General features: G+C 45.1%; 59 protein-coding genes, 1 pseudogene, 1 riboswitch and 1 other annotated feature (1 of these 62 only partly in view). Of the genes and pseudogenes, 45 read left to right on the forward strand and 15 right to left on the reverse strand.

The genetic code is table 11. The features are described 5' to 3' along the window. Positions 1-445: 445 nt before the first annotated feature. The 5 genes and pseudogenes from DEHRE_RS06485 to DEHRE_RS06505 form a co-directional block, all read left to right on the forward strand. A pseudogene (locus DEHRE_RS06485) lies at positions 446-634 on the forward strand (transposase); the annotation flags it as partial. Positions 635-818: 184 nt separating this feature from the next. Next, the gene (locus DEHRE_RS14795) at positions 819-1,256 is read left to right on the forward strand and encodes a hypothetical protein (protein ID WP_025205505.1); all 438 of its coding nucleotides are present in this window, start codon (positions 819-821) and stop codon (positions 1,254-1,256) included. 12 nt (positions 1,257-1,268) lie between these two features. Beyond that, on the forward strand, positions 1,269-1,736 hold the full coding sequence (locus tag DEHRE_RS06495) for a hypothetical protein (protein WP_025205506.1): 468 nt from the start codon (positions 1,269-1,271) through the stop codon (positions 1,734-1,736). 422 nt (positions 1,737-2,158) lie between these two features. Beyond that, complete coding sequence (locus DEHRE_RS06500) at positions 2,159-2,647, forward strand: CoA-binding protein (RefSeq protein ID WP_019225564.1); 489 nt, start codon at positions 2,159-2,161, stop codon at positions 2,645-2,647. A gap of 92 nt (positions 2,648-2,739) precedes the next feature. After that, positions 2,740-3,912 carry a D-alanyl-D-alanine carboxypeptidase family protein gene (locus DEHRE_RS06505; RefSeq protein WP_019225563.1) on the forward strand — a complete coding sequence of 391 codons (1,173 nt, stop codon included), beginning with the start codon at positions 2,740-2,742 and terminating at the stop codon, positions 3,910-3,912. A 79-nt stretch (positions 3,913-3,991) separates the two neighbouring features. On the opposite strand, the gene sigF is transcribed toward DEHRE_RS06505, so the two are convergent. From sigF to DEHRE_RS06520, 3 genes are read right to left on the reverse strand one after another with little or no spacing between them, the layout of a single operon-like run. Then, positions 3,992-4,774: an RNA polymerase sporulation sigma factor SigF gene (sigF, locus tag DEHRE_RS06510; protein WP_019225562.1), complete on the reverse strand. Its 783-nt coding sequence runs from the start codon at positions 4,772-4,774 to the stop codon at positions 3,992-3,994. A gap of 14 nt (positions 4,775-4,788) precedes the next feature. Then, the gene (spoIIAB, locus tag DEHRE_RS06515) at positions 4,789-5,226 is read right to left on the reverse strand and encodes an anti-sigma F factor (protein WP_015042555.1); all 438 of its coding nucleotides are present in this window, start codon (positions 5,224-5,226) and stop codon (positions 4,789-4,791) included. Positions 5,227-5,256: 30 nt separating this feature from the next. Then, positions 5,257-5,574, reverse strand: a complete 318-nt coding sequence (locus tag DEHRE_RS06520) for an STAS domain-containing protein (protein WP_019225561.1) — start codon at positions 5,572-5,574, stop codon at positions 5,257-5,259. 191 nt (positions 5,575-5,765) lie between these two features. Between DEHRE_RS06520 and spoVAC the strand changes: the two genes are divergently transcribed. The 4 genes from spoVAC to DEHRE_RS06540 are packed head-to-tail and all read left to right on the forward strand — an operon-like array spanning position 5,766 to position 9,175. Then, positions 5,766-6,236 (forward strand): stage V sporulation protein AC, encoded by a 471-nt coding sequence (gene spoVAC / locus DEHRE_RS06525; protein WP_025205509.1) that lies wholly within the window; start codon positions 5,766-5,768, stop codon positions 6,234-6,236. Between the two features lie 24 nt (positions 6,237-6,260). After that, positions 6,261-7,271, forward strand: a complete 1,011-nt coding sequence (gene spoVAD / locus DEHRE_RS06530; RefSeq protein WP_025205510.1) for a stage V sporulation protein AD — start codon at positions 6,261-6,263, stop codon at positions 7,269-7,271. Between the two features lie 13 nt (positions 7,272-7,284). Further along, on the forward strand, positions 7,285-7,647 hold the full coding sequence (gene spoVAE, locus DEHRE_RS06535; protein ID WP_025205511.1) for a stage V sporulation protein AE: 363 nt from the start codon (positions 7,285-7,287) through the stop codon (positions 7,645-7,647). Positions 7,648-7,651: 4 nt separating this feature from the next. Then, a complete protein-coding gene (locus tag DEHRE_RS06540; protein ID WP_025205513.1) occupies positions 7,652-9,175 on the forward strand; it encodes a spore germination protein in 1,524 nt (507 codons plus the stop codon). A 96-nt stretch (positions 9,176-9,271) separates the two neighbouring features. On the opposite strand, the gene DEHRE_RS06545 is transcribed toward DEHRE_RS06540, so the two are convergent. Next, positions 9,272-9,697, reverse strand: coding sequence for a hypothetical protein (locus DEHRE_RS06545; RefSeq protein WP_025205514.1), 426 nt, complete (start codon positions 9,695-9,697; stop codon positions 9,272-9,274). Positions 9,698-9,868: 171 nt separating this feature from the next. Here DEHRE_RS06545 and DEHRE_RS06550 point away from each other — a divergent pair, with 171 nt between their 5' ends. The 9 genes from DEHRE_RS06550 to DEHRE_RS06590 all read left to right on the forward strand — a co-directional run bounded on the left by DEHRE_RS06550 (position 9,869) and on the right by DEHRE_RS06590 (position 16,653). Further along, positions 9,869-10,141, forward strand: coding sequence for a DUF4229 domain-containing protein (locus DEHRE_RS06550; protein WP_025205516.1), 273 nt, complete (start codon positions 9,869-9,871; stop codon positions 10,139-10,141). Between the two features lie 288 nt (positions 10,142-10,429). Beyond that, the gene (locus tag DEHRE_RS06555; RefSeq protein WP_019225554.1) at positions 10,430-11,068 is read left to right on the forward strand and encodes a cobalamin B12-binding domain-containing protein; all 639 of its coding nucleotides are present in this window, start codon (positions 10,430-10,432) and stop codon (positions 11,066-11,068) included. A 27-nt stretch (positions 11,069-11,095) separates the two neighbouring features. Then, positions 11,096-11,836, forward strand: a complete 741-nt coding sequence (locus tag DEHRE_RS06560; protein ID WP_019225553.1) for a GntR family transcriptional regulator — start codon at positions 11,096-11,098, stop codon at positions 11,834-11,836. 111 nt (positions 11,837-11,947) lie between these two features. Further along, a complete protein-coding gene (locus tag DEHRE_RS06565; RefSeq protein ID WP_025205517.1) occupies positions 11,948-12,556 on the forward strand; it encodes a GTP-binding protein in 609 nt (202 codons plus the stop codon). Between the two features lie 4 nt (positions 12,557-12,560). Beyond that, the gene (locus tag DEHRE_RS06570) at positions 12,561-13,016 is read left to right on the forward strand and encodes a hypothetical protein (protein ID WP_019225551.1); all 456 of its coding nucleotides are present in this window, start codon (positions 12,561-12,563) and stop codon (positions 13,014-13,016) included. A 53-nt stretch (positions 13,017-13,069) separates the two neighbouring features. Next, positions 13,070-13,690, forward strand: a complete 621-nt coding sequence (locus DEHRE_RS06575) for a cobalamin B12-binding domain-containing protein (RefSeq protein ID WP_025205519.1) — start codon at positions 13,070-13,072, stop codon at positions 13,688-13,690. 1 nt (position 13,691) lies between these two features. Next, the gene (locus DEHRE_RS06580; RefSeq protein ID WP_025205521.1) at positions 13,692-14,810 is read left to right on the forward strand and encodes a uroporphyrinogen decarboxylase family protein; all 1,119 of its coding nucleotides are present in this window, start codon (positions 13,692-13,694) and stop codon (positions 14,808-14,810) included. A gap of 42 nt (positions 14,811-14,852) precedes the next feature. Further along, positions 14,853-15,659 (forward strand): dihydropteroate synthase, encoded by an 807-nt coding sequence (locus DEHRE_RS06585; protein ID WP_025205523.1) that lies wholly within the window; start codon positions 14,853-14,855, stop codon positions 15,657-15,659. 424 nt (positions 15,660-16,083) lie between these two features. Further along, positions 16,084-16,653, forward strand: a complete 570-nt coding sequence (locus DEHRE_RS06590) for a YdcF family protein (protein ID WP_083221873.1) — start codon at positions 16,084-16,086, stop codon at positions 16,651-16,653. A gap of 235 nt (positions 16,654-16,888) precedes the next feature. Here DEHRE_RS06590 and DEHRE_RS06595 read toward each other — a convergent pair whose 3' ends face one another. Continuing rightward, on the reverse strand, positions 16,889-17,812 hold the full coding sequence (locus DEHRE_RS06595) for a DUF3102 domain-containing protein (protein ID WP_038603193.1): 924 nt from the start codon (positions 17,810-17,812) through the stop codon (positions 16,889-16,891). A 606-nt stretch (positions 17,813-18,418) separates the two neighbouring features. On the opposite strand from DEHRE_RS06595, the gene DEHRE_RS06600 reads away from it, so the two are divergent. Next, on the forward strand, positions 18,419-19,747 hold the full coding sequence (locus DEHRE_RS06600; RefSeq protein WP_025205535.1) for an MFS transporter: 1,329 nt from the start codon (positions 18,419-18,421) through the stop codon (positions 19,745-19,747). A gap of 126 nt (positions 19,748-19,873) precedes the next feature. Here DEHRE_RS06600 and DEHRE_RS06605 read toward each other — a convergent pair whose 3' ends face one another. Then, positions 19,874-21,208 carry an ArsB/NhaD family transporter gene (locus DEHRE_RS06605; protein WP_282432042.1) on the reverse strand — a complete coding sequence of 445 codons (1,335 nt, stop codon included), beginning with the start codon at positions 21,206-21,208 and terminating at the stop codon, positions 19,874-19,876. Positions 21,209-21,419: 211 nt separating this feature from the next. Between DEHRE_RS06605 and DEHRE_RS06610 the strand changes: the two genes are divergently transcribed. The 6 genes from DEHRE_RS06610 to DEHRE_RS06635 all read left to right on the forward strand — a co-directional run bounded on the left by DEHRE_RS06610 (position 21,420) and on the right by DEHRE_RS06635 (position 28,400). Further along, on the forward strand, positions 21,420-21,767 hold the full coding sequence (locus DEHRE_RS06610) for a hypothetical protein (RefSeq protein WP_025205540.1): 348 nt from the start codon (positions 21,420-21,422) through the stop codon (positions 21,765-21,767). Between the two features lie 30 nt (positions 21,768-21,797). Further along, positions 21,798-24,401, forward strand: a complete 2,604-nt coding sequence (locus DEHRE_RS06615) for a CBS domain-containing protein (protein WP_038603196.1) — start codon at positions 21,798-21,800, stop codon at positions 24,399-24,401. 44 nt (positions 24,402-24,445) lie between these two features. Then, complete coding sequence (gene trpS / locus DEHRE_RS06620; RefSeq protein ID WP_025205544.1) at positions 24,446-25,420, forward strand: tryptophan--tRNA ligase; 975 nt, start codon at positions 24,446-24,448, stop codon at positions 25,418-25,420. Further along, positions 25,420-26,196, forward strand: a complete 777-nt coding sequence (locus tag DEHRE_RS06625) for a segregation and condensation protein A (protein WP_019225541.1) — start codon at positions 25,420-25,422, stop codon at positions 26,194-26,196. The genes trpS and DEHRE_RS06625 overlap by 1 nt, the downstream gene beginning before the upstream one ends. After that, a complete protein-coding gene (gene scpB / locus DEHRE_RS06630) occupies positions 26,193-26,729 on the forward strand; it encodes an SMC-Scp complex subunit ScpB (RefSeq protein WP_019225540.1) in 537 nt (178 codons plus the stop codon). Before DEHRE_RS06625 ends, scpB begins: the two co-directional genes overlap by 4 nt. Before the next feature lie 80 nt (positions 26,730-26,809). Then, positions 26,810-26,980, forward strand: a riboswitch (Lysine riboswitch). A gap of 166 nt (positions 26,981-27,146) precedes the next feature. Next, complete coding sequence (locus DEHRE_RS06635) at positions 27,147-28,400, forward strand: diaminopimelate decarboxylase family protein (protein WP_025205549.1); 1,254 nt, start codon at positions 27,147-27,149, stop codon at positions 28,398-28,400. Here the strand turns inward: DEHRE_RS06635 and DEHRE_RS06640 are convergent. Genes DEHRE_RS06640 through DEHRE_RS06650 form a run of 3 tightly spaced genes read right to left on the reverse strand, consistent with a single transcriptional unit; the run spans position 28,393 to position 30,356 of the window. Further along, the gene (locus tag DEHRE_RS06640) at positions 28,393-29,208 is read right to left on the reverse strand and encodes a YihY/virulence factor BrkB family protein (protein WP_025205550.1); all 816 of its coding nucleotides are present in this window, start codon (positions 29,206-29,208) and stop codon (positions 28,393-28,395) included. The genes DEHRE_RS06635 and DEHRE_RS06640 overlap by 8 nt on opposite strands. Positions 29,209-29,252: 44 nt before the next feature. Beyond that, complete coding sequence (locus DEHRE_RS06645) at positions 29,253-29,633, reverse strand: DUF4363 family protein (RefSeq protein WP_019225536.1); 381 nt, start codon at positions 29,631-29,633, stop codon at positions 29,253-29,255. A 39-nt stretch (positions 29,634-29,672) separates the two neighbouring features. After that, positions 29,673-30,356 (reverse strand): DUF421 domain-containing protein, encoded by a 684-nt coding sequence (locus tag DEHRE_RS06650; protein WP_019225535.1) that lies wholly within the window; start codon positions 30,354-30,356, stop codon positions 29,673-29,675. A gap of 226 nt (positions 30,357-30,582) precedes the next feature. On the opposite strand from DEHRE_RS06650, the gene DEHRE_RS06655 reads away from it, so the two are divergent. Together DEHRE_RS06655 and DEHRE_RS06660 are read left to right on the forward strand one after the other, a co-directional pair. Then, a complete protein-coding gene (locus DEHRE_RS06655; protein WP_025205552.1) occupies positions 30,583-31,689 on the forward strand; it encodes a ParM/StbA family protein in 1,107 nt (368 codons plus the stop codon). Next, positions 31,689-32,198: a hypothetical protein gene (locus DEHRE_RS06660; protein WP_025205554.1), complete on the forward strand. Its 510-nt coding sequence runs from the start codon at positions 31,689-31,691 to the stop codon at positions 32,196-32,198. Before DEHRE_RS06655 ends, DEHRE_RS06660 begins: the two co-directional genes overlap by 1 nt. A 223-nt stretch (positions 32,199-32,421) precedes the next feature. Here DEHRE_RS06660 and asnB read toward each other — a convergent pair whose 3' ends face one another. Then, a complete protein-coding gene (asnB, locus tag DEHRE_RS06665; protein ID WP_025205556.1) occupies positions 32,422-34,263 on the reverse strand; it encodes an asparagine synthase (glutamine-hydrolyzing) in 1,842 nt (613 codons plus the stop codon). Between the two features lie 154 nt (positions 34,264-34,417). After that, positions 34,418-34,664 (forward strand) — a binding site (T-box leader). A 171-nt stretch (positions 34,665-34,835) separates the two neighbouring features. Between asnB and DEHRE_RS06670 the strand changes: the two genes are divergently transcribed. The 7 genes from DEHRE_RS06670 to DEHRE_RS06700 all read left to right on the forward strand — a co-directional run bounded on the left by DEHRE_RS06670 (position 34,836) and on the right by DEHRE_RS06700 (position 42,840). After that, positions 34,836-37,022 (forward strand): anthranilate synthase component I, encoded by a 2,187-nt coding sequence (locus tag DEHRE_RS06670; RefSeq protein ID WP_025205557.1) that lies wholly within the window; start codon positions 34,836-34,838, stop codon positions 37,020-37,022. Then, positions 37,015-37,947, forward strand: a complete 933-nt coding sequence (locus DEHRE_RS06675; RefSeq protein WP_025205559.1) for an aldolase catalytic domain-containing protein — start codon at positions 37,015-37,017, stop codon at positions 37,945-37,947. The genes DEHRE_RS06670 and DEHRE_RS06675 overlap by 8 nt, the downstream gene beginning before the upstream one ends. Then, on the forward strand, positions 37,944-39,197 hold the full coding sequence (gene trpB, locus DEHRE_RS06680; protein WP_019225529.1) for a tryptophan synthase subunit beta: 1,254 nt from the start codon (positions 37,944-37,946) through the stop codon (positions 39,195-39,197). Before DEHRE_RS06675 ends, trpB begins: the two co-directional genes overlap by 4 nt. Continuing rightward, entirely contained in the window at positions 39,187-39,969 is a 783-nt protein-coding gene (gene trpA / locus DEHRE_RS06685) for a tryptophan synthase subunit alpha (RefSeq protein ID WP_025205562.1), read from the forward strand. Before trpB ends, trpA begins: the two co-directional genes overlap by 11 nt. Next, positions 39,970-40,989 (forward strand): anthranilate phosphoribosyltransferase, encoded by a 1,020-nt coding sequence (gene trpD, locus DEHRE_RS06690; protein ID WP_038603201.1) that lies wholly within the window; start codon positions 39,970-39,972, stop codon positions 40,987-40,989. 106 nt (positions 40,990-41,095) lie between these two features. After that, on the forward strand, positions 41,096-41,953 hold the full coding sequence (gene trpC / locus DEHRE_RS06695) for an indole-3-glycerol phosphate synthase TrpC (RefSeq protein WP_025205566.1): 858 nt from the start codon (positions 41,096-41,098) through the stop codon (positions 41,951-41,953). A 167-nt stretch (positions 41,954-42,120) separates the two neighbouring features. Then, entirely contained in the window at positions 42,121-42,840 is a 720-nt protein-coding gene (locus DEHRE_RS06700; RefSeq protein WP_025205568.1) for a phosphoribosylanthranilate isomerase, read from the forward strand. Between the two features lie 185 nt (positions 42,841-43,025). Here the strand turns inward: DEHRE_RS06700 and DEHRE_RS06705 are convergent, their stop codons facing one another. Continuing rightward, positions 43,026-43,676 carry a YidC/Oxa1 family membrane protein insertase gene (locus tag DEHRE_RS06705; protein ID WP_019225524.1) on the reverse strand — a complete coding sequence of 217 codons (651 nt, stop codon included), beginning with the start codon at positions 43,674-43,676 and terminating at the stop codon, positions 43,026-43,028. Between the two features lie 393 nt (positions 43,677-44,069). On the opposite strand from DEHRE_RS06705, the gene DEHRE_RS06715 reads away from it, so the two are divergent. Then, the gene (locus DEHRE_RS06715; protein ID WP_025205570.1) at positions 44,070-44,750 is read left to right on the forward strand and encodes a SanA/YdcF family protein; all 681 of its coding nucleotides are present in this window, start codon (positions 44,070-44,072) and stop codon (positions 44,748-44,750) included. A gap of 43 nt (positions 44,751-44,793) precedes the next feature. On the opposite strand, the gene DEHRE_RS06720 is transcribed toward DEHRE_RS06715, so the two are convergent. Both DEHRE_RS06720 and DEHRE_RS06725 read right to left on the reverse strand, forming a co-directional pair. After that, positions 44,794-46,059 carry a polysaccharide deacetylase family protein gene (locus DEHRE_RS06720; RefSeq protein ID WP_025205571.1) on the reverse strand — a complete coding sequence of 422 codons (1,266 nt, stop codon included), beginning with the start codon at positions 46,057-46,059 and terminating at the stop codon, positions 44,794-44,796. 60 nt (positions 46,060-46,119) lie between these two features. Next, entirely contained in the window at positions 46,120-47,274 is a 1,155-nt protein-coding gene (locus DEHRE_RS06725; RefSeq protein ID WP_038603204.1) for an MGDG synthase family glycosyltransferase, read from the reverse strand. 321 nt (positions 47,275-47,595) lie between these two features. Between DEHRE_RS06725 and DEHRE_RS06730 the strand changes: the two genes are divergently transcribed. The 3 genes from DEHRE_RS06730 to DEHRE_RS06740 all read left to right on the forward strand — a co-directional run bounded on the left by DEHRE_RS06730 (position 47,596) and on the right by DEHRE_RS06740 (position 51,007). Further along, a complete protein-coding gene (locus DEHRE_RS06730) occupies positions 47,596-48,183 on the forward strand; it encodes a hypothetical protein (protein WP_242837061.1) in 588 nt (195 codons plus the stop codon). A 138-nt stretch (positions 48,184-48,321) separates the two neighbouring features. Further along, the gene (locus DEHRE_RS06735; RefSeq protein WP_025205577.1) at positions 48,322-49,242 is read left to right on the forward strand and encodes an ADP-ribosylglycohydrolase family protein; all 921 of its coding nucleotides are present in this window, start codon (positions 48,322-48,324) and stop codon (positions 49,240-49,242) included. A gap of 61 nt (positions 49,243-49,303) precedes the next feature. Continuing rightward, positions 49,304-51,007, forward strand: coding sequence for a glutamine--tRNA ligase/YqeY domain fusion protein (locus DEHRE_RS06740; RefSeq protein WP_051408097.1), 1,704 nt, complete (start codon positions 49,304-49,306; stop codon positions 51,005-51,007). 115 nt (positions 51,008-51,122) lie between these two features. Here the strand turns inward: DEHRE_RS06740 and DEHRE_RS06745 are convergent, their stop codons facing one another. Together DEHRE_RS06745 and DEHRE_RS06750 are read right to left on the reverse strand one after the other, a co-directional pair. Further along, complete coding sequence (locus tag DEHRE_RS06745; RefSeq protein ID WP_019225516.1) at positions 51,123-51,329, reverse strand: alpha/beta-type small acid-soluble spore protein; 207 nt, start codon at positions 51,327-51,329, stop codon at positions 51,123-51,125. Positions 51,330-51,477: 148 nt separating this feature from the next. After that, positions 51,478-51,816, reverse strand: coding sequence for a P-II family nitrogen regulator (locus tag DEHRE_RS06750; RefSeq protein ID WP_025205581.1), 339 nt, complete (start codon positions 51,814-51,816; stop codon positions 51,478-51,480). Between the two features lie 264 nt (positions 51,817-52,080). Between DEHRE_RS06750 and DEHRE_RS06755 the strand changes: the two genes are divergently transcribed. From DEHRE_RS06755 to DEHRE_RS06780, 7 genes are all read left to right on the forward strand, one after another. Then, positions 52,081-53,274, forward strand: a complete 1,194-nt coding sequence (locus DEHRE_RS06755) for an amidohydrolase (RefSeq protein WP_025205583.1) — start codon at positions 52,081-52,083, stop codon at positions 53,272-53,274. Between the two features lie 5 nt (positions 53,275-53,279). Beyond that, positions 53,280-53,843, forward strand: a complete 564-nt coding sequence (locus DEHRE_RS06760; RefSeq protein WP_025205591.1) for a CPBP family intramembrane glutamic endopeptidase — start codon at positions 53,280-53,282, stop codon at positions 53,841-53,843. 78 nt (positions 53,844-53,921) lie between these two features. Next, entirely contained in the window at positions 53,922-54,248 is a 327-nt protein-coding gene (locus DEHRE_RS15240) for a chromate transporter (RefSeq protein ID WP_242837062.1), read from the forward strand. Between the two features lie 17 nt (positions 54,249-54,265). Then, positions 54,266-54,460, forward strand: a complete 195-nt coding sequence (locus DEHRE_RS15245) for a hypothetical protein (RefSeq protein WP_242837063.1) — start codon at positions 54,266-54,268, stop codon at positions 54,458-54,460. A 45-nt stretch (positions 54,461-54,505) separates the two neighbouring features. After that, positions 54,506-55,063, forward strand: a complete 558-nt coding sequence (locus tag DEHRE_RS06770) for a chromate transporter (protein WP_025205593.1) — start codon at positions 54,506-54,508, stop codon at positions 55,061-55,063. A gap of 92 nt (positions 55,064-55,155) precedes the next feature. Further along, positions 55,156-55,665 carry an RNA polymerase sigma factor gene (locus DEHRE_RS06775; RefSeq protein ID WP_019225511.1) on the forward strand — a complete coding sequence of 170 codons (510 nt, stop codon included), beginning with the start codon at positions 55,156-55,158 and terminating at the stop codon, positions 55,663-55,665. Further along, positions 55,665-56,729, forward strand: the 5' portion of a protein-coding gene (locus DEHRE_RS06780) for a DUF4349 domain-containing protein (RefSeq protein WP_025205595.1). Its footprint extends 291 nt past the window's final position; the window shows 1,065 of its 1,356 coding nt (coding positions 1-1,065); its start codon is at positions 55,665-55,667; its stop codon lies off the right edge, out of view. The genes DEHRE_RS06775 and DEHRE_RS06780 overlap by 1 nt, the downstream gene beginning before the upstream one ends.

Below are 56,729 nucleotides of genomic sequence, written 5' to 3' on the forward strand. Positions count from 1 at the left end.
ATAACGTAATAGGCTTGACAGGAACATGTATAATCCCAGAACTATGCCCGTAGGGACTTGGATTGATGTAACTAAGTATCGCCCGCAAAATCGTTCTTCAAGCTCGTCATCGGGAAGTTCAAATTCATCTTTAAAGTCGTCCAATGATGTTAACGCCAACTTAAGTAGCAGCTCCAATAATACCAATAACGCTAATAAATCAAGCGGAAGTTCAAGTAATAAATCGAATAACAGTTGTACCGTGACTCCAAATTGTTAGTTTAGGGTCTGTTGACAAATGGGTGTAAGACAATTCGCAATCCAAATTAAAAATTGGCTATTTTTGAAATTACTACACAGGTGTACTCAAAATCTAAAACGACAAATTTTTAAACTCACTCTATTGGTCTTGTAGAATCAAGCAATATCAATGTCTAAAATGGTATAATTAAATAGGGTGATGACGATGATGACAGAGCAAAAAAGCAGACAAAACCGGATGTTGTGCGTATTGATGGAAGACCTTGTACCTGAACTTCGGAAGCTGGATGCGGCAATCGATTTCAGCTTCATATATGAAATTATGAGACCGGTGTACAGCGACATAGGACGATCATCAGTTGACCCGGCAATTTTGGTAAAAATGCTACTTATCAACAGACCCTTTATCCCGAATTTAAGATAATTATAAATTTTATGTAATATAATAAATTTATTCGCTTTTTGCTAAATACTGTCGAATGCATTGAAATATGGATTATTTTGGTATATATTTACTAGGGTATCTTCTAGAAGGTCTTCTATACGTATAGAAAATTCAGTAAAGAAAGGTAGATAATATGTTAATCAAAAGCAATCTAAAGAAAGCGGTTCTAGGGTTTACTGTAGGAATTTTATTGGCGATGAGTACATCAGCTGTTTTTGCAGTTTCTGCGTCTAGCCCCTATAAGCCTTACACTATATACGGGAAGGATTACCAGAGCGTGGCTATAGTTGCTAGTTATAATAATGATGCAGTCGCTTATACTACAATATACGCAAGCTCTAATGTACCGGCAGGGTATATGGGCGCAATGCCTAGGTTGTACAATGATTCTGGTAGTTTATGTGCATCTAAAGATTGGGAATATAATGCTACGAGTACGTCGGCTATATCAACAGTAACCTTACCAATTTATACTAGTGATGGATACTATAGTTATGGTCGGTGTGCGGCATATAATGGTAATGGATATACTTATGGATATACATATCAAAGTCCATGCATTAATATTTAGGAGGTTGTTTTCATGAATTTTAAACATCTTGGAATAGGAACAATAATCACAAGTATTGCATTAATAACAGGTTTATTAGTAGGATCTTTAGGTTTCGAACCTGTGTTAGCTAAAATATCAAATGAAAGCAATCAAACATCTGTTCATGTATATCCCCAAAATAAATCTGGACAGACATATGGTTCTGAGCTTTATGCTAAGTCTTCAGAGGAAACACCTGATTTAATTGCTGCTGTTGGGGAGGACGGTACTGAAGGATATGTTTTGTCTGCTGATTTAAATGGAGAAATGCCAAAAACCCCAGAGGAAGCAATAGCAATACAAAATAAAAATAAATCTAAGACCAGTCGGAAAATACCATTATATGCTGTTGACGGGAAAACTGTAATTGGATCATTTAAAATTGATAATTCTCTTCCAGATGAAAATACTAAAGAAGAAATGAAAAAGTTACTTGACCAATATACGCCTACAAAATAAGGAATTAGTACGAATTGTTTCGTCCTCCACAGGTTTATTTTATTCTAACTCACCTGTGTCCGATAAACTGGATACGGGTCAAGAAGAAATATGACGGTTTAATGAGCTATCCGATGGGCAATTCAGAAAGCTGATACGGAGACAGTATAACTACATCGCATTAAAAGTTAACTGAGAAGGATTATTATTAAAACAACTCCACACCAATTCAGGGGAGTTGTTTTTTTATCTCATACGGTATGTGTTCCATCGCTTACAGGTCTTTTTGTGTCTTCAGGCAATTTTTAGATGCTCATCTCATAGACTATTCTTAAATAATAGCTATTTAACGGTTCTTTACATACCTGTTGATCAATCATTTGTAAATATTACGCTCATGCGTGGGGTCTAACCCAATACTGACGCTGACTGGAGTGAAACCGATGAAAGAAGCCAAGACGATCTATGCGTTTTCCGGCAGTCTGGATACAAGCATGCGGTATGCTGTCTATGCCAGTTCTGACCGTTTTCTGAAGCATAAGCATGCCTGGAAAGCAGCCCATTGTCTTAAGTACTTTGGCTGCAGGGTCTACCTGGTTGCTCCGGATCTAAAAACATTTGAAGGGAGCAAGGTTTATCCGGATTTAAGCGCACTTCAGGGTAGAGTTGATGTTGTGGTTCCGTGCCTTAGGGCGGAGTTGATTCAGGACATTGTCAGGAAAACAGTGGAATGCGGGGCCAAAGCAATCTGGTTTCAGGAACAGAATTGGACGCCTGAACTTGACGCAGCGTGTGTGGAGAATGAAATCGAAGTGGTTCGCGGTTGCGTTTTGAAACATAAAATCTATCCAAGACCATTTGCGTATTTGAATCCTTGTTATTGGCACGGCTGGAAGGTTAATAAAGTACCGGGAAAGTATCAGAGGAGTTAATCCAATCTGAAGAATATTGGAAACATAACATGATTTAATTTTATAAGGGCATACTAAAACAACAAACACAATTTAGCTTGGGAGGTTTTAGTATGCCTAAATTTTGTTTACGGATGCTGACAGTGGTTCTGGCCGCGGCATGTTTGCTCGGATGGATTGCGGTGCCGGTAAAGGCCGCAAATATTGAGACATCCGCTGAAAGTGCCATTCTTATGGATGCGGCAACGGGCAAAATTCTTTATGAAAAGAATGCTCACAAGGAACTGCCTCCGGCAAGCGTTACGAAGCTGATGACAATGCTGCTGGCAGCAGAAGCTGTTGAAGAGGGCAAAGTCAAACTGACCGACACGGTGACGGCGAGTGAGAATGCCTCTTCTCTCGGCGGATCGCAAATATATCTTGAACCAGGAGAGAAGTTCACCCTGAAAGAACTTTTGATCTCGATCGCAGTAGGGTCGGCAAATGATGCCTGCGTGGCTGTTGCGGAACATATCTTCGGAACCCATGAGGAATTCGTGGATTCGATGAACAGAAAGGCCAAGGAATTAGGACTTAAGAATACCCATTTTGCCAACGCATACGGACTGCCGGCTGAGGGGCATTACACGAGTGCCTATGATCTGGCGATTTTAGGCAGGGAAGCACTCAAATACCAGCTGGTATCACAGCTGACATCCATGAAGGAATATGAACTGCGCAACGGTGATTTTAAATTGTGGAACACCAATAAACTTTTATGGTGGTATGAGGGAACCGATGGATTTAAGACCGGCTGGACGCAGGAAGCAAAATACTGCTTGGCCTCAACTGTAAAAAGAGATGGCCTGAGACTGATCTGTGTTGTCATGGGAGTCCCGCAGGTCAGAGGCCATTTTCAGGAGTCTATGAAGATGTACAATTATGGTTTTGCCAATTATGTTTATAAAGAATTTGCCCCTGCCGGTTCCAAACAGGGAGAAGTCATTGTTCATAAAGGGAAGCTGCAAACAGTTGACCTTGTCAGTCAGGAAGCTGTCGGCTTGTGTATTGAAAAAGGGAAGGAGAAAGAATGCCGGATTGAAACCAGGTATTTTGCAAACCCGGTATCCGCACCAATTGCCAAGGGACAGCAGCTCGGAGAGATGATCATTTATTGCGGTCAGAAAGAAGCAGACAGCATAAAGCTTGTAGCTGGAGAAGAAGTTGGAAAAGCAGGACTGCTGGAGATGTTCAAGCGTACGGTCCGGCAGTCCTACAGCATGATCCCGCCGATCTATGCCAACTAGTAGCTCGATTCCAACATAACGTTGACTAATCCGAGCAAAGCCACTTTATCTTTGTTGTTAACGGGATTTACAAAGCGATCTACTCATAAGGACTGTCGTTCAAAATCTGCTTTAAATGGAGTAAGGCCGCGCGTTCGATCCTGGAAATCTGGACTTGGGAGAGGTTCATGACTTTAGCAATTTCATTTTGCGTTCTGTCCTCAAAGAATCGCTGATACAGAACCTCTTTCTCCCTTCCGGGCAGTTTATCGAGAACTTCCTGCAGGGCAATTTTTTCAAACCATCCCGGATCGGCATCCTTCTCCTGCGGAAGTTGATCAATAACATAAATAGGATCAGAATCGTCCTGATAAAGCGTATCATGAATCGACGACGGGCTTTGCACTGCTTCGATGGCGAGTATGATATCTTCACTCGGTGTGCCGATATCTTCGGCAATTTCGTTCAGCGTGGGTTCTCTATTTAATTCCGAGGAAAGCTTTTCCCGGGAACGGTTGATTTTGTAAACCAGCTCTTTATAAGAACGTGGAACTTTAATAGGATGGTCATCTCTCAAAAATCTTCGGATTTCTCCAATGATCATCGGTACGGCGTACGTGGAAAATTTAACACCGTACGAGAAATCAAATTTATCGATGGCTTTGATGAGGCCAATGGTGCCAATCTGAAAGAGATCCTCCAGATCATATCCCCTGTGGGAAAAACGCTGGATCATATTAAAAATGAGCTTCAAATTACAATTGACCAAACGCTCCCGGGCATCGATGTCGCCATTTTGGGCTTTGTGTAAAAGCTCCATCAATTCTTGGTCGGAGAGCAGGGGAAAACGGGGCAGGTTCATATCTGAAAGTCGTTGAATCATCTTCACACCCCCTCTTAATGAGAGGACGGACGGTTGTGGCTTAAGTATTTCACCATCAATACTTTGGTTCCTTTGTTAACTTCAGACTCAACCCGCAGTTCATCCATGAAGGACTGCATAAAGATAAAACCAAGTCCCATTCTGTCAGGGTCCGTAGAATAAGAAGCTTGCATGGCCTGATTCACATCGGGGATACCGCAGCCGTTATCGGTTACTTGTATGGAAATTTTCGTTTCATCTGCCTCCAGCTCTAACGTGACAAACTGATCAGGTGCATTGCTGTAACCATGGATAATTGCGTTGGAAACTGCTTCAGAGACAGCGACCTTCAGTTCTTCAAGCTCGCTTAAGGCCAAATCCATTTGGGCTCCGAGCGAAGAGGCCAGCATGCGGGCGATTGTTACATTCTGCGGCAGACTCGAGAATGTCAGGATTATTTTATTGACTTCCATTGATTATTCTCCTTTCAACTCTAAATTCATTTATACGGCAGGTTCTTTTGGTAAAAATTCTATAATTTTGGGAAGCCCCGACAGTTCCATGATCCGGTAAATATGCGGCGGAGCATTGGCAATTTTAAGTTTTCCTTCGAGAGGAAGCAGTTTTTTATATCGTCCCAAAATAACCCCTAGACCGGAACTGTCTATGAAACGGAGATCATCCAGATGCAAGATCACCGTCCTGACTCCTTTTTTCTCTATATCCAGATCAATCACGCTTTTTAGCTCACTGGCATTCTTCATATCTAGTTCGCCTTCAAGATATAAATGCAGGGTTTGTCGTTCAATTCTTTTATTCATTGATGCCACGCTCCTATATTACAAGTCGTTAAATCTATCTTCGACATCACCCAAATATTTCCTTCGTGCTTGGTCCTGAAATTATTGACTGATTCTGGTATAAAGTCGATAAACAAATAAAACAATTGACAATACCTGAATTTCTTAGCGAAAAATCGGGAATTATTAATCAAAAAAAGGGGTGAAAATCATTGTCGGAATCAAAGCTCCGTTCTCCATCCGTTGCGGTGACCCAGGAGGAATATAAACAATTAACAGAAAAGCTTTCGCCAAAACCAACGGTTTTGAAAAATGCGCTGTCGGCATTTGTTGTCGGCGGAATCATCTGCAGTTTCGGCCAGATGATTGTCAATTTTTACATGAATTACCTCGGGCTGGCTAAAACGGCTGCTCAGACAGCCGGAACAGCAACGCTGATAATGATAGGGGCTATTTTGACCGGTCTCGGTGTTTATGACACGATTGTAAAATACGGAGGAGCCGGAGGGATCATTCCCGTGACCGGTTTTTCAAACTCGATGGTTTCACCGGCACTTGAATATAAGAGAGAAGGCTATGTGTTCGGTGTAGGCGGGAAGCTTTTTACGATTGCCGGCCCAGTTTTGGTTTATGGAATTACAAGTTCAATCATTGTTGGCTTGATCTATTTATTGATCAGATAATCACGGAGAAAGAAGGAAATCATGTTGCATTCCAAAAGAGCAGGCAATCAGACGGTTGTTTTTAAGCAGCCGCCGGTTATTCTGGCTGGGTATAACGTTGTCGGACCCAAGGAAGGACAGGGTCCGCTAAAAGATACTTTTGACATGGTCTTAAAAGACAGTTATGGGCAGGAAAAGACCTGGGAAAAAACGGAAATAAAAATGCTGGAAACTTCCATGACGAGAGCTGCGGCCAAGGCAAATGTTCCGCTGGATTCCGTGGATTATAACCTGGCAGGGGATCTGCTGAACCAGATTATTTCGTCGAACTATGCTGCCAGAAAAATCGGTCTTCCGTTTATCGGCCTCTATGGCGCTTGCTCGACGATGGCGCTTTCCACGGCCCTCGGTGCAATGCTGATCGACGGCGGGTTCGCGTCTAAAGTACTTTGCAGTGCATCCAGTCATCATGAGACAGCAGAGAGACAATACCGTTTTCCAAATGAGCAGGGCAACCAGAGAGCAATGTATGCCCAGTGGACGGTAACAGGAGCAGGCAGCATCCTTCTGGCTGCTCAAGGAGAAGGACCCAAAATCACAAGTGCAACGATTGGCAGGGTCTTAGACTACGGTGAAACCGATACCAATAATATGGGTGCGGCCATGGCGCCTGCTGTTGCCGACACCATCCTGAATCATCTTCAGGACCTCAGTCGTCAGCCGGATTATTATGATTTGATCATTACCGGAGATCTCGGGACGGTCGGGCTTCAACTCTTACTTGAGGTTTTGAAACGAAGCGGCCTGCAGCTGTCCAATAACTTCTCGGATTGCGGCGTGATGATTTACAGCAGCGAACAGGATACGCATGCCGGTGGGAGCGGGTGCGGCTGTTCCGCGGTCGTGCTGACAGGGCATCTCCTGAATAAATTGAAAAGCCGAGAACTGCAAAAAATCTTATTTGTCGGAAGCGGAAGCCTTCATAGTTCTGTATCATCCCAACAGGGTGAATCCATGCCGGCAATTGGTCATGCCGTGTCGATTGAAATGAGTTAAGGGAGGTCTTTTGATGCTGAATAACATTCTATCTGCTTTTCTGGTTGGCGGACTTCTGTGCGTCGCCGGACAGCTGCTGATGGACCTGACGAAAGCCAAAATCACGCCGGCACATGTGCTGGTCGGGTACGTGACCGGCGGAGTTATTCTTGGCGGACTAGGGCTTTATGAACCTCTGGTTAGAATCGGAGGTGCCGGTGCAACCGTGCCGCTTTCCGGTTTTGGATATACGCTGGTCAAAGGTGCGATCGAAGGAGCACAAAGCGGCGGCATACTTGGGGTTCTGGCCGGCGGTGTTCAGGCCGGTGCAACAGGAATTGCTGTTGCGGTATTGTTCGGCTATCTGACAGCAATTATATTTAATCCGAAAGGTTGATGATATGAGCTCAACAGCAGAAACGACAATGAGCATTTCCAAAAACTATCAGGAAAACGTCAGTTATTTGAATCAAAAACTCGGCGTACCTGAAAGCTTTGACATTGTACTTCGGGAAATGAACATCGGCGGCAAAAAGATTGCAATCTATTCCGTCAATGGAATGATCAGCAGACCTGCCAGCAATATGATTCTGGAAGTGCTTTCGAAGATTGAACGTGTGGAACTCGCCGTGAATGCGGTAGACAAGCTTGTAAAGTCTAAAATAGTTGACCTGCAGGTTTCGGAAGTCGAAGCCATGGATGAAGTCATCTACTTTCTGTTATCCGGAACAATGGCGATACTGATTGAGGGAAGAACGCAGGCTATCATTGTAGATCTCAGGACTTATCCGGGCCGCATGCCACAGGAACCGGATATTGAGCGGGTAACAAGGGGTTCACGCGATGGGTTCACGGAGACACTGGTTTTTAATACAATATTGATCCGCCGCCGGCTGCGTGATCCGGGCCTGCGGATGAAGCTCGTGAAAGCAGGCAGCCGTTCCAAGACGGATGTTTGCATTGCTTATATTGAAGATATAACGAATCCCAAAATGGTGGAGTATATTGAAAAAGAAATCAAAAATATAAAAATTGACGGTATACCCATGGCGGAAAAAACGGTTGAAGAGTTCATCCTCGGCAGTAAATTCTGGAACCCGTTTCCAAGAGTCAGGTATACGGAAAGGCCTGATGTAGCAGCAATACATCTGCTTGAAGGCAATGTTATTGTGATGGTCGACACTTCTCCGAGTATTATTATCGCACCTTGTACGTTCTGGCATCATGTCCAGCATGCGGAAGAATACCGCCAAGAGCCGGTTGTGGGTATGTATTTGCGGTGGGTCAGGTTTATCGCGATATTTCTGTCCGTGTTTCTTACGCCGCTTTGGCTCGCTGCAGCTTTGAATCCGCAGCTGCTTCCCGAAGGACTTCAGTTTATTGGAGTGCAAAAACCGGCTAGAATTCCTTTGTTGTTTCAGGTGCTAATGGGAGAATTGTCAATCGATATGCTGCGAATGGCGGCAATTCATACCCCGTCGCCTCTGGCTACAGCCCTGGGTTTAATCGCGGTGTTCATGATGGGTGATGTGGCTATACAGGTCGGGCTGTTTACACCGGAGGTTGTAATGTATACCGCTATTGCGGCAGTCGGGACATTTGCGACACCAAGTTATGAACTGGCTCAGGCTAACAGGCTTGTCCGCCTATTCCTTGTCCTGGCTGCCGGGCTGTTTAATTTCTGGGGATTTGGAGCAGGCGTTTTGCTTGTTCTATTTGTTCTGCTGCGGACCAATTCTTTTGGTGTACCGTATCTCTGGCCATTGATTCCAATGGATATCAAGGCGCTGTCCACAATCCTGATACGTAATCCGGTCCCGATTAACAACCTTAGACCGAGCATCTTCAAACCGAAGGACCGAATCAGACAGCCTAAGGATAGACAGACTAAGGAAAGTCAGCCTAAAGAAAGAACAAATCCCTAGACGGATGGTCACAGAAGACAAGGAACGGCGACAGCTACGGATGGCCTAGTGCCGCGATGCCATGGATGGCAAAGAGCGGCGACGGCTACGGATGGCCTAGTGCCGCGATGCCATGGATGGCAAAGAGCGGCCCGGCCGGACAAACACCAAGTCCAGGGAAACAAGAAGTAAAATGGCGATTAGGATCTTATTCAGATTATTTGCAGAGACAGTCACCTGCCGGGCGGCAGGCATCAGATAGCCGTTTTGATAAGAACCTGAAAGGATAGAAGAGGGGGGAACAGGACTTCGCAGAACCGGTCCCGGCAGGAGTGTACCAGGCAGATTTGCAGCCGGTAGGACGGTACCGGGTAAAAATGCCGCCGGAAGTACGGCCCTTGGCTGTCCTGTCTGTCCTGTACGGGAATACGGGTATGAAACTGTCCGGGGATTAGCGTAATTCCCTCTGGCCATAGAAAAATAACGCGGATCGTTTGCAGCTGCTGCCAAAGATATATGGTTGGTAAACAACATATTGCTCATGTTGATCTCCCTCAATTAATTCGTACCGGATACCTGATTTGGAGGCATTAAAACTCAACAAAAATATGATATGATAAAGAAAGAAGATATAGCGTTGACCATGCTAAGGTATTATACGAAATAAATTGCCATTGTGATACAATCATGGTAATTTATGGAGAGAGGTTAATCGTGATCATAGGTTTTGGTTTTGGAAGTCCGCTTACGGCGCTTTTGATGCTGGTCGTCACAGCGTCGCTTTCGTATTTTTTCTTTAAAGCGATCAGACGCCGACGGAACGTTGACTGGACCGATGATAGGGGCAGTGATATCTCAGAACTCAGGCGGAGAAAACGCGCCTACTACTATGAACAGAGACAAAGGGCCAGGGAATTGATGGACGCGTATGATCTAACCGATCAGGAGATAGAGGAGAGAATTAACCGGGAATTAGACGAAAAATAATGAGGTACGAAGCCCTGAATAATTATCAGGGCTTGTCTGTCTTTGCTCTAAAAGGCGGATGATGTTTTTTAACTTTTTTCTTGGATTATGAACCGTTACTTATTTCCATCAACTCATAACTCCTGTTACTTTATATATAGAACAAGTGACAAGTTTATTATCGGTAGCAATACCTGAGCGGGTTGAAGCGATTGCTAATAGTGATATTTTTGACGGTTTGCATAATTGAAATACCTTTAGTGTTTATTTATAATGTAAGTAAGTACAGGTACGTAAGGAGGGGATACTTTGGATTATAAAGTGAGTGAATACGTAAAGATGCTCGATATTAACAGCGCAAAAGAAGAGGTAGAGAGAATGCTGTCTCAGAAGATTGAGCCCAAGGAAATCCGAAATCAGATATTCTTAGGCCTTACAGAAGTCGGGAGAAAGTATGAAAGAGGAGAGTATTTCATCGGGGATCTGATCGTTTCCGGTATGCTCGTCAAAGAAGTCCTGGCACTGGAAGAAATGAAGGATTCTTCCAGTGCCAATAGTCCTCAAAACAAGGGACGGATCTTAATTGGTACGGTTTGCGATGATATTCATGATATCGGCAAAGATATTATGACGGAGTTATTGGCTTCCGGGGGCATTGAAGTAATCAACTTGGGGGTGGATGTTCCTCCTCAAAAATTTGTGGAAGGCATACGGAAATATAACCCGGATATTCTGGGCTTAAGTTGCACCATGACCACCTCAATCAATTATATTTTTAAGACGATTGATGTCATCAAAGATGCAGGGTTAAGAGATAACCTGAAAATAATCATAGGCGGGACTGCGATCAGTAAAAAATATTCCAACATTAACCTGGCGGACGAAATTGTCAACGATGCGTATAAAGGGCTTAAAATATGCCAGGAATGGGTCGGGAAAAACAGTTAGCTTTTTCACAGGAAGGATGAATGATCGTTGGCTGATATTTTATATTTGGCAGTCGTTGAAGAAATCAAGAAAGCAATAGTTTCCGGGCATCTTTCTCCTAGGGATATGCTGAAGTCGGAATCGGAAATGATGAAAGAATACGGCGTAAGCAGAATGACCTTACGAAAAAGCTTATCGTTATTATCCAATCAGGGCTATATTTATTCCGTTCCAGGTAAAGGCAATTTTGTCAAAAAACCAGATACCGATGTTTATCAATTCCGTTTTAACCGTTACGATAATCTGCTGTCCAAAGTTGACCGGATCAAACTGTTATCGGTTACAGTGAATACCGCTTCGGATGATGTAATGGATAACCTTTTGCTGCAGGAGAACGGACGGGTGGTGAGAGTCGAACGATTAGTCTACAGCGATGATCAGCCGGTGGCTCTCGAAGTTGTCAATACCCAATACATACCCAATACTCCAGTGGTTGAGGACAGAATTAACTTTGCCAATTATGCATATAACTTGGATAAGAAGCTGGCTTTTGGGGAAGAAACCTTTGGCTTAACTAAAGAGCTGGTTATCAAAGTGGTAAAGGCCGGTGAAGACATCTGCATGAGACTGAGTATTGCCCCGGGCGAGGATGTATTTGAAATCAGCGAGAGGATCATGAAAAAGGATGACCATTCTCCACTGACTTACAGCTTGTTTTATATTCGTAAGGAGTATTTTATGCTTACGGCGAAAACTCCGGAGGAAGATGCAAGTAAAAAAATATTTTGAATTAACAGACAATTATCATTTGGCCGATTGACATTCTCAATAACAGGGTATAATATTAAATTAACTAGTACGTACAGGTACATATTGAAGTTTTAAAAAGGAGAGCTGAAGATGTTCACCAGAATCGTATTTGTGTCTGGTTTTTTGGGTTCAGGAAAGACGACATTTATCGTAAAGCTGGTGGAATCTTTAGCGCAAAGAAATATCAAAGCGGCTCTTATCGTCAATGAAGCCGGGGAAATCGGCATCGATAACCAATATATGAAGCAGCTGGGATATAACGTCTGGGAAATCTTCGGCGGGTGTATCTGCTGCACGTTATCCGTCAGCCTGGAACATACGATTCAGGAGCTGGAAAAGAATTATCATCCGGATGTAATTATCATTGAGCCCAGTGGAGCAGCCAATCCGGAAACCGTTTACAATTCCCTGATCAGTTTTGGCATCGAGAAAGAGAGAATTGCAAACTTCTTTATTTTGGATCCCACCCGGATTGAGATGTTTTTGGAGATATTAACGCCACTCCTGATTTCCAGTCTTGAGCTAGCGGATTGTGTACTGATCAATAAAATAGACCTGGCAGACGGGGAGTCCATTGAAAAATGCCGGGAATTGGCCTTGACCCATGGACCACATTCACCAAACTTCCTGATTGATGCAAGTCAATCCTTGTCGGGGGAATTGTCTGGGTATATTGCGGATCTGATCGTAAAGAGGTGAGTAAATGCATCAAGATCATTTTCATCCGGTTACATTCAGCATCAGACTGATCCTTCAGGATAAAGCATCCGTCAAACGGTGGGCGGATATTGTCAACTATTATTTTTCGCAATACTCCAGTGAACTGTGCCAGAGGCCAAAGGTGTATATAGGGCATATTAAAGCAATTTCCATCCTTAATAAAAAAGAGTACATAAAATTCAGCAAGTTTAAGTGCGACATACCTGCAGAGGTTGTATCCGTAGGGGAATCATCTTATCACAGCATTCCTCTAATCCTGAATTCGTTGGTCTATGGAGTTGCGGAGGAAGACGCAGTTCAAGTCTTAAGGCGAGTTTCCAAGAAAATAAAAAAAGAGTTTCTGCTTGAAAGCACATTCAATCTTGAAAAAGCTGCTCATGACCATCACGGGCATCATGCACATCACCACGAGGACCCCAACCATAATCATAACCACTGAGTGGTTATAGATAAAATTTAATAATATTTAAAGGACAAAGGGGGAAAATTGACGTGAGCAATGTATTGATCCAGATGACTGCAGGCCTGGAAGACGAAAAGGTTATACTTGAGGTACGAAGACAACTTGACGCAGGCATTGACCCGGTAGAAATTTTCGGGGCATGCCAGGAAGGTATGGTGGAGATCGGCAAACGGTTCCAGAAGGGGGAATACTTTGTTTCCGACCTGATGATGGCAGGGGCAATTTTTATGAGCGTCAATGAAATTGTTACTCCTTTTCTCAAAGTGTTAGGAAGCTCCAATGCGGAAAAAGTTGTCATCGGCACAGTTCAGGGGGATATTCATAATATCGGCAAGGATCTGGTGGTTGCCATGCTTAAGGCCGGAAACTTTGATGTTGTGGATGTGGGCGTTGATGTAACGCCAGAGGCTTTTGTCCAGGCTTTGCAGGACAGCGGCGCCAAGGTACTTGGGCTTTCCTGCCTCCTGACCACCGCATACGACTCAGTCAAAGCTACGGTGGCGGCAGTGGAAGCTGCGGGGCTAAGGGATAAAGTGAAGATCATGATCGGCGGCGGACCGGTTGACCAGGGAGTTGTGGAATTTACAGGAGCGGATGCATTCGGCAAAGATGCCCAGGATGCGGTAAGAGTATGTAAGGAGTTGATCTGATATGAATCCGTTATATCTTGAACGCCTGGAAAAAGCCAAGAAAACCATTGTCTTTGAAAATGATTCAGTAACCTCTTGTTATATTGGAACGGCAACTCCTCCGGCACACATGGGGATAACCATGGCGGAGTATATAAACGATCAGGAAAAGGGGCTGGACATATTCATTGACTATGTCAATGAGATTAATGCCACCGCACCTGTTGACTGCCTGAACAGTGGATACATGCCAAAGCCCAACATAGCGCTGGCCACAGCATGGTTTTCTAAAATAAAGGTACCGGGCAGGGATCTTCCGGAGAATTCCCTCTGGCAAGTCGAAGAAAAAAAGGTAATGCAGGACGCAGATTATGATCTGGTTATTGAAAAGGGCTACAATGGGCTGTTTGAAAAAATATTTCCTCAAGTGGCTGATATGGCGGAATTTCAGGAATTTATCCGGTATAATCAGGAAAATGGAGCCAAAGATGCCGGGAAATATATTAATGCCGGTTATCCGGTCATTACCGCTTCCATGATCAGTCCGCCCTTTGAAATGCTTTGTGGCGCCCGCACTATGGGACAGTTCTATATGGACTGCTATAAAATGCCGGACAAAGTAAAAGCAGCTTTGGACGCTATGCTGCCTGATATTGTAAATTCTGCAGTCGGGATTGCCAAGGCGGCTCAGGGAGTTGGCACTTGGGTAGGCGGGTGGCGTGGAGCCAGTGCCTTAGTGTCAACAAAAATATGGGAAAAATTAGTATGGCCCTATATATATGATGCAGCAATAACCTTGGTTGATAATGGGCTAACCCCGATTTTCCATCTCGATCAGAATTGGGATCGGGATATTGAGAGATTTCTGGAAGTGCCGGCCAAAAAGTGCATCCTGAATACCGATGGCATGACCGATTTAAGAAACGCCAAGAAGAAATTAGGGGATCATATAGCGTTTATGGGAGACGTACCGGCCCAGCTGCTGGCTACAGGCACTCCGGAACAAGTCAGCGACTATGTGAAGAGACTTCTGGATGATATCGGCACTGAGGGGGTTTTTGTGACTCCAGGATGTGATGCCCCGGCCAATGCTAAGTTCGAAAATATGGTAGCAATGTTTAAGGCGGCAGCAGAATTTTAATAAAGCGATGAATTCTAATGATTATATAGGGAGTATATTCGCATGATATTTATCGGTGAATCAATCAATGGTACAAGAAGCGCAATCAAAAAAGCAGTATTAGAGAGGGATGCCGAATATATTCAGAGGATTGCCATATCCCAGGCGGAAGCAGGGGCAGATTATCTCGACGTTAATGCCGGGACCGACCCCAATCGGGAGACCGAGGATTTACTCTGGTTGATCGAGACGGTTCAGGCGGTGGTTGACGTCCCCATCTGCATTGACAGTTCAACAGCGTCAGCCATTAAAGCCGCCATGGGGGTTATCCGCGCAACGCCCATGATCAATTCCATCAATGGCGACAGTAAGAGGTTGGAAAGCTTCCTTCCACTAATTAAAGAAAGAAACTGCCCGGTCATCGCACTGGCTATGGATGAGTCCAAATCCGATATGCCTAAGACCGTGGCAGAGAGAATGGTCGTTCTGGAAAAGATATTTAAGGCAACACGAGAAATGGCGATTCCGGATGAGAAGATTTTTATTGATCCGTTGATTATGGCTGTAGCCACAGACCAGACGGCAGCCAAGACGGTGTTTGAATGTATCCGGACAATCAAGGCTACCTACCCGGAAGCCCATATCAGCGGAGGGCTCAGCAATGTTTCTTTCGGGCTGCCCGAACGCGCCTTGATCAACAGGACCTTTTTGACACTGGCCCTGGAAGCCGGAATGGATTCGGCGGTTGTCAATCCGAGTAATGTGCAGCTGATTGAGTCATTATATGCCACAGAGCTTCTGCTGGGCAGGGACCGTTTCTGCAGAAACTATACGAAAGCCTCAAAAACGAATTTCAGCAGAAAAAACTAGAACTGGACTGAAAGAAAAAATGTCTGATTGGTTGATACTTTCAGGTCATTTTTTTTGCTTGCCAATTTCCTTAATCTGGGCTATTTCAACCTGAGTCTCAGGTGAGAATCTCTTTAAAACTGTGCGGGTGTCTTCTTAACGCAAATATGTGCGCAGTTTTATCTTATTTGGACATTACTTAATATGGCCTGCCGTCAAGGAGATGCCAGATTCAAACAGCGTCTTTTTTGAATTATTGAGTAAGATTTGGGTTAGAATCAGAGAATTTTTATAAACAAACGAAATGGTCATAAAAACATGGAAGTTGGTCACGCACCATGTTATATTAGAAATAAATACCAGTTATAAGTATGCAAGCGAAAAAGACGGATATTTCGCTGAGGAATATCAGAAAGGATGAGCTTAAAGCTTTACAGAGAGGTAAATGATGCTGAAGAGGTTTTTTAAAGTAATAATAATTGCCGGTCTATTATGGTTTCTATCACATACTATTTTGATCACGATTGATGGATTAGCCAATAACCTGGGTCAGTGTGATGTTGGGATCGTTTTAGGAAATAAGGTTGAATTGGATGGAACTCCGTCACAAAGATTGCAGGGTAGATTAGATAAAGCCGCAGAACTCTATAAAGACAAATATTTTCAATATATCATTGTCAGTGGGGGCACAGGTAAGGAAGGGTTTGACGAAGCCAAAGTAATGAAAAATTACCTGGTAAAAGCAGGAATACCTGAAAATGTGATCATTGAAGACAGCCATGGTGTTGATACATTTATGACCGCTAAGAATTCTAAGGTTATTATGGATCGGAATAATTTTCAAAGTGCAATGGTTATTACCCAGTACTACCATATAACCAGAACGACATTAGCAATGCACAAGGTTGGTATTAACAAGGTTTATTCTGCTCATGCAACAACCTTTGAACTACGTGATTTATACTCCTTAACAAGAGAATTTATTGGATATTATATGTATCTTCTAATAAAGTAGGATATTTGCCGACGTGTAAAGTGTTTGATCTTGATGATAATCAAATAGGTGATGATTTTGTCACGGAAAATCATGCAATTATGATGTACGAACCTATGTTGGCAGAACGTATGAAGATTGTTTAATTTTCTTATTGTTTAGTTTGTTATTTCCGAAAACTGAGCTCTTTGTTTTAAAGAAATAAAGCTGCCAATCGTGGGATCATCCCACCGACCGACAGCTTTTTTAAGAGCGCTCATGGGGTGGGAGCTTCAGGAGTTGCCGGAACTTTGGGAGCGGCGAGAACAGCTCTCTCAATTCGCTTTAATTTCGCCGATGTTTTTAATATAAACTGGTTGGTCTGAATTAAATAAAACTTGAAAGCATTCGGGTCCGCTGCGGCCATTTCTTTGATGGCGATAAACAGATCGTCGAATCCTTTGGCTATCAGATCGAAGCGGGCGTCTGCCTGGGTCATGGACAGGTTGAGCTTTAAGATCTTGCTTTCAAGTTCTATCTCGGCGATGCGCTTGGCTGCTGCATTTCCATTTTCAAGTACGTCAAGCTTCCGCTGCAGCTTCAAAACATTTCCCTGCTCGGCCCATACGGCTTGCAGGTTATCCGTGGCTTCTTTTTTCGCCTGGCCAAGCTCATTGGATAATTGGGAGATGGCGCTCTTTTGGGCACCACTCTCTTTCTGCAGCGCCTCTTTCTCAGCGAGGGCCTGTTTCCTGTCATTGACCGCCTGCTGCAGCTCGCGGACGGACATATTCTCAAGATCAAATTGGGTAATGAACTCCGCGCGTTCCTCCGCCGGAAGCCCCAGGAGAATGATTGCCTGGGTATAACCCATCTTGGCAAACGGCTCTGTTTTCGCGCTGATGCCGGAGGCGGCGGCGCTTGAGTCGGGGATGCCGTGCAGCTCAGGACCGTATTCTTCCGCTATGCGCATAAGATGATAGGCTGTGCGCTCGGTATACTGCACGGCGTTCTCCAGCCATAAACCATATTTACCATAAGGGATCTTTTCTTTGGCCTCCAAAAGGCGTCGGCCTATTTCAATGGCGCTGACTAACATGTATTTTTTGGCCTGTTCTTTGATCATGGTTATTTCAGCGGCGATAATGTCCGGCGTCCTTTCGATTATATCGTTTATATCGTTTATATTATTGGCATCCATGGTTAATGATCCTCCTACTGGTTGTACTCTTATTTCGTATGATATGTTGTCAAGCCTTGCGATGTGAATCTTCCATGCGGTAAAATTTCTGAAATCGAAGAATTTGAAAGCGCTTTCAAACGCTTCAGTTATTGAAGGAAGTAAATAAATACATAAATAAAGACGGCCTTGCGGCCGCCTGTTTTAATTTGGCTGAGGTAACGTTACCCTGGTTTAGCTTGTCCTCTCATACAGATCATTGATTGTGGTATCAATGATCTTGATATCTTGCTTGCCGGTCAAGTCCGGTTTCGGCGTCGGAATGGTGATGGTGAAGATGGTGCCGATGACGGTTCAAAGCTCTTTTTAAAAGACTACATGATCCAGCCTGTGGGAAGAATAACCGTATAACTGAGGTGCTGAGCAAGTTTGCTGCCAAGGATCTTGATACGCATGAAGTGTATAAAAATTTTTATATTCAAGGCATGTTGAGAGCTGCGTTTTGATTTTGATAGAGAAGAAATAGTCAGAAATTAAGCGGTTACGGTGATGTTGTATGTTTTTGCGAGGTTTTACTTTTAAGAACGCAATTTAAAGATTAGGATTAATAAAAAGGAGATAAGTTAATTGAGTACTGTAAATGTTCCAAAAACCATCGACCAAAGCAAAATGAATAGATTTTTTGTTATCGTGGCGGTATTAGCTTTCTTGGGTCTATTATTTGATGGATACGCTCAGGGGGTTTACAGTACTTCCCTTCCTTCGCTGATTCAAGATACTGGTATTGAGCCAACAGTTTTTGGCCTAATTGGTAGTTATACACTATATGGAATGATTGCCGGCGGAATAATATTTGGAATGTTAGCTGATAAAATAGGTAATAAAAAAGTATTCATGTTAGCTATTGGCTTTTACGCGATGTTCACAGGTCTGATGGGAACTGCAACAACAGTATGGCAGTTTTCTTTATACCAAGTTTTAACAGGAATGGGTGCTGCCGGAATTGCCCCAGTTACCTTTGCTATGCTTGCTGAATATAGTCCTTTAAAAAATCGTATTCAATTGATTAACACGACGACTCTGGGAATGCCGCTTGGAAGAATGTTGAGCACTTTGGCAGGTATGGCTATTTTGCCATCGTTTGGGTGGAGACCAATGTTTCTGATTGGTTTTATTCCCCTGATTTTAATTGTTTTTTGTATTTTTTACTTACCTGAATCTATGCAAAAATTAATAAAAGACGATAAAAGAGAAAAAATTCAAAAGATCTTAAAATTAGTTGCCCCTGAATACACTCCTAGCATAGACGAGCAATACGAAACAGAAATCCGACCTTCCGACAAAGGATCATTCCTAAGTCTATTTAGAAATGGCATGGCTGTGAATACTATTTTATATTGGTTAATCATGGCACTATGTATGTTTATCATTTACGGCTTAGTAACATGGCTGCCTAAAATGATGATGGGTGCAGGATATAACTTAGGATCCAGTCTCACGTTCTTTTTCACTTTCATCCTCGGGTCAATACCTGGTATCCTTCTATCGGGTCCGTTAGCCAATAAAATTGGACTTAAAAATACACTATCCTTATATGCAGCGGTTCCTGCCCTTGTTGTTCTGCTTTTGATGCTGAAACTAGATACAATTCTGGTATCAATTGTTCTGTTTGTCCTTGGAGCTGGTATGTATGGGTTATTGGGATTGATCTTTACATTCATATCAGTCAGCTATCCACTTGCCTTTCGTGGGACCGGATTAGGATGGGCTAATGCAGTGGGGCGTTTCGGCGGATCTTTCGCACCGATGACTGGAGGGATATTGATAGCCCAAGAGGCGTCTTTGATAACGAACTTTATCGTATTCGCAACGGTACCGTTTCTTTTGATAGTGATCTGTGTTGTAGTTTCTCAACTAATCGCTAAGAAAGCTGCATCCCCCATTAATAGGGAATAGATAGTCGATTGAAACAGCAATCAATTGTCTGCAAGAATTTCCGGAGTCAGGAAGCATATCTAGATATTCAATTTTAAAAAAGCAGGGATACAGGGTAATAATTGTTGAGAGGCATCTTGTATTAAACTAAATCAAATAGCGCAGAACAAGGTAAACCGTACTGATGGCGACGGTGATCAGCATTATGGGGAAGCAGACTTTAAAGTACTGGCCGAAGGTTATTTTGTATCCCGCTTCCTCGGCCATACCGGAAGCCACGACATTGGCGCTTGCCCCGATAATGGTGCCGTTTCCGCCCAGACAGGCCCCCAGTGAGAGCGCCCACCATAACGGTGTAATATCCATTCCGGTCAGCACGCCGACTTCCTGAATCAGCGGGATCATGGTCGCGGTAAACGGGATGTTGTCAACAAAGGCCGAAGCGATCGCGGAAACCCAGAGAACGGCCATTCCGAGTAAAAACATATCACCGTTGGTTTGCTGAACAATACTTTTCGCAAGCACCTCCAAAACTCCGGCCCGTTCCAGACCGCCCACCAGCATAAAAAGACCGGCAAAGAAGAAGATCGTTTTCCACTCGACTTCTTTAAATACTCTCTCCGGGTTGACTCCGGAAATCAGCAGAAGAAGGACTGCTCCGGTCATGGCTACGACCGAAGACGGATAATTTAAAACGCTATGCAAGATAAAGCCCAGGATGGTCAGGCCCAGTACGATTAGGCATTTAGTAAGGAGCTTTTTATCCTTGATTGCTTCATATTCGTTGAGCAGCAGGACCTTTTTTTTATTCTCTTCTTTTGTATGGAGATATTTTTTATAGACCAGCAGAAATGCTCCAATGGTGACGAACAGGATAGGAACAATGATTGGCGCAACATTAATAACAAAATCCATAAAGCTTAAGCCTGTTTTCGTCCCGATCATGATATTTGGCGGATCGCCGATCAGGGTCGCCGTGCCGCCGATATTCGAAGCAAAGATCTGGCTGATGACGAACGGGATGGGCTTTATCTTAAGGTCTTTTGTGACATCCAGCGTGATCGGGAGAATCAACAGAATTGTGGTTACATTGTCCAGAAAGGCTGAAGCAATCGCTGTAATGAAGGAAAGGTACACCAACACTTTCCAGGGTTCTCCTTTGGCCAGCTTGACAACTTTAATGGCCAGAAATTCGAACACACCGGTGCGCTGGGTGATCATAACGATCACCATCATGCTGATCAGCAGGGCAAGTGTATTAAAGTCGATGGCTTCGTAAGGATTTTCATGGTCTAATAGCCCCGTAAGCGCCATCAGAACGCCGCCGCCGAGCGCGATGATCACTCTGTCGATCTTTTCAGTAACGATGAGCAGATAGGCAGCTGCAAAGATAATGACAGACAGTGTCATGGCAGGTGTGAATTCCATTGCTGAAAGGCCTCCTTCGTCTTTTTCCTTCGTCTTTTCTGCATCGGTATACATAGGGTACGGCTTCGACAGTAAACTTTTTCCTAATACATTATGGCACTCCTGGCAAATTAATCAACAAGTATCCGGCTAACAGGTTCAATATATTTTTATTTTCCAAATTCTTTATTTTCTTATATAATAGGATAGGAATTAAGATAGATAGGGATTAAAATCAAGATCAAAAAGATCGTTTCTATCTGAAGAGGAGATACAGGAGGGTACAATGGACGAAAAAATGGCCAAATTGAAGGAATACCTTCAAATGGAGACGGAGATTGCATTTGAAGAATTCAAGACGTATTATACCGGTGTGATTGAACAGCTGAACAAAACATATAGCGAGATGGACCAGGCTGCCTGTTTCCAAGCCAGGTATATCTGCAGTATCGTTCAGGGCAATGCCGAATCTCGTGCCCAGAGAAGTAAAGTGAACGGGAAAGCTTTCAAAAAAATGGCTGCCAAATGCGGGTTCTGGGTCGATGCGATTGATCATCGGCTGAAAAAAGAAGGTATGACGCAGAATGAAATTGACGCGGCAATGGGTGAGATAAATAAGGATGCTGAGCAGTAAAGACGTTCTGGATTTATCGGCGAAAAGGGCATGGATGGAGAATCAGCGATGATCATTATCCTATCACATCAATTTCTTGATTTTGATGCGCTTGCAGCGATGGCCGCAGCCCAAAAGCTATGTCCGGAAGCCGTATTGGTAATCGACGGCAAATACAGTTCTTATGTACAGGAATTTTTATCGCTGGCCAAAGAACAATTGCCCTACTACCGCTTCAAAGATATTGACGTGGACAAGGTAGAAAAGATCATTCTCGTGGATACACAGGAAATCGAACGGTCCATCGGCAATAAAAAGCTTATGGACAGGCTTCGGACCATCCCAATTGAGATCATTGACCATCATCCTGTCGTCGAACCGGATGGTCAGAACCAGATTATTGAAATGGTCGGAGCCTGTACGACGATTCTGGTCGAACAGATTCAGCAAAGAGGCATAAACCTGACCAGTTTCGATGCGACGTTAATGGCTCTGGGAATTTATGATGACACCGGAAGCCTGCTTTTTGCAAACACAACACCGAGGGATCTGCTGGCAGCCGCCTATCTTGTGGAAGAAGGGGCTGAGCTTGCCGTTATGGCGGAGTATCTGCAGAGACCGCTTACCTCGGAGCAAAAGGACTTATTCCAGCAGTTACTGGATAACGGCGTGATCGAAAAATATAATGAAATGCCGGTTTTTATCTCTTATGCCGAAAGCAGGGAGTATTTTTCAGGGCTGGCTTTGCTTGCTCACCGGATCGGTGAATTTGAGAATGCGGAGATCTTTTTCCTCGTCGTGAAGATGGAAGACCGGGTCTATCTTGTCGGCAGAGCAAGAGGAGGCAGCAGCCTGCCACTCAATGAAATTGTTCAGGCTTTTGGCGGCGGAGGCCATGAAAAAGCCGCTTCAGCCGTAATCAAAAATGGCAATATAGACAGCATCATCAGGCTGTTACGAGAAGAGATCAAGCTGAGGGCAGAGAAACCAACGACGATACGCGACATCATGAGTTATCCTGTTAAAACGGTTTTCCCGGATACCTCGATCGAAGAGGTAGGCAAGATGCTTCTAAAGTACGGGCATACCGGTCTGCCTGTTGTCCAGGATGAAAAACTTGTCGGGATTATCTCGCGCAGGGACGTGGACAAGGCCTTGAAACACGGGCTGCAGCACGCTCCGGTGAAGGGGTTTATGACCCGGGACGTGATCACGGTCCAGCCGGATTTAAGTTGGGAAGAAGTCCAGAAGCTGATGGTTTTACATGATATCGGCAGAATCCCGGTGGTGGAAAACGAGATCCTTACCGGCATTGTGTCGAGATCCGATGTGATGCGGCTCATTTATGGCAGCGTCGTACCGACCTTAAATGAGCTTGCCAGAGACAGAAGCATAGCCAGACGGGAAGAAATCCTGCGGCATATTGCAGGGCTTCCCCAGTACATTCAGGATGATCTGGCGGTAATTCGGGAAGCCGCTTCGGAAATGGGGAACCAGGTCTATCTGGTTGGCGGTTTTGTCAGGGATTTACTAATGAATATGCCGAACAATGATCTGGATATTGTTGTCGAAGGCAACGGGATTGAGCTGGGCAGGATTCTGAGTAAAAAACTGACTTGCGACAAATTGGTCTTGCATGCGTCCTTTGGCACAGCCAGTCTGATTTTCTGCAACGGCACACATTTGGACATTGCTTCAACCCGCCGGGAGGATTATGATTTTCCCGGAGCTTTGCCGGTTGTGGAGGAGTCAACCCTCAGAGAGGATTTGCTCCGGAGAGATTTCACCATTAATGCCATGGCTTTATGTTTGAACGAAGACAGCTTTGGCGATATCATTGATTATTATGGCGGTTTTCGTGACCTGCAGCAAAAGGAAATTCGTTTCTTGCATAACCTCAGCTTTATTGACGATCCTACCCGGATGCTCAGAGCGATAAAGTTTGCAGTTCGGTATGAGTTCAAGCTTGCCAAGGTGACGGCGGATGCGATGCCAATCGCCTTAAAAGAGGACGTTTTTGCCAAAATCAGTGCGGAACGCTTTACGGAAGAACTGATCCTGATCTATAAGGAAGCCAAGTTTCAGCGCATGGGCCGCGAATTAATACGGAACGGTATTTTCAAAGCCTGGTTTAAAGCAGATTATGCCTGGAATTTTGAGGAGGCGGAGTCCGTCGGTGAGCAAAGGTCATTGACCGAACGATGGCTCATCAGCCTGAAAAATCTGGACAGTAATGAGATTTCCGCTGTTTTGGACAGACTGACCTTACCTAAATCTCTCAAAAGGATTACGCTGGAATACCTGCGGCTGAAGCAAGCCTTGAAACTGGAAGATCTTACCGATCTAAAAAACCTTGATGAATTACTTGCAGGAGTTCCGTTATTGTTGTTTAATATTCTTGGCAGTGATGATGCCTATACGGACCCTCTGAAAAAATACCGTTTGCTGCGCGAGGGAATCCAAATGAAAACAACCGGAAAAGATCTGCGGCAATCAGGCGTCAGGGAAGGACCGGAAATCGGCAGCATCCTGAAACAAATTCGGCTGGCCTGGCTCGAAGGAAAAATCCGGACTCCGGATGAAGAAAAAAGGTATCTCGAAATCCTGCTCGAAAAGAATGATAGAGCTGATTGCATAGATAATAAACCAATATAAAATAGATCTTTATGAATTGTAAAATTCTGAAGGGAGAAATGACTTTGAGAAACAGAATTTTTAGCGGTATGCGGCCGACAGGCTCGCTGCACATAGGACATTTAAGCGTTCTGCAGAACTGGGCTGCGCTCCAGGATGAATATGAATGCTATTTTGGCATTGTCGACTGGCATGCGCTGACCACTGGTTATGAAGATAAGCTTGACCTTAAGGCTTTAATCAGAGAAATGGCTCTGGACTGGCTGAGTGTCGGAATAGATCCTGAAAAGAGCGCCGTGTTCATTCAATCCCAGGTCAAAGAACATGCGGAACTTCACCTTTTGTTCTCCATGTTTACGCCGATTTCGTGGCTGGAAAGAGTGCCGACGTATAAGGATCAGCTCCAGCAGCTCGGAAATGAAGGCAAAGACCTGCATACGTATGGTTTTCTAGGTTATCCTTTACTGCAGGCGGCGGATATTCTCGTCTACAAGGCCAAAGCCGTCCCGGTAGGAGAAGACCAAATCCCGCATATCGAACTTTGCAGGGAAGTCGGACGCCGTTTTAATTACCTGTATGGGAACGTTTTTCCCGAACCGCAGGCCCTTATCGGCAAAGTGCCGCTGCTGCCGGGTGTCGACGGCCGAAAAATGAGCAAAAGCTATAACAACGCAATCTCGCTTACAGCCTCAACGGAAGAAATCAATATCAGGGTCAAACAGATGATCACGGATCCCGAGCGCCTCCGCAAGGACGACCCGGGACATCCGGAAGTCTGTGTGGTTTCCAAGTTTCACCATATTTATACGCCGGATGTAAAGCGGGTCGAAGAAGAATGCTGCGCCGGCAAAATCGGCTGCGTCGCCTGTAAGAAGTATCTGGCTGAAAACATCGATAAAGTGCTTGCCCCCTATCGGGAAAGAAGATTATTCTGGGATGAAGACGGCAAGGTTGAAAAAGTACTGCAGGAGGGCGCCGAAAAAGCCAGGATTACCGCTGCAGCAACCATGGCGGAAGTCCGGTCAGCGCTGGGGATCTGATGGATGATGCTCTAAAACGTGCCCCCTATGTTGAAATCCCAAATTTTCAAGGCCCTTTGGATTTACTCCTTCATCTGATCCAGGAGCATAAAGTTGATATTTATGATATTCCGATCGCGCTCATTGCCGATCAATTCATCGCTACTGTCCGCAGATTAGAAGCGCTGGATATGGAAGTGACTTCGGAATTTCTGGTGCTGGCGGCCCATCTGTTGTATCTGAAATCACGGCAGCTGCTACCAAAACCGCAAAAGACCGAAGAGGAACTGCTGCTGGAAGAAGAGATGAAACAAGACCTTGTGGAAAGGCTTGTCACCTACAGGGCTTTTAAAAACATTGCCTCGTTTTTGAGTTCGAGGGACGAAACACTGGGCAGCAGGTATTTCCGGGAAATCGATCTTGAAGAGATCCTTTCCAGAATCCCGCCGCCGAACCCTTTGCAGGGCATTGTCATGGAGGATTTGTTCAAGGCGTTCCAAGCTGTTCTGGAGCGGGTTGAAAAAGGTGAGGATATCCAGTATGTGCAGGTCGAAGAAATCCCTGTGGAGATGATGACGAGCGACATCATGCGCAGAATGATCCTACATCCCAAAGGGCTGAAGTTCAGTCAGCTTCTAAGATACGGATCGAGGGTAGAAATTGTGGTAGCCTTTATCGCTTTGCTTGAGCTGCTCAAAGAAGGAAAGGTCAGGGCGGAGCAAAGCAAGGAGGCCAATGAAATATTTTTGGTTCCAACCGAAAAAGCTTGGGACTTTCGAAATGAGGAATCGGGATGATGCTGTTTCAGGATACGGAAATTGCTGCCCTGGAAGCTTTGCTTTTTGTGGCCAAGGAACCGCTGAGCATGACGAAAATTGCAGAGATACTGGAGATACCGGCCGATCATGTGCCTGAATTTCTGCAGGCACTAAAAGACAGATATGAAGATCCCGCGAGCGGTTTGGTGCTTATTGAGCTGGAACAGGGTTTCCGGCTCGGAACGAAGCCTGAACTTGCCGGTTACATCGAAGTCTTGTACAAACATCCTTCTCAGATACTATCGAATGCAGCGTTGGAAGTCCTGTCGATTATTGCTTACAAACAGCCGATTACCCGCGGCGAAATTGATTTCATCCGCGGCGTCCAATCCGACCGGGCGCTGGCTACGCTGGTTGAAAGAGGGCTGGTCAAAGACTTGGGACGGAAGGATGGTCCGGGACGGCCGATCCTTTACGGGACAACCGAAGATTTTCTTATCCACTTTGGCCTGAAATCTATTCAGGATCTCCCGCCGCTGGAGCATACGGCAGAAGAGGAAGAGGAAGCTTAATCGATCAGACAGGAATTATTCTTATCGGAAGTTGTCCTTTTCTGTCGGATGTGCTAAAATAATTGGGCAAATTGAATATTTTTAGGGATAGAGGCGCAGTGCTTAAGAGTAATGATTCCGAGATGCCAGTCGATGACGAATAAAGAAAGGAAACACTGCCGAAGCCGGATGATGGCCAAGAGTCGGGCTGGGTTTATACTGAAAGAGTATAAAACTGTCATTCTGAAACGGAATGAAGCGCTATTCGGAACCTTTCAAATTACCGGCGTTTGATATGCCGGGAAAATAGGATTTTTCAGGTTTACGGGTAGTATCCGTAAACTTTTTTCGTGTATTTGAAAATACGGTAAGCGCTTTCTGATACATCGAATTTCAGCTTAGGCTGCCGCCAATTTACCTTAATAGGAGGATGCGACCATGTCGAATAAATCATTGCCTTTTTCCAGTCAGGAAATTGAAAGAATTGCCCAGGAGTATGGAACGCCTTTTCATATTTACGATGAAAAAGCAATTCGGGAGAACGTACGCAGGCTTCAGGCTGCCTTTGCCTGGAATCCAGGATTTAAGGAGTATTTTGCGGTAAAAGCAACACCAAATCCGTATATTTTAAAAATTCTGGCCGAAGAGGGAACAGGCGCAGACTGCAGTTCTCTTCCAGAACTTATTTTGGCCGAGAAGGCCGGGTTGAAAGGAGAAAACATCGTATTCTCCTCAAATGATACGCCGGCAGCCGAATTCTGCAAGGCCAGGGACCTCGGAGCGATCATCAATCTGGACGATATCACCCATATCGATTTTCTGGACAGAGAAGCCGGAATCCCTGAAATGATCTCTTTCCGCTATAACCCCGGTCCGCTGCGCGAGGGCAATACGATTATCGGAAAACCCGAAGATGCCAAATACGGACTGACAAGAGAGCAGCTTTTTGAAGCGTATGCCAAAGTGAGAAGTCTCGGTGCCAAAAGATTAGGTATTCATACCATGGTAATTTCCAATGAACTTGATCCGGAGTTTTTTGTCGAGACGGCCCGGATGATGTTTGAACTGGCGGTGGAACTGAAAGAAAAGCTCGGTATCCGGATTGAGATCATTAACCTTGGCGGTGGGATCGGAATTCCGTACCGGCTGGGTCAGGATCCTGTAAATCTGGAATATGTCGGGAAACGGATCAAACAGGTTTACGAACAACTGCTTGTTCCGGCAGGACTGGACCCGTTGAAGGTCGCCATGGAGTGCGGACGGATGATTACAGGACCTTACGGTTATGTGGTCGCCAGAGTGCTTCATAAAAAAGAAATCTACAAGAACTACATCGGACTCGATGCCAGCATGGCTGATCTGATGCGTCCGGGGATTTACGGGGCTTATCATCATATCACGGTTGTTGGGAAAGAACAGTTGATACCGGACCATCAGTATGATGTGACCGGAGGGCTTTGTGAGAACAACGATAAATTTGCGGTAGACAGGATTTTGCCCAAAATGGATATCGGAGATCTTGTGGTGATTCATGATACGGGTGCCCATGGACATGCCATGGGATTCAATTATAACGGCAAGCTCAGGTCAAAAGAACTTCTTCTGAAAACTGACGGCCGGGTTGAGATGATCAGAAGAGCCGAAACCATTGAGGATTATTTTGCGACGCTGGATTTTGACGGGCTCAATTAGCCCTGTCAATTAACGCAGCATTCAGTGCGCTGCCGAGCAGGAATATAACACAGCTCCAGTACAGCCACAACAGAAGAATGATGATGCCTGCAATGCTTCCGTAGGCCAGGGTATAGCTGTTGAAATGATTCACGTAATAGGCAAAGGCCAGAGAAATAATAATCCATCCGCCTGCGGAAAATAATGAACCAGCAAAGTAACTCCGGATCGGATATTTGTTGTGGGTTGCGATGATATTCAGCAGGATGAAGATCATAATCAGAAAAATAAACTGGATAAGCAGGCGAAGGTTCTGCCAGATGAGCGGAAATATGTTGTCCGGCCCTAAAAGATAGACAAAAATATTGGCCAGTTTTTGACCGAAGATTAATACCAGGAATGAACCAACAATAGCCAGCGCAACGATAACAAAAAAAAGCAAAGCCGAAAGTTTTAAACGAAAAAACGACCAGGTTTCCTGAAGACCGTAGGCTTTGCCGGCTCCTCTCATCAAGGCATTGATACCATTCAAAGATGCCCACAGAGCGCCAATCATGCTTAAGACAAGCAAAGCAGGGCTGCTGCGGACGCTGAAGATCTCAATGACAATGGTCTCAACCATTTGGATGGTTTCGGCAGGCAGCAGGAACTTAAAACTGTCGAAGAACTCCACATTGCTGATGTCCAAAAAACCGACCAAGGTCAGAAGGAAAATAACAAACGGGAAAAAGGACAGGATGATGTAGTAGGCAACCTGTCCGCTAAGCGCAAATAATTCATTGATGGAGATAATTCGAACATACTTCCGGAAAAAGCTACGCCAGTTCATATTTGTTAGCCCCGCAGTTTTGAACAAGTCTGATCGCTTAACTTTTATAAAATGTTATTTAATTTCAATGTTTCTGATTTCGGGACCTCCTGTAGCAGGAACGTCAGAGTATTCAATTCAGCCATGGAATGGCTTTTTTCTTTGTACTTAACGTATTGGGAAAGGCGTTTGTAGGAAATTTCTATATTGTTCAGGATACTGTGATTAAGAAAAATGGACCACCAATCGTGCAGTTTGGTCCAATGATCATAGGTTTGCTGTATCGTTAGGGAGGCTTCGTCCCATTTATCAGAGGCGATCAGAAGCTCGACCTGATCCAGATTATCCAGAACAGCGCCGGAAGTAGAATCGATCCTGTCGGCCACCCATAAGGTCGATCCGATTAGAATCACGAAACCCAGGATAATGGTGAGCGTCGAACGCATGCTGTCTCCTCCTTTTCAAAAGAGAATATTTATTTGGAATTATTTGTTTGGGTCTGCTTTTTGCTGAATATAGAGCTTGCGCTGGGAGTCGATGCTCGCAAAAAACACCTTCTTAATATCCGGAACATTTGCTTTGGTCAGTTCCTTATTCAGCCATTGAATATTGACACCCGATTTTTCCAGATTCTTTTGCTGGAGCTTACCGTCCATGATCAAGGCTAAAGGCAGACCTTCAGCTATTACCTGCAGCTTCAAATCCTGCGTATTCACCGGACGTTTGCCTGTTTTGGGGATAACACTAAGCTGACCGTTGGTTTCTAAAATCGCATATTCTACATCGGCGATGTTCGGCAGATTTTTCGCCCGGAGCTGTTCAAGCAGATCACTGAGGTTGTAGCGGAGTTTTCTGAGTTCTCCTTCAAGGATTTGCCCCTTATTGATCAGAATGGTCGGTGTACCGCAGATGATACCGCGGGCTTTTTCACTCTTTAAAGCGATCTCCGAAATGGCTAGACCGAGCAGAAGCAGGATCAGGACCGGAAATAAGCCCGCCACCAGCGGAATACCGGAATCCTGACTCGGGATAACGGCAAGTTCGGAAATCATCAGAATAATAACAAGCTCAAAAGGCTGGAGCTGACCAATTTGTCTTTTACCCATGACTCTTAAGACGAGGACAATAATCAAATAGAGGATAATCGTTCGAACAATACCGATCAGCAATGGCGTGTGCTCCTTTCGGCCAATATCTCTATTAATTTTTTCCCTGTCCGGGCAATTTATTCTCAATTTCCTGAAAGTTATGAGGAAAATGCCATGTGATTACCAAAAAAATCAAGAAAATGGAGTGTTTAAAATCTTCCCAAGAACTTTGTTTTGATATACAATGAATAGAATGATAGAATTAATTTGGAAATTCATATTTTTTGTAGAATAAGGAGGAAAGCACGTGTTCGAAAACGACATACTGGTTGCTGGTGCAGATCCTGGTTTTGGCGCCATAAAGCTCGATATTGGCGATACGAAGATATTATTTCCTGCACTCATCTGTAATGGTAATGAGAGAATTTTCTCAACCTTGGGCAGAACTGAGCTTGAAAAAGGATCGGATCTCGATAAACAAATCGCTTCTCTTGATGTCATTGTCAGAAATAATTCCAGCGGCGTAGAACGGCATTATTTTATGGGAAGCCTGGCCGAGAGTCTGAATCCCAAAGAAGCTCATTATTGTTGGGATGAAGATAAATCTATGGACGAAGAAGCGATGTCTTTGCTGATCGTGGGCTTAGCTTTGGCCCAGCCTTATCCTAAGACGAACATCTATCTCGGAACCGGGGTTCCTGTCAAATTCTACGCCTCTCTGAAAGACAAATATGAGGCAGAATTAAAGGGTTCTTTTTCTGTGACTTTTCTGTCCGGCACATTCAAAGGACAAACGCGCAGTATGAACATTCTCCGTTCGCGAGTGCTGCCTCAAAGTTACGGCGTATTCATCAAGGAAACACTGACTGAAGACGGCAAACCGACCAATCCGAAGCTTTTCGGCGGTTATGTCGTTGTTATAGATCCTGGTTTCAGAACGACGGATATTGCCACATTTTACGATGGCATTATGCTTGATCCGCCGAATTCATTCAGCATTGAGAAGGGGCTGCAATGGGCCTATGCCGGCGTAGCTGAAAAACTCAAAGAAATGACCATGAACCATACCAACCCGATCGAGACGGATGACAAGGAACTTGATAAAATTTTCAGAGTGAATAAAGGATTATATCCGTGGAATAACGGAGCAATTGACCTTAATCCTGTCATGAAGAAGATGCTGGCCCAACTGGCCGCTGATATTTCCAGGGAAATTATGAAGACGCTGAAACCGATGGCCGGCAGGATTCATACAATTCTTGTTGCCGGTAAAGTTGGAGAGATGATCTTTGAATATCTGAATCTGGAAAATAAGATTCTGATTGACGATCCTCAGTTTGGGAATGCAGCAGGTTTCCGGATTATGGCCGCAAACCTGGTCAACAATCTTACCAGGAAAGTAAATGTTGAATAATGAAAACAACAGGTCATCTTGTACTCTATATTTCTGAAAATGAAGATTTTGAGCTCTGGAGGGTTCTTTCGCAGATCCCTCCGGAGGAACGGTCTGCTTTTGTCAAAAATGCCCTGAAAACTGCGATTGTCCAAAACAATGAGTCCAGAAATCCTCAGGATCATTGGGCAAGGCAAAATAACATTCTGCGGCTTGATAAGAGCGCCGGTCAAAGCCCGGTGATGAATGAGGTGGCCATGGAGGAGCTGGGCTACAACACGATTGCTGCTGCGGATGAAAAAGCCATGCGGCCGTTAATGAACGGTATTCCTCAGGGCAGGGGAAATCCCAGACCCGAGGTGGATTTCGACCTCGTACGCGTGGAAGAATTGCTGCAGACCGGTGAGGCAAGGCCCAAGACCTCACTGCCTGGTCTTGACTTTCTGCTTACGAATGTCATCGGTGAAGAAGATGATGAAAAAGTGATTGAATTTGTCCGAAAAAGCCAAACTGCCTCCGGAGAGGAATAAAGCAAAATGTTCTCCGCGGGGCAGTTTCTCTTTGTTATATTATTTATTTGGGGTTTACGCCATGTACCCTAACCGCTCTTCGGCTATTGCGCCCTCCTTGGCGCAAAAAGCCGCGCTTCGCATCGTGCTCCGCTTGGCCGCGGATAGACTACATGACGTTAAATTTCGCGTGTATTAAGCGATCCTATGCTGAATATGGGATTTGTATAATTTCCTCTGAAGATCAGATGATACTGATCTTATATTTTTTGAACCAGAAATCCAGCTGCAGCAGAAAGGCAAAAAGTCTGGGTGTGTCCATCAGCTGACCGAACCACGGTCGATTGGCATCGGACGACGGATTGGCCATTAAGTCCAGAAGTTGTTTTTTATTCACTAAATCATACAGCGGTGAGGCAGAGTCTTCCAGAACAGTACGAAGTCTGCCGGTGACCATCTCCAGGAATTGCGGATGGTGGGTTTTGGGGTAAGGGCTTTTGCGCCGCCATAGAACATCTTCAGGAAGTATGCCTTCCAGGGCGGTTCGCAAAAGCCCTTTTTCGCGATTTTGCCAGTACTTCATTTCCCACGGAATATTCCAGACATATTCAACAATCCGGTGGTCACAGAAAGGCACGCGGACTTCCAGACCGGAAGCCATCGTCATTCTGTCTTTGCGGTCAAGCAGGGTGGGCATGAATCTGGTCAAAGTCAGGTAACTGATTCGTTTATCTTTGTCTACTTTGGCGTCCCCGGTCCCCGAAACGGGAACTTCTGAAACGGCTTCCCGGTAGCGCTCTCTTACATAATCTAAAGGTGCGATGATCTGGAGAATTTCCGGTGATAGGATCTGGAGGCGAGTTTGAAGGTCCGTTGACCACGGAAAGGTATCTGCATTTTTAAGATCATCCCGGTGAAACCACGGATATCCGCCAAAAACTTCATCTGCGCATTCCCCGGAAAGTCCGACCGTTACCGACTCTTTGATTCTCCGGCTGAACAGCAGCAGGGAAGAATCAACATCGGCCATACCCGGCAGGTCTCTGGCTGCGGCAGCGTCTGTCAAAGCTTCGACCAGTTCTGCAGTATCCAGAAACAGATTATGGTGGTTGGTGTTGAAGCAATTGGCCATTTTACGCACCCATGGAGCATCCGGATCCGGCTGATAGTCATTTGCTTGAAAATATTTGTCGTTAGCGATGTAGTCAATAGAGAACGTGGGGAGGATTTTCCCTTCAGCCTGATACTTCTTGGCAGCGATAGCCGTTATGATACTGGAATCCAGACCTCCGGACAATAAAGTCCCTAGGGGAACATCGGAGACAAGCTGACGCGAAATGGCATCGATGACCAGTTCGCGAACATGATCGACCGTTGTTCGGATATCATCTGTATGCGGTTTGTTTTCAAGCCGCCAGTACGGCCACTGTCTTATTCCCTCATACTTAACCAGCATCGCGTATCCGGGTTTCAGTTCACAAATGTTTTTAATAACACCAAAACCCGGAGTCCTGGCCGGGGCAATCATAAAAAGTTCGGCGAGGCCTTCACGGTCAATGACCGCAGGGATATCCGGATGGGCAAGTAGCGCTTTAAGTTCTGAAGCAAAAATGAACGACGGGTATTTATGATAATAAAACAGCGGTTTAACGCCCATTCTGTCCCGGGCCAGAAAGAGAGATTTTTCCCGGCAGTCCCAGATCCCAAACGCGAAAATGCCATTGAGTTTCTGAACGCAATCCACGCCCCATTCCAGATAAGACAGAAGCAGGACTTCCGTATCAGAATGCCCTTGGAAGGAATACCCTTTCGCTGAGAGAGCCTGGCGGATTTCTTCGGTGTTATACAATTCTCCGTTATAAGTAATCGTATAGGCCCAGCCGCCGCGCCAGCGGGTCATGGGTTGTTTTCCTCCTTCAATATCTACAACTGCCAGCCTGCTGTGGCCCAAAGCAATTTCGGGATAAAGCCATTTTCCCCGAGTATCAGGACCGCGGGGAGTAAGGGTGTCGACCATTCTGTCAATGACAGGGCCGGATTCGGACATATCCTGCGTCCAATCCAGCCAGCCTGTAATTCCGCACAAAGCTGTTCACTCCTTAAATAATAAAATAATGATAACTGGTATCACCTAATACTATATATATGACCGTTATAACCGAATGTTTCAAAATAATTTCGTGAATTCACTTGCCAAATAAAAAGCATTTGTATATAATGGTTTACAATAACTGCATAGCTTTAAAGCGAAGATTGAGAATAGTAACCATGAACGGAAAATTACAGAGAGTCGCAGGTTGGTGTGATTGCGGCAGGGAAGTTTATGACGAATGGCCTCATGAGTACGACCCGAAATCATCGATAGTAGGCGTCGTCGGGAATCCTACCCGTTATCATCAGGACGTGTATGATCGTACATGTTTAAGCGGGTATAGTAATATACCAATTTGGGTGGTACCGCAGGAGATATAGCCTCTTGTCCCTTTCTAGGGATAAGGGGCTTTTTATATTCACGGAAGACTTGATGCTGAACGGAGACCACGCATCAGCGAGGTACCATGTTTACCCGGGTATCCAAAGGATGGATTTGGCGCATCGCTTTTACCAGGGATGGCAAAGAGCGGTATTCTATAGCAAACTTGGGGGAGGCTAAGCAATATGAATACTTCAATCAAATCGTATCATACCAGCGGCGGGCTTTTGATTCATTCCGTAACGGAAGAAGTTGATAAGTCCTATCGTGAGAAAATCATTACGGAGCTGAATGATGTTCGGGGCGCTTACTTTTGCAGCAGCTTTGAATATCCGGGCAGGTATACCCGCTGGGACATCGGATTTATCAATCCTCCGATCGAGATCCAGACATTTGGCCGAAATATTGAAATAACGGCGTTGGATCAAAAAGGGCTGATCCTGCTGGAATTTATCTATGACGTTCTGAAGCGGGAAACATATTTGGAAACATTGATCCGCGGGCAGTACAAAATAACGGGCAGGGTTGCTCCATGTCAGGAAATTTTTCCGGAAGAGCAAAGAAGCAGGCAAAAATCCGTTTTTTCTGTGGTCCGCAGCCTGCTGGAAGCGTTTTACTCTGATCTGGACGCTTTTCTCGGTCTATATGGAAGCTTCGGCTATGATCTGATCTTTCAGTTTGAAAGCATCCATCTGAAAAGGCCGCGGGATGAAGTGCAGGCCGATATGATCTTGTTTATCCCCGATGAAATCTTTGTCATTGACCATCAGAAGGATGACTGCTTCCGTATTCGGTATGATTTTGAATTCGGCGGTCTTTCCAGTCTGGGTCAGGCCAAAACGATGCTGTCAGCTGCCGGGAGAATAAAAAATGACGGCCGGACTATTCCGGCGCAGGAAATATCAAACGATACCGAAGGACGATATGCGGAAAAAGTCCGGATTGCTAAAGCGTACTTTAAACGCGGTGACTTTTTCGAGGTCGTTCCGTCTCATACCTTTTACCGGAGCTGTGAGATCAGGCCTTCGGAAATATTTGAAAACTTGACAAAGATTAATCCGAGTCCTTATGGGTTCCTGATTCATCTTGGCAATGAGCACCTGATTGGTTCCTCGCCGGAAATGTTTGTCAGGGTCGAAGGCAGAAGAATCGAGACTTGTCCGATATCCGGTACAATTCCAAGAGGCCGGGACGCGCTTGAAGATGCCGAGAGAATCCGTGAGCTGCTGAACTCCCATAAGGATGAGTCCGAACTTACGATGTGCACGGACGTCGACCGCAATGACAAATCCAGGATCTGTATACCGGGTACGGTTAAGGTACTGGGACGGCGCCAGATCGAAATGTATTCTCACCTTATTCATACCGTGGACCATGTTGAGGGGATTCTGGCCGATGGGTATGACGCCTTGGATGCTTTTATGACCCATATGTGGGCGGTAACAGTGACCGGGGCTCCCAAAAAAGCCGCCGTCCAATGGATTGAAGACCATGAGGAGTCCAACCGGATGTGGTACGGCGGGGCAGTCGGAATCCTTGGTTTTGACGGCCGGATGAATACAGGACTCACACTCAGAACCATCCGCTTAAAAGACGGGATCGCTGGGGTCAGAGTCGGAGCAACGCTGCTGTATGATTCCATTCCCGAAGAGGAAGAAAAAGAAACGATTGTCAAGGCTGAAGCCCTTCTCAAAGTATTGGGTGATGCGAAAGCCGGTATGACTGAAAATAGAAACGATCTGCTCACAGCTTGTTCACCACGGCAAGAGAATGCCGCTGATCCTTTTCAAGTGCTGCTGGTTGATCATGAAGACTCCTTCGTGCATACACTGGCCAGTTATTTCCGTAAAGCCGGCTGTCAGGTGGTCACGATGCGGCACCATCTGGCCAGAGAAGCCTTAAAGAAAGAACGGTATGATTTGGTCGTGCTGTCCCCGGGCCCGGGCAAACCGTCTGATTTTAAACTCCGGGAAACAATCGGGCTCTGTCTGGACAAAGGAATTCCTCTCTTTGGGGTCTGTCTGGGGCTGCAGGGGATTGTCGAATATTTTAACGGAAAGCTCGGCGTATTGGATATACCGGTGCATGGCAAACAATCGGCGTTAAAAATATCCCCAGAATCAGTAATCTTTAAAAAATTGGCCAATCTAAGAGTAGGCAGATACCATTCGCTGTTTGCTGAAAAAGTACCGCCGGAACTTGAGATTACGGCCTGGACTGAAGATGGTGTGGTTATGGCAGTAGAAAGCAAAGATAAAAACATTCTAGCAGTCCAGTTCCACCCTGAATCCATCATGTCGATGGATGAGGATCAAGGATTCCGGATCATCACCAATATTTTGTCTATACGAGGAGGTGCCTACGGTGCGTAATCTGACCATTCTGGATTGTACGCTCAGAGACGGAGGACTGACCAACAACTTCCGGTTCCCGGAAAAATATATCAAAGACCATATTCAAAAGATCTCCGAAGCGAAGGTCGATTATCTTGAACTTGGGTATAAAGCAGATCCCGCGTATTATGAACGGACAGCCTACGGCAAACTTAAATTCTGTGATGACAGCGAGATACGTGACATCATCAAAGGAATTCCGGGGCTTCCCAAACTGGCTTTTATGGTGGATGTCGGCAGATTTGACCGGCGATTGGTTGAAAATGCCTCAGTTTCACCGTTCACCATGGGCCGGGTTGCCTGCTATTTAAACCAGATTGAAGAGGCCGTCGAAGATGTCCGCTTTCTGCAAAATAAAGGCTATGAAACAACGCTGAATATCATGGCAATTTCCAGAGAAAGAATCCCGGAAATTATTTGCGGTTTAAGAAAAATCAAAGCGCAAATCCCTGCAGCAGCAGTCTATGTGGTAGACAGTTACGGGGCGCTTTATCCGGATGATGTCAAAAAGCTGGTATCGCTGTACAAGGAAGAATTAAACGGTATGAAGGTGGGAATTCACGTGCATAACAATATGCAGCTGGCCTTCTCCAACACCATTACGGCGGTTGAAAGCGGTGCTGACTTCCTTGATGCGAGTGTCAACGGGATGGGAAGGGGCGCCGGCAACTGTCCGCTGGAATGTCTTTTACCCTATGTCGGTAAGGACAATTATGATTTAAAGCCTGTACTGGCGCTGATTAATGATTACTACACCCATGATGCTAACGAACGTTCCTGGGGTTACTGTCCGAAGCAGCTCTTGACGGGGATTTTTAATCAGCATCCTGTCTATAGTATCCAGGGGGCTGGCGAAGATCTGATCCGAATCTATGATCATTTTCAAAGTGAGGTGCAGGTATGAAGAACAAAATGATTAATTATCTAGGACAAAATGGTTATTTTGGCGCCTATGGCGGGAGATTTGTCCCGGAAATCCTGATACCGGCTGTCGACGAACTGAATCAGGCTTTTCAGGAAATATTACGGGACGAGGACTTTTATAAGCAATACTATAATCTCCTGATGGATTTTTCAGGCAGGCCGACGCCGCTGACGTATGCTGAAGGGCTTAGTGCGTATTTTGGCAAAGCCAAAATCTATATAAAACGGGAAGATTTGAATCATTCCGGCGCCCATAAAATCAATAACGTGCTCGGACAGGGCTTGCTCATGAAAAAGTTGGGCAAGACCAGAGTCATTGCCGAGACCGGCGCAGGCCAGCACGGTGTGGCAACGGCGATCATGGCAGCAAAAATGGGATTTCAGGCGACGATCTATATGGGAGCTGAAGACGCTGAACGGCAATATGCCAATGTCTTCTGGATGAAACAGCTCGGAGCTGAAGTTATTCCTGTGACAACCGGGACGGCAACGCTTAAGGATGCCATTAACGAAGCACTTCGCGACTGGGCAGGGAATTTTGACAACACGCATTATGCGCTTGGCACGGCGTGTGGACCAAGGCCATTCCCGGAGATGGTCACTTTCTTTCAGTCCGTAATCAGTAAAGAGATGAAAAAACAAATTAATGAGATTTGCGGCAAGAATCCGGACCGGATCTATGCCTGTCTGGGCGGCGGTTCCAATGCGATGGGCGCTTTTGTGGAATTTCTGCAGGAGCCCGGTGTAGAACTTGTTGCCGTCGAGGCAGGCGGCAAGGGCGAAGCTTCCGGAAAGCATGCTTCGCGGATCGCTTATGCCAAAGCCAAAACCGGCGTCTCTCAGGGCTACAAGACATTGTTTCTCCAGGATGATGACGGACAGATGCTGGATACCTGGAGCATTTCCGCCGGACTTGATTATGTCGGCGTATCACCAATCCTGGCTCATCTGGCGGAAACCAAGAGGGTCCGGGTTTTAGCCGCCACAGATGCCGAAGTCATTGAGGCCTTTAAACTGATCATCAGCAAGGAAGGGCTGATACCGGCACTTGAATCCACACATGCTTTCGCCGGACTTTTCAGGGAAATTGCTGACACCAAACCGGAAGATGTCATCGTTGTCAATATGTCCGGGCGGGGCGACAAAGATATCTTCAATATTGGGGAAGCATTGCAGGATCAGGGCTGGAAAACATTTGTCACGGAAAGAGGTAAGGCATATGCGGATTGAAAAACAAATCGAAGCTATGAGAAAAGAGAAGAAAATACTGCTGATGACCCACCAAATTATTGGCTATCCTGATTTTGCCGCCAATGAAAAAGTGATTGAATGCTTTTATAACAACGGGGTCGATCTGATTGAACTGCAAATACCTTTTTCTGATCCGATTGCCGACGGACCGGTATTCACCAAGTCCAACCAGGCCGTATTAGAGAAGGGGATCAAAGTCAGCGACTGCCTGAAGTTTATTGAGAGAATGGCCAGCAAATACCCGATCCCGTTTTTGGTCATGACCTACTACAATATTCTGTACCAATACGGCGTCGAAGCATTTATTGACCGGTGCAAAGAGATTGGCGTCCAGGGAACCATCGTGCCGGATGCTCCGCTCGATGAGGCCAGAACCTACTACGATTATTCCTGCCAACAGGGATTGGCTGCAGTAAGTATAGCGACACCTTATTCCGATCCGAAGCGGCTGCAGGAAATTGCAGATATCGGGAGCGGATTCATCTATTACGTTCCCCGCAAAGGGGTAACCGGCAGCAAAACAACTTTTGGCTTCGAAATTCTGGACGGGATTCAAAAAGCAAAGAAAGAGACCGGCAAAACAATCGCCGTAGGTTTTGGGATTCAAGGCCCGGAAGATGTCGCCCGTTTAATTGGAACAGCCGATATAGCAATCATCGGCAGTAAGATCCAGCAGGTGCTGGAGACTGAAGGGCTGTCCGGTCTGGATCAGTTTTTAGGCGATATTGCGCGTGTTAATAAGGAGGAATGAATGATGGGAATGGAGATAGCTTTAAAAAAACTTTCCAATAGAGAGGATCTCAGTGCTCAGCTGGCCTATGATTCCATGACGGAGATTATGAGCGGTGAAGCCAGTGAAATCTCCATGGCAGCCTTTTTAACGGCACTCCGCCTGAAAGGAGAGACCATTGAAGAGATTTACGGGACAAGTAAGGTGATGCGGGAAAAAGCCCTCAAAGTTGCGTGCGCATCAGAAAATCTGGTGGACACCTGCGGAACAGGCGGGGATGGCGCTCATACGTTCAATATTTCCACAACGGCAATGTTCGTTGCTGCCAGTAATGGCGTAAAAATTGCCAAGCATGGCAACCGGAGCATTACCAGCAAGAGCGGGGCTGCCGATGTCCTCGAAGCTTTAGGGATCGAGATTGCGCTGACACCGGAAGCAATAGGGAAGTGTATCGACCAGGTGGGCCTTGGTTTTATGTTCGCTCCGCATTTCCATGCTTCGATGAAATATGCGATGCCGGTGCGTAAAGCACTTGGCTTCAAAACCATCTTTAATATCCTCGGCCCATTGGCCAATCCGGCCGCAGCCCCAAGACAGCTGATCGGCGTTTACGACAAAAGCCTTGTGCCCGTGGCTGCGGAAGTATTGAACAGACATCAGGCTGTACACGCGCTCATTGTCCACGGCAGTGACGGTCTCGACGAAATCACCCTGACAGGGTCGACTTATGCGGCAGAACTCAAGGATGGAAAGGTAACCGAGTTTGTCATTCATCCGGAAGATTATGGTTTTTCCTATTGTACGCTTCAGGATCTCGTAGGCGGAACGCCACAGGAAAACGCGCAGATCACCCTGGATATTCTTGCAGGAGGTCAGGGCCCCAAAGCAGACACCGTCATCCTAAATGCCGGAGCGGCAATTTATGTCGGAGGTAAAGCCGGAAGCTTGCAGGAGGGGATCGAGATGGCCAGGGCCACAGTCCGGGAAAAGAAAGCGCTGCCGGTCCTTAACGAGTTTATCGCTGTGACTAGACAGCATTAGCATTCGGTAGAAAACGGCTTTATCAAGTCTGAGTTTAAGTACAGATCTCAGTTTAGTGCCATAAAGGGGCTTGTACCCGTGGAGAGTTTGAAGAAGGGGGATAAAAATGATCCTCGATAAAATTGTAGAGGCCAAATTAAAGCGGCTTTCCGATCAGAAGAAAAAAATTTCCGGTGAAGAGCTCATAGAAAAGCTAACAAAAAAACTAAAAATCAATGATGATCGTGATAATCTTAAGCAAGATGTTAACGTGGAGCGGCCTGCAGGCGTGTTTGCCTCAGCCCTGACTGCGGGACGCCGGAACAAAGACAAAGCAGGGATTTCCATAATTGCGGAAGTCAAGAAGGCTTCTCCATCCAAAGGAATTCTAGCTCCGGACTTCGATTATCTGCAAATAGCCAGCATGTATGAGCAGCTGGGGGCTGCGGCAATCTCCGTCTTAACAGAGCAGGATTACTTTCTCGGGAGTCCGGATTATCTGAGGGAGATTAGAGAATCCGTCAAGATTCCGCTGCTGCGAAAGGATTTTATGATTGACCCCTACCAGATTTACGAAGCAAAGATTTTGGGGGCGGATGCTATTCTGCTCATCGTAAAAATATTGGATGATAAGCAGTTGAAAGAATTCCTGGGGATAGCTGAACAGATCGGTCTGGATTGTCTTGTGGAAGTGCATGACGAAGCAGAAGCTGAAAGGGCCATGGCAGCAGGAGCTGGCATCATCGGAATCAATAACCGGAACCTTGAAACGTTTGAGGTGGATTTGAACCACAGCCGCAGAATCGGCGCTATGATCCCGGATCATCTGATCAAGGTCTCAGAAAGCGGGATTCATACGGGCGAGGATATCCTGACGGTGCAAGCGTGGGGATTTGATGCTGTTTTGGTCGGAGAGGCTTTCATGAAGGCAGGCAGTCTTGAACAAAAATTTGCAGAGTTCCTTCAGGTACCATCCAGACCCTAAATCAAATATATCCTAGCGGCAGATTTCGTTAATACGACGTTGTCTGGCAGTTCCATCCTTCCATGGCATCGTTGTATCAGGCCAGGAGATATTGATATTTTAGGATTGACAAGGTATAGGGACATACTGACAATCGAATACAGATAACGCGTGATTTAGGAGTTGATATGGCAAGGATGGAAGAGAACGTAAAAGGCATCTATGCTGGGCAGACGCCAAAAGTTAAGATTTGTGGAATTCGTACCCTGGAGGATGTCAGGATCATCAATGAGCTGAAACCGGATTTTGCCGGCTTTGTGCTAGCTCCGAGCAAAAGACAGGTCTCGCTCAGCGAACTGAAAATATTGATTGCTTCCTTGGACAAAAAGATCATCCCAGTTGGGGTTTTCGTCAATCAGGACCCGGATCTCTTACTGCGCGTCGTGGAAGCAGGTCTGCAAATACTTCAGATTCACGGTGATGAGCCTTTGGAATATATGCGTCAATTAAAGAATAAAATCCTGGAAAAATACCAGGATCATCGTCAAGTAATGATCTGGAAAGTTGTCAGGGTAGGTCCGGCAGCGAATCCGATAGTGTTCGATGCCAGTGCATTTCAGGGCCTGGTTGACGGTTTTGTTTATGATAAATATGATCCTGAGACTTATGGCGGTACCGGAGAAAGTTTTGACTGGAAGCTTCTGCAAAGAAATCAGAGCAGCCAAATTGAAAAAAACAAAGTCGGGGATATTCCAATGATTTTGGCCGGAGGTTTGAATGAAGAGAATGTTGCGTCCGCAATAACCTTATTACATCCCTATTGCCTGGACGTCAGCAGCAGTGTAGAGACGGAAGGACGAAAAGACCCGGATAAAATGAAAAGGTTTATTAACCGTGTCCGTGCTTAATGTGCAGACTTGCACAAATACTTTGCTCGCACGTTTTCGCATATTGTGCAAGACTACAATATTTGAAGTAATCAGAAGAAATATAGAGAATTTAAGATGTAGTAACTGGATAAAAAGTTCTAATAAAATTGGGTTAGATAGGTAAGGGGACGCCGCGAAACTAAGTTTCGTTACGTCCCCTTTGCTTAAAGTCTTTGTACCATCTCTTCCGGAGAAGGGATATTCAAATATTTTCGCTGGATAGGGCCTAGATGAAAGATCTGGACTTCTACAAACCGAAGGACCGAGTTGGCAATCCAGTAAGCGCTCAGGGCAACAGGTGCTTTCCACAGAAAAACGACGCCAATAGCAACCGGGAATATGAACATCAGTAAATTTTTGTTTTCTGCTGTAAATACACTCAGCGTCTGAAGCAGACCGGCAATAACCGGCAAAATATGAAGATGATCTGCCATATGGAGATCAGATACCCACGGAATAAGAATACTGCCAACTGGTATACTCAGATGCGTAATAGCAACGTACAAGGAGAAAAAAACCGGGGCCTGGATAATAAGTGTTGCAAACGTAAACAGTGGATTGATTTTATATTTAGATGCAATTTTCATTGATTCAGAATTAACTTTTTTAATTTGATTGTGAAATTTTCCAGATAAAATTGTTCTGGCTTTGGTCAGATTTGCGGTTAATAATTGTACTTTTTGCTGTTTTATTGACAAAGGAAATAACAAGAGTTTTATCCCTAATGTAATCAGAGCAACCGCAATGAACCAATCGCCCGTAGTACTGACAAGGAATGCTAATAACTGGGAAAGGACTGTGCTAATCATATTCATTGAAACATCCTCCAAAGTTTTAATTCTTATAAAACAAGGAGGTTTGAATAAGGTGAGTCATCATCCTGGTCAGTTTTGATCTTTCTTCTAAATATCAAATGCTTTTTCACCTTAATATTTTGGGGAGATGAGGAGCTGATTGGACAACTCGAAAGATAAGTATCAGCAAATCTGATACAGATGGAAGAAGAATGCACAAGTTTGATACTGGCCCAGGAAACGGCTAAGATCAAAGTCAGGTTAATGATTAGAATAAGCAGTATGCCGGCGTCAAATTGCATTTTCTCACCCCCAAAAACTAAATTTATTATATAATTGATATATGGTAATAGCAAGAGACGGACGCATCGTTGATGCTGCCAGTAGAAAATAGGAATAGGCAGGGTATGAAAAATGAAGAAGCGCTTGAGAATACGTATTCAATATCTGATTGGCTGCCTCCTGGCGATATCGGTTGTTCTGATTATTTCTATGCTGATCATTAATCACTATGTGGAACGGGTTGGTACGAAATACATCTGCGATGTGGATCATGTACCTGAGGTTGACGCAGTCCTGGTGTTAGGTGCCTATGTTTTGCCGGATGGAACTGCTTCATCCATGCTTGCCGACCGCTTGACCGTCGGTTATGAGCTTTACCAGCAAGGCAAGGCTCCCAAAATTCTTGTGAGCGGTGATCATGGCCGAACAGATTATGATGAAGTTAATGCTATGAAGAGGTTCCTGAAGGAGAAAGGGGTCGCGGGTCAGAATATCTTTATGGATCACGCGGGCTTTAGCACATATGAAAGCTTATATCGAGCGAGAGATATATTCCTTGTCAAAAGAGTCATCATCGTGACTCAGGAATATCATTTAAAACGGGCAGTCTTTGTCGCCAGGTCTTTAGGGCTTGAAGCTTATGGCGTTGCCTCAGACCGGCATGATTACGGACAGGCAATGGCCTACTATCAGCTCAGGGAACTTTTAGCCCGAAATAAAGACTTCCTATGGGCTAAAATTATTAAGCCCAAGCCGACCTATTTAGGGGATGTAATACCGGTATTTGGAGATGGCGGAGCTACTGACGATTAAATAACTGGAGAGTGAAGTGAACAGAATTGTTCAATGAAAAAAGTCATCCTTGCGTGGATGACTTTTTTGTCAGGTATTTCTCAAGCAGAGCGTCTTTACTGATCCAGACGACTTTGGGCTTTGTTCCAAGTTTTTCTGTATCTTTTTTCGCGGACGGGTTATAGACTCGGTAAACGATTTTTTGCATGAAACCAATGAATCCGGCATTACCATTCGTATATTCAGTAACGTTAAACCCAAGGCCTTTGACACCACGGTTGATGAGTGTAACACCCAGGAAAACCTTGATATCTTTATAACCCGGATTCAAAGAGATATAGCTTGCCAGAGCAGGCAGGGAGAGCCGGGCTTGTTTTAAAGCATTATAGCCGATTTTTTGGATATTGGCACCAAAGCTCTGGAAGCGGGTATTGTCTAAGTGTATTTCCCCGATCATATCACCTGCTGAGGCGATTAATTCACCGTTTTCATTAAACAGTTCAGGGCCATGGTAGCGGGTAAGACCCAGGCGAAAAATATTGCGTTCATCAATTCTGGTAATTTGTTTACGCCGCCCGTAAAAATGCTCCCATTTCTCCCAAACGCGGAAACCAATCCTTTTCGGCAGTGACCAGCCGGGAAGCTGAAGCGGAACGAGCGGAAGCTTGAGTTCTTTTTGTATTTTCATGATCAGTGGTTTCAGGGCAGCTAAGGTATTTTGAGGAGCACCCTCATCGCCGCCACTGTCATGAAGCAGGACAATCGTTCCTTCTTTGGTTCGGCCGGTTATTCTTTGCATAATGTGATTCGGAGTTCTTTCAATGCGCCAGTCTCTGCCGTCAGCACTCCAACTAATCAGCTTTTTGCCTTTGAAATGGCACCACAATAAAAAGGAAAGGTTAACCCCTCCCCAGGGAGCTCTGACATAGACGGGCTCCTGACCGGTCAGACGGCGCATTTCCTCCATCGCTTTATTCCACAAGTCCCAGGTCTTTAGCGGGGGCATCAGCCAAGCGTGCCGGTGACGGTAGCCGTGACTGCCGACGGTATGACCGTGGTCTAGGATGCTCTTGACAAGTTCCGGCTGTTTTTCAGCCTTTTCAGCAACCAGAAAAAAACAGGCCCGAACGTTTTGCTCAGCTAAAACTGTCAGGAATCTTGGAGTGTATCTGGGGTCGGGTCCGTCATCAAATGTTAAGGTGACACCTGGAGAATAATGACGTTTCCAGGAACCAATACCGAAAAAATGCACAAACAATTCGGGAATAAGGGTATAGACCGCAAAGACTGAAATTGCGACGATGAAGGTATACAGCAAGGTTGTGGGCACTGCAGATTCACTTCCTTAAGTTGACTTTAAGTTTTATCCGAATCCTTGAGGTCCGCGAAATCAGCTCGGGACTTGGGAAATATTGACCGTTTCTTTGTAGATCGGGGGCTTTACGGATTGACCTAGGGCTAGTTCCAAAATCTTTTCCCAGGCATGGCACTCTATTTTCGATAAGTAGCTGTCAACGCGGTTTTGCCAAAGTATTTGTTCGTTTTGATCTTTAAAAAAGGCGTCTAACTGTTTGGCGACCGGATAATTCAAATCTAAATCATAGATTAACTTTTTCTCGCTGAGATAATTCTTATTGATTTGTTCCTGTCCCGGAAGTGCGGAATGGACAAAAATCGGCAATTTTTTATGAAGGGTCTCACTGATGGTTACGCCACCGGGTTTGGTAATAATGGCATCGGCCTCGTCATACAGTGAGTTGAGGGTTTCCCTGGATGAAATATAGGACAGGGGCTTTAAGTTAGGAAGTTTCAGGGAGCGAATATCTTTATACAATTTCTTGTTTTTGCCGCATAGCAGGGAAAAAGTGTAGGATTTTTCTTTTTTACCCGGCAGGCTGTAAAGCAAATGCTCGATATCACCGAGACCGCCGCTTCCGCCGGAAATCAGAATATGGTAAGGAAGCGTTGACTCGGAGGCTGTCCGAGGTAGGAAGCACTCATCAACAGGAATACCCGTCACAAATATTTTAGACGGATCAATATTATTCTGGGAGATTAATTGCGCCTTAATATTTTGATCAGGGACAAAATGGTAGTCTATGTATTCTGTTCCCCAAAGCTTATTAACAAAGAAATCAGTGTAAACATTGATTACGGGCGCAGTTGCGATACCGGAATTTTTAAGCCTGTCGATTAAGAAGGAAGGGAAAGCCTGGGTACATACGATCAAATCAGGCTGTTCCTCTTGCAGCAGGCTATTCATTTTGTCAAGAAATTTATATTCATACCAGTTAAAGTGCTTGGTTGATTTGGTAGGGTACACAAAGTTTCGGTAAATCCAGACGAAGGTTTGGGGAGAATGGTCGATCCAGGTCAGGTAAGTTAACCGAAATGCTTTCTCCAGCCGTTTGTCCGCATAACTGAAGAAATCTATCTTTGAGCATTCAAGATTACTGATTCGGTTTCCTAAGGAACGAATCATTGCATCGGCTACGGTATGATGACCCGTAGGGATTTGAAGGAACGGAAGAAAAAGTATCCGCATCATAACTTCCCCTTTCCAGCAACCTATTATTGTCTAAAGATCATTGAAGGTAGCTATACATTTATAATTTTACTTTTTTACAGTGGCTTTTGTAAACCTAGTTTTTCCATTTATTTTATATATATTCTTAAACAGAGCGAAGCTAGTACCTAGTCAATCCTAAAATTATAAAGATATAGGGTTGACATGGTACCGGCCTGTGTAAAATAAAACATATCAACGAAAAGACAATAATATATTAAAATGAAAAAATTGCATTCTGCATTTCGTTTAGATTTCTGTGAACCTGCAAATAATGATTTTGTTTAACGATAGCTGGGAGTGTGCAAATTGTCAAAGAAAAAAAACAAACTAATCAGTTATTCCAATATGATTGCCACTGTTGGGACAGCCATACTTGCTGTGACGGCACTGATCACCGTCTATATCACCGTATCTGCCTGGAACGAGGAGAGAGAAGCCAACCGTCCGTACTTTACGTTCAAGGATTCTCCCGAAGTGGTATTGAGAGAGTCACCTGAATTTGAGATGGTTTTTACCAATGTCGGCGAGCATCCGGCTGTTAGTCTTTGGAGCAAGTCTATAGTTTTTCAGGCCGGCTTAAAGGAAAAACCGGTCACAATTGACGAATATGCGCTCGTCAATGATATTCCCAAAAATGCTTCGGCCACCTTACTGATTAGTCTCGAAGGCATCAACAAACAAAAGACATTAAAAGATGTGCTTCCGTATTTCTTCGTAATTGTTTTGAGATATGAAGACCCGATCATCAATGAAAGCTTTGAACAAACGCTGTATATCAAATGGAATGGTATGAAAGGTGGGGAAATCCTCACAACCAACCATGCGGAAGAAGCCGAGAAGGAACAGATTATTCAGTATTTTAAGCAAAACAAAATCAATTTGTAAAAAGTACAAATGCAAATTATTTGGATGCGAAGTCATCTTAAAATCTGATAGTTGTTTTTAGAATAAAAGTGTATGATAACGGTATAGCCATTAATGGTTCAAACCAAGAAACTATGCGATGATGTATAAGGGGAAAAAATGGAAGATCTCATTTCCAGAGCAAGGGGGGCAATGCTCGGGGTGGCAGCTGGGGATGCACTTGGGGCAACCCTTGAATTTATGAACCGCGAAGAAATTGTTCATACCTATGGCCGACACCGGGATATGACCGGTGGGGGATTCTGGAAATTGGCACCCGGAGAAATTACCGATGATACAGAAATGACCCTTGCAGCGGCCAACGGGATTCTTGAAGACCCTGCAGACCCGGTAAAGCACGTCGCCCGTCATTTTCGGGAATGGTCCCGGCAAGAGCCCAAATGCATCGGAAATATCTGCCGGATGGTTCTGCAGGAAGGAATCCGGACAGAAGCGGATAACGAACAGGAATGGCTGCAAATCGCTGAGAATGCCCATCGACTCAGCGGCGGGAGAAGCGGCGGCAATGGTTCGCTGATGAGAACGGTCCCGGTGGTCATTGCCTATCACAATAACCTGGCGAAAATGACGGATCTGGCGGCAAGATTATCGGCTCTGACCCACTATGATCCACTGGCTGGAGCATGTGTGGTTTTTTACTGTAAAATTGTCAGGGAATTGCTTTTAGGCGGAGAACTCCGCATCGTGCTGGAAAAGGCCCAGGCGGATGCTCCGTTTGCCCTGCAAATGAACTTAAGTGCTGATCAAATGAAAACAAGCGGTTACGTTGTCCATACATTGGAAACTGCTTTAAACTGTGTCTTTCAGACCAATTCGCTGGAAGAAGCGCTGGTGATGGCCGTAAACCTCGGAGGAGACGCGGATACGATCGGCGCAGTAACCGGCGGGATGGCCGGAGCCTGCTATGGCATAGAGAACATACCTTCCAGGTGGCTGGAGAAGCTCTCGCGAAGAGATGAACTCTTAGCGCTGACGGACAGGCTGCTTGCTATTGGCAGGGGGACGAAAATAGGTATTTGATATTTTTTAGAAATCTACTATACTAAGATAATATAAGTGTTTTTCGTAGGGGGGTACTGCTATTAATACATCAAATACATCGAATTCTTCTTATTCATCGTCCAATTTCATTCATAACATTATTCGGGAAGATTTAAAGCTGAATAAAAACAACGGCAGGGTACATACACGTTTTCCGCCTGAACCTAACGGCTATCTTCATATTGGACACGCCAAATCCATCTGTTTGAATTTTGGCACCGCGCTGGAATTTAACGGATGCTGCAATCTTAGGTTTGACGACACCAACCCGAGCAAAGAGGAAACTGAGTTTGTCGAGTCGATTCAGGAAGATGTCCAATGGCTGGGGTTTTCCTGGAAGGACAGGATGTACTATGCTTCCGATTACTTTGAAAAGCTATACGCGTTTGCCGTAGAGCTGATTGAAAAAGGCAAGGCTTTTGTCTGTGATTTGTCGGCAGAGGAAATACGGGAATACCGTGGGACGCTGACCCAGCCTGGAACGAACAGCCCTTACCGGGGCCGTTCCGCCGAAGAAAGTCTTGACTTGTTCCAAAGAATGAGAGCCGGAGAATTCCCGAACGGCACGAAAGTGCTCAGAGCAAAAATTGATATGAGTTCTCCGAATTTAAATATGCGCGATCCAGTGATTTACCGCATCATGCATGCGTCGCATCATCGGACCGGAGACACCTGGTGTATTTACCCGATGTATGACTTTGCTCATCCTTTATCGGATGCGCTTGAACATATTACCCATTCGATCTGCACGATGGAGTTTGAAGACCACCGGCCGCTCTATGACTGGCTGACAGAACAGCTGATTGAAGAGGACAGGCCCCGGCAATATGAGTTTGCACGTCTGGATCTGACGAATACAGTCATGAGCAAAAGAAAGCTTCGTCAGCTGGTTGAAGGCGGCTATGTTCAGGGATGGGATGATCCCCGGATGCCGACGATCTCCGGTTTAAGGCGCAGAGGCTATACGCCGGAAGCGATCAGAGATTTCTGCGATCGTATCGGGGTAGCTAAAGCCAACAGCATTGTCGATGTTGCTTTACTGGAACATTGCCTGCGTGAAGATCTGAATTCCAAAGCCAAGAGGGTCATGGCTGTTTTGGATCCAATCAAGGTTGTCCTGATCAATTATCCGGAAGACCAGGATGAATTCCTGGAAGCAGAGAACAGTCCGGAGCATCCGGAGGCAGGAATCAGATTGATCCCGTTTTCGCGAACCATTTATATTGAACGCGAGGACTTTATGGAAGAGCCGCCCAAAAAATTTTTCCGTCTTTCCCCCGGTAATGAAGTCCGGCTAAAACATGCCTATATTATTCAATGTGAAAGAGTCCTGAAAGATGAAGATGGCCAGATTATAGAAATCCATTGTACGTATGATCCGGACACCAAAAGCGGCGGATCGGCAAGCTCGAGAAAAGTAAAAGGGACGCTTCACTGGGTTTCGGCGGCCCATGCCGAAGATGCCGAGATACGTTTGTATGATTATCTGATCAGGGATGATCAGTATACGGAGGATGATTCTGCAGAGAGCGACGACTTCCTTGCCAGAATTAATCCGGACTCCCTGCAGATTCTAAAAAGATGCAAAATTGAACCGGGTTTGAAAGAAGCTGATCCCGGCAGCAAATATCAATTTTTAAGACAGGGTTATTTCTGTGCGGACTTGAAAGACCATTCCAGTGATCATCCGGTCTTTAACCAGATCGTCGGACTGCGGGACAGCTGGGCAAAGATGAATAAATAATCTTGGAAATAATCTTGGAAACATGGTGAGAATTTTTTGTTTTTATGAAAGTAAAGAAGCATTCCGATTAAGGAATGCTTCTTGTACGTTGCTTCTAAAAGTGAACAAAGAGAAGTTAGATTCTCTGTCCGTTTTTCAACTGCTGCTCAGCAAATTGTATCATGCGTTTGGTCATATTACCGCCGACAGTTCCGTTTTCACGGGAAGTGCGGTCTGCACCCAGCGTAACGTTCATTTCATTAGCGATCTCGTATTTCAGTTGATCCAATCCTTTTCCTACGCCCTGGACGGCAGGCGTGTTTGAATTTCTTTCACCAGCCATGTCATTTTCCTCCTTAAAATATAAGTTTTTTTGTTTGGGAGTCGTTCTTATTATTTGTGAATTTGATTTTCTTAAACCCGGTAATTGTTTGCTTATATTTTAGGAAGTTACATATCTGGAAAAGCTCATTATATAATTTTTTTATATTTTAGACGGCTTTTTCTCCCGATTCTCCTGTTCTGATCCGTACGGCATTCAGCACATCATAGACGAAGATTTTTCCGTCACCGATTTCTCCCGTTCTGGCAGTCTCGGTAATGATTTCGATAACTTTATCCACAGATTCGTCCGGGACAATAATTTCGATTTTGTATTTGGGCAATAGATTGATGGTATAGGCATTTCCACGGTATACTTCTGTTTTTCCCTGCTGCAGTCCGCAGCCGATTACGTTAGTGACCGTCATTCCTTTGATACCAAATTTTCCGAGGGCTTCTTTCACATTTTCCAATTTGGCTGGACGAATAATACACTCAATTTTTTTCATTTTATCCACCTCTTTGATCAATTATTTTTGATAAACAGTATTTGCAAAAAAAATAGTCCCCGGGATTAAATCCCGAGGACATCGTTGTCCGTGTTTACTATTTATCTGAATCTATCGTAGCAGAATGCCGGCATAATGCAAGAAATTTAACCAAAGAATTTTGTATTCATTGCCGATCGGCCAATTAAAGTCCGGCGTTTCAAGGATTATGCACATTTTTGGAGAATTAATGGGTGATACTTATCCGATACAGGAGTTGACGATATGCCGGAAAACGAACGAATCACAGCCATTAGCGGACTTATTGCCGAAAGGAACGAAGAAATCATCAATCTGAGGAGGACCTTTCATCGCTATCCTGAATTATCTTTTCAGGAGTATCATACAGCAGATATGATCTTCGACAGATTGCATGAAGTTCCGGGCATTGAGGTGTCGAGACCGACAGAGACCAGTGTTCTGGCTGCCATTAAAGGAAGTATGCCGGGGAAAATGGTAGCGCTCAGGAGTGATATTGACGCGCTGCCGATCCAGGAAGAAAACGATCTGCCTTACCGGTCCCAAAATATTGGAACCATGCATGCCTGCGGTCATGACGGACATGCGGCCATGCTGGTCGGGGCTGCAAAAGTTCTTGCGGAACTAAGATCCGACATGAAAGGAGAAATCCGCTGCATCTTTCAGCATGCTGAAGAAAAACATCCCGGTGGAGCCAAAGATCTTGTCAAACTTGGTCTCCTGAACGGAGTCGATGCGATTCTTGCTCTTCATCTCTTTACGTCTTTGCCTGCTGGCAAGATCGGCTTAGCCTCGGGCCCTTTAATGGCTGCCCCGGATAACTTTACAATATCGATATGGGGTAAAGGAGGTCATGCCGCGATGCCGGAGGATACCATCGACCCGGTATTAATCAGTGCACAGATCGTTACCGCTCTGCAAAATATCGTATCCCGTCAGACCAGCGCTCTGAAATCCGTAGTCTTGTCTATTACGAATATTCAAGGGGGCTCGGCCTTTAATATCATACCTGAGCGGGTAGACCTGAAAGGAACCGTCAGGACATTTGACAGGGACACCCGTTTGGAAGTTCCGAAACGAATGGAAAATATCATTAAAGGAATCTGTATTGCTTATGGCGCAAAATACACCTTCGATTACGAGCTCGGTTATGATCCTGTTGTTAACAGCAGTTCCGTTGTCGGCAAAGTAACGGAAATACTAAAAGAAGAATTCGGAGCAAAAGCATTGGTTAAAGCCAATCCGGTGATGTGGGGCGAAGACTTTTCCGCTTATCTTCATCGCTTACCCGGAATGCTGATATTCATCGGGGCGGGGAATAAGAAGAAAGGAATCAGCCATCCGCACCATCATCCGTGCTTTAATATTGATGAAGAGGCGCTTAGCATAGGAACCCGGGTTCTGGCATGCTCTGCACTCGGACTGCTGGAAAGGATGTAACGGCGATGGAAATATCTAAAAAGATGCTGGGTTTGAATATCCTGTTATCGCAGGTGATCCTGATTGTTATTGCCCTGGGCCTCTGGGTCATACTGAAATCATTGGACAGAGAAATCGTGCTGGCGGAAATGTTTAAAATGGATAGCTTAAGTAAAGCCATCATTACATTGGCCGTCGGCTCCGCCGTACTGATTGCGCTTCAATTTTTCTTCTTGAAATATCTGCCGAAGGAAAGCCTGTTTGATGAGATTAACCTTATCCTGATGGACAAATTCTCACTGAAAGAGCTATTTCCAATATTTTTCCTCGGTGCTTTCAGTGAGGAATTCCTGTTCAGAGGCATGATTCAGCCAATTTTAGGGTTATGGTTGACGGCTGTTGTCTTTACGCTGATTCACTACAGATATTGGCGCCAGGTGTTTATCCTTGTGGAGGTCTTCTTGATGGGAACCTTTCTCGGAGTTGCCTATGCCGTTTCTTTGACACTCTGGGTTCCCGTGTTATGTCATTTCATCGTCAACATGACAACAGCTTATTGGATGAAAAAGGGCACTTTTGAATTGATTTAAAAGACCAAAAACGTTTGCTATAATTGAATTGGGTTAAAGCATCATGACAAGATAGGAACAGGAATAGAAGGAGAACAAATGGCAACCGATTTGTGGAATTTGTTTATCGTTTTTTTTTGGGCGAGCAACTTGTCCTATGGCGGCGGGCCGGCGATGATTCCGTTGATTCAGGCAGAGACCGTTGATAATCATCACTGGCTGACCAATGCGCAGTTTGCCGATACCATTGCCATGGCAAATGCGCTTCCCGGGCCGCTTGGAACCAAAGTAGCAGCCTATCTCGGCTATCAGGTTGCTTCCTGGCCGGGAGCGATTGTCGCCTTACTGGCAACGATCCTGCCTACAGTACTTGTATTGATTGTCTTAGGCGGTATCTTAAAAAATATGCGAATTCCAGTAATCTAAAGGCCGCACTGACAGGTGTGAGACCCATTGTTACTGCTTTGCTGATCATCGTAGCCTATGAGATGGCTGTCGATGCTTTTCAGATTCAAGTGCCTCTGGATTATACCACTATACTGATCGCGGTCATATCCGCAGCAGCGCTGTATTATTTTAAAATTCATCCGGTATTGCTGATTGCCCTGTCGATGGTCATCGGTTACCTGATCTATTGATTTGCCCGGTTTGAACATTTCAAATTCAGATTTTGGGAGTATGACATGAAAGTGCTTTGGGATTTATTTATTGCTTTTTTTAGAGCCAGCAATTTTAGTTTCGGCGGTGGACCGGCCATGATCCCGATCATCCAGAATGAAACGGTGCACAAGTATCAGTGGCTCACCAGTGAAGATTTTACAAACGTTGTGGCCATATCCAATTCTTTGCCGGCACCGATCGCGACGAAACTGGCCGGAATGATCGGACATAGAGTCAAGGGTTGGAGCGGGGCGCTGGCTGCAATCATTGGCGCTGTTCTGCCAACGGCGCTGATCATGATATTTTTGGGTCACCTGCTGATTAACTATGCTGACTCACCTGCACTGCAGGCTATGCTGAAAGGGGTCAGACCTGTCGTTGTGGTGCTTTTGGCTCAATCGGCACTGCAGATGGGTCAGAGTGCCTTTAAGGATAAAGCGACCTGGGTCCTGGGGATCGCAGCTTTTGCCATGATGCTGATTTGGCCCGGACTGAATCCGGCATTTCTGGTTGTCATTTCCATGATTCTGGGGATATTCATTTTTAAGAAAAAGTTTGAATCAGAAAATATTTCTAAATAAGGAAAATACGAATCAGAAAAACACGGATATTTCCGTCTATACTGTTGCCCGGGTAGAATTCAATGTTTCGGTTTAAGGGGGTGGGTCTGGGTATGAATCAAACCGAGGTATCATTTGATGAAATCTATGAGGAACTATTCCCGTCTGTTTACAGGTTTGTCTGTCTGAGGATTCCTTCATCAGAAATTGAAGATGTTACTTCCGAAGTCATGGCTAAGGTCTGGAGATCACTGGCCGGTTTTGAGGGAAGAAGCTCTTTGAAGTGCTGGGCGTTAAAAATTGCTTCGAATTATATTGCGGATTTTTACCGGGGCAGGAAACAGGTTAATATGATTCCGATTACAGAAGAGATCCAGGATGCAAATAATAGCAGGGATTATGGGGAGGACCTGGGTACTGTCCTTTCTGTAAGCAATACCCTTTCTCAGTTGACAGAACATCAAATAGCTGTGATTCAATTACGGCTGATCGATGGATTCAGCGCATCCGAAACGGCGACAATTCTCGGTACCACGCAACAGGCGGTAGACAGCCTGCTCTACAGGGCCAAAAAAAGTTTCCGGACAGCCTATCAGGCGGAAGTGGCTGGAGGTGAATGCTGATGTCTGAAGATAAAATAAAAGCCATGTGGGAAGAAGATGGTGATCTCATGCGTCTTAAGAAATTTTTCGGTTATGTCTATCAGGACGATGGTCTTAAGGAGCGGATCAAAGATAAAACCCGAGGAAAAATTTTGGATTCTGTTAAAAATCAGCCGCTGGAAAACATGACGTTCGTGGCTGCTGAAACAAGCACGGGAATCAACAATGAAACCAATAAGGAAGCCAGCACCGAAAAGAGTACTCCGGTTCAGCAAGCAGCTTTAAAGGCGAACAGATTTGGAACGTTGGTAGCCCGGATAAGAAACAAACTTCTCTATGGCAATAAAAAAGCGTTTGTGTTGATCGGCTGTGTCGCTGTTATCGTTCTGGCCGTTGGTCTTGGCTTGAATGGAATCCTGATGGATGATGGTTGGCATGAACAGGTTAATTGGCAGCAAGCATCTTCATTGAATGCCGCAAAGGACATGGTTGACGAACCTGCAGCGAGCCCTGATGCTGGTGTTGCGGTTGAATCTGGAGGAGGAGTAGCTGACTCCCGTAACACGCTTTCTCCCTCGTTTGCAGGATCTGCTGCTCAGAAAAAAAGTTCGGAGAATTCGGTTCCGGGTGGATCTGCAGCCTACGATTTTTCCCGGCAGAAGATCATCTATTCGCTCGATGTTTTTATGAAGGCAGATGATGTCGCCGCTGCGGCAAAGGCTATCGAGGAGAAAACCGAGGCCCTTGGCGGATATATCGCCGAATCAACCCGTAGTAATTATGACAACAGCGTGACGGCTTTTCTCTCCTTAAGAATACCGGCCAAACAATTCCAAACGTTTCAAGACAGTATTCCCCACTTCGGCACCATCGTCAATCAACACCAGTATACCGAAGATGTATCCACGGCTTATTTTGACACCGAAACTCGTTTGAGATCTTGGGAGGCTCAGGAACAACGGTACTTGGAAATTCTCGAAAAGGCGAATTCCGTCGAGGACATTCTGAAAATTGAAAATTCCCTGGTTACAGTCCGTCAAGAGATCGAAAGTCTGAAAGGGCAGCTCAAATACTATGACAACCGG

Source organism: Dehalobacter restrictus DSM 9455 (assembly GCF_000512895.1).
GTDB classification, from domain to species: Bacteria; Bacillota; Desulfitobacteriia; order Desulfitobacteriales; family Syntrophobotulaceae; genus Dehalobacter; species Dehalobacter restrictus.

What these genes read in the sequence shown, in the direction of transcription:
- DEHRE_RS06615 (WP_038603196.1), top strand. Translation starts at nt 21,798, where the DNA reads ATGGATGGAGAATCAGCGATGATCATTATCCTATCACATCAATTTCTT.
- DEHRE_RS15240 (WP_242837062.1), top strand. Translation starts at nt 53,922, where the DNA reads ATGGCAACCGATTTGTGGAATTTGTTTATCGTTTTTTTTTGGGCGAGC.
- DEHRE_RS06565 (WP_025205517.1), top strand. Translation starts at nt 11,948, where the DNA reads ATGTTCACCAGAATCGTATTTGTGTCTGGTTTTTTGGGTTCAGGAAAG.
- DEHRE_RS06725 (WP_038603204.1), bottom strand. Translation starts at nt 47,274, where the DNA reads ATGCGGATACTTTTTCTTCCGTTCCTTCAAATCCCTACGGGTCATCAT.
- DEHRE_RS06760 (WP_025205591.1), top strand. Translation starts at nt 53,280, where the DNA reads ATGGAAATATCTAAAAAGATGCTGGGTTTGAATATCCTGTTATCGCAG.
- DEHRE_RS06520 (WP_019225561.1), bottom strand. Translation starts at nt 5,574, where the DNA reads ATGAATAAAAGAATTGAACGACAAACCCTGCATTTATATCTTGAAGGC.
- DEHRE_RS06505 (WP_019225563.1), top strand. Translation starts at nt 2,740, where the DNA reads ATGCCTAAATTTTGTTTACGGATGCTGACAGTGGTTCTGGCCGCGGCA.
- DEHRE_RS06570 (WP_019225551.1), top strand. Translation starts at nt 12,561, where the DNA reads ATGCATCAAGATCATTTTCATCCGGTTACATTCAGCATCAGACTGATC.
- DEHRE_RS06635 (WP_025205549.1), top strand. Translation starts at nt 27,147, where the DNA reads ATGTCGAATAAATCATTGCCTTTTTCCAGTCAGGAAATTGAAAGAATT.
- spoVAE (WP_025205511.1), top strand. Translation starts at nt 7,285, where the DNA reads ATGCTGAATAACATTCTATCTGCTTTTCTGGTTGGCGGACTTCTGTGC.
- sigF (WP_019225562.1), bottom strand. Translation starts at nt 4,774, where the DNA reads ATGATTCAACGACTTTCAGATATGAACCTGCCCCGTTTTCCCCTGCTC.
- DEHRE_RS06610 (WP_025205540.1), top strand. Translation starts at nt 21,420, where the DNA reads ATGGACGAAAAAATGGCCAAATTGAAGGAATACCTTCAAATGGAGACG.
- DEHRE_RS06660 (WP_025205554.1), top strand. Translation starts at nt 31,689, where the DNA reads ATGAAAACAACAGGTCATCTTGTACTCTATATTTCTGAAAATGAAGAT.
- DEHRE_RS06715 (WP_025205570.1), top strand. Translation starts at nt 44,070, where the DNA reads ATGAAGAAGCGCTTGAGAATACGTATTCAATATCTGATTGGCTGCCTC.
- DEHRE_RS06735 (WP_025205577.1), top strand. Translation starts at nt 48,322, where the DNA reads ATGGAAGATCTCATTTCCAGAGCAAGGGGGGCAATGCTCGGGGTGGCA.
- DEHRE_RS06645 (WP_019225536.1), bottom strand. Translation starts at nt 29,633, where the DNA reads ATGCGTTCGACGCTCACCATTATCCTGGGTTTCGTGATTCTAATCGGA.
- DEHRE_RS06545 (WP_025205514.1), bottom strand. Translation starts at nt 9,697, where the DNA reads ATGAGCAATATGTTGTTTACCAACCATATATCTTTGGCAGCAGCTGCA.
- DEHRE_RS06590 (WP_083221873.1), top strand. Translation starts at nt 16,084, where the DNA reads ATGATGCTGAAGAGGTTTTTTAAAGTAATAATAATTGCCGGTCTATTA.
- DEHRE_RS06495 (WP_025205506.1), top strand. Translation starts at nt 1,269, where the DNA reads ATGAATTTTAAACATCTTGGAATAGGAACAATAATCACAAGTATTGCA.
- scpB (WP_019225540.1), top strand. Translation starts at nt 26,193, where the DNA reads ATGATGCTGTTTCAGGATACGGAAATTGCTGCCCTGGAAGCTTTGCTT.
- DEHRE_RS06585 (WP_025205523.1), top strand. Translation starts at nt 14,853, where the DNA reads ATGATATTTATCGGTGAATCAATCAATGGTACAAGAAGCGCAATCAAA.
- DEHRE_RS06670 (WP_025205557.1), top strand. Translation starts at nt 34,836, where the DNA reads ATGAATACTTCAATCAAATCGTATCATACCAGCGGCGGGCTTTTGATT.
- trpC (WP_025205566.1), top strand. Translation starts at nt 41,096, where the DNA reads ATGATCCTCGATAAAATTGTAGAGGCCAAATTAAAGCGGCTTTCCGAT.
- DEHRE_RS06605 (WP_282432042.1), bottom strand. Translation starts at nt 21,208, where the DNA reads ATGTATACCGATGCAGAAAAGACGAAGGAAAAAGACGAAGGAGGCCTT.
- DEHRE_RS06745 (WP_019225516.1), bottom strand. Translation starts at nt 51,329, where the DNA reads ATGGCTGGTGAAAGAAATTCAAACACGCCTGCCGTCCAGGGCGTAGGA.
- DEHRE_RS06705 (WP_019225524.1), bottom strand. Translation starts at nt 43,676, where the DNA reads ATGAATATGATTAGCACAGTCCTTTCCCAGTTATTAGCATTCCTTGTC.
- DEHRE_RS06595 (WP_038603193.1), bottom strand. Translation starts at nt 17,812, where the DNA reads ATGGATGCCAATAATATAAACGATATAAACGATATAATCGAAAGGACG.
- DEHRE_RS14795 (WP_025205505.1), top strand. Translation starts at nt 819, where the DNA reads ATGTTAATCAAAAGCAATCTAAAGAAAGCGGTTCTAGGGTTTACTGTA.
- DEHRE_RS06775 (WP_019225511.1), top strand. Translation starts at nt 55,156, where the DNA reads ATGAATCAAACCGAGGTATCATTTGATGAAATCTATGAGGAACTATTC.
- trpD (WP_038603201.1), top strand. Translation starts at nt 39,970, where the DNA reads ATGATGGGAATGGAGATAGCTTTAAAAAAACTTTCCAATAGAGAGGAT.
- DEHRE_RS06755 (WP_025205583.1), top strand. Translation starts at nt 52,081, where the DNA reads ATGCCGGAAAACGAACGAATCACAGCCATTAGCGGACTTATTGCCGAA.
- DEHRE_RS06625 (WP_019225541.1), top strand. Translation starts at nt 25,420, where the DNA reads ATGGATGATGCTCTAAAACGTGCCCCCTATGTTGAAATCCCAAATTTT.
- DEHRE_RS06500 (WP_019225564.1), top strand. Translation starts at nt 2,159, where the DNA reads ATGAAAGAAGCCAAGACGATCTATGCGTTTTCCGGCAGTCTGGATACA.
- DEHRE_RS06770 (WP_025205593.1), top strand. Translation starts at nt 54,506, where the DNA reads ATGAAAGTGCTTTGGGATTTATTTATTGCTTTTTTTAGAGCCAGCAAT.
- spoIIAB (WP_015042555.1), bottom strand. Translation starts at nt 5,226, where the DNA reads ATGGAAGTCAATAAAATAATCCTGACATTCTCGAGTCTGCCGCAGAAT.
- DEHRE_RS06540 (WP_025205513.1), top strand. Translation starts at nt 7,652, where the DNA reads ATGAGCTCAACAGCAGAAACGACAATGAGCATTTCCAAAAACTATCAG.
- DEHRE_RS06580 (WP_025205521.1), top strand. Translation starts at nt 13,692, where the DNA reads ATGAATCCGTTATATCTTGAACGCCTGGAAAAAGCCAAGAAAACCATT.
- trpB (WP_019225529.1), top strand. Translation starts at nt 37,944, where the DNA reads ATGAAGAACAAAATGATTAATTATCTAGGACAAAATGGTTATTTTGGC.
- DEHRE_RS06750 (WP_025205581.1), bottom strand. Translation starts at nt 51,816, where the DNA reads ATGAAAAAAATTGAGTGTATTATTCGTCCAGCCAAATTGGAAAATGTG.
- DEHRE_RS06640 (WP_025205550.1), bottom strand. Translation starts at nt 29,208, where the DNA reads ATGAACTGGCGTAGCTTTTTCCGGAAGTATGTTCGAATTATCTCCATC.
- trpA (WP_025205562.1), top strand. Translation starts at nt 39,187, where the DNA reads ATGCGGATTGAAAAACAAATCGAAGCTATGAGAAAAGAGAAGAAAATA.
- DEHRE_RS06700 (WP_025205568.1), top strand. Translation starts at nt 42,121, where the DNA reads ATGGCAAGGATGGAAGAGAACGTAAAAGGCATCTATGCTGGGCAGACG.